Origin of the sequence: Vreelandella alkaliphila (assembly GCF_016107625.1) — a bacterium.
In the GTDB taxonomy this organism is placed as follows: Bacteria; Pseudomonadota; Gammaproteobacteria; order Pseudomonadales; family Halomonadaceae; genus Vreelandella; species Vreelandella alkaliphila.
The window spans coordinates 1-57,671 of sequence record NZ_JABASV010000013.1 but is presented as its reverse complement, the minus strand read 5'-3'; the positions used below and the strand labels follow the sequence as shown (position 1 = coordinate 57,671).

Here is a 57,671-nt window from a genome sequence, read left to right as displayed (position 1 = left end):
CAGATAGGCGAGCCCACCTGCCGCTTGGGTAGCGCCAAAGCCAAGCGAGGTGGCTAGGCCGAAAATGGTGGCGAGTACGGCAAGAATATCGATGATATGACCTGCCCAGCCGCGGGTATGCTCACCTAGAAGTGGATAAAATGCGGAGCGAAGCGTGAGTGGCAGGCCCTTATTATAGGCAAAGAACGCCAGCGAGAGTGCGACGACTGCGTAGATTGCCCAGGGGTGCAGCCCCCAATGAAACATGGTCGCGCCCATGGCAGCACTAGCGCCTTCCGGCGTGCCTGCGGGGGCATTGAGGGGCGTACCGTACCAGTCGGTGTAGTAGGCCACTGGCTCAGCAACGCTCCAGAACATCAGGCCGATACCCATACCCGCCGCAAAAAGCATGGCGAACCAGGACGTGCGCGAGTACTCCGGCTTGGCATCGCTGCCGCCCAAACGAATTCGCCCGAGCGGCAAGCAAATCAGTACGAGGCAGAACACCACAAAGGTATTGCCTGCAATCATAAACAGCCAGTCAAAGTGTTCAATTGACCAGTTCTTGGCAAGCCCTAGATGCGTGTTAGCAGCATCCGGGTAAACCAGTGCGTAAAGAATGAATAGCAGAATGGCGAGAGCAGAGAGTGGGAATACGGGGTTATGAAAATCTAACCCCATTATCTGAGTATTGTCCTGTCCGGGCGACAGGACAGGATCGTCATTGTTCTTCATTAGATGTCCTTGGTGGCTATTGTTAGATATCGGCTATGCGCCTGCATCGCCGACACAACGGATTGTTGGGCCTGTTTCAGGGTAAGAGTGTCGTGAAAGCGACCTCTAGCTATTCGTCTTGGCTAGGATGTCTTGAATAGATATGTGAGTGCCTTTGTGGGGTAAGTCCTTAGGCACGGAGGGGATAGGGTGGGAAAGCGCAATCCACCATCAAGCGCACAACAATAAACAACAGGAGCTAGCCATGAATGCAGCCAACCGCGGAGTGGTCTATAAAGGGCCGGGTGAAGTCGCCGTCGAATCTATTGCCTATCCTGAGCTCGCCATCGGTAATCGAAAGTGTGAGCACGGCGTCATTCTTAAAGTCGTCACCACCAATATCTGTGGCAGCGACCAGCATATGGTGCGCGGCCGCACCACTGCGCCATCCGGCTTGGTGCTGGGTCACGAAATCACTGGTTTGGTGGTGGAGTGTGGTCGCGACGTCGAGTTTATCCAGCCCGGCGATCTAGTCTCTGTGCCGTTTAATATTGCCTGCGGTCGCTGCCGTAACTGTAAAGAAGGTCGTACCGGCATCTGTCTGAATGTGAACCCCTCTCGTCCAGGGGCTGCTTATGGCTATGTCGATATGGGTGGCTGGGTGGGTGGCCAGACCGAATATGTCATGGTTCCCTACGCGGACTTTAATTTGCTGAAGTTCCCGGACACCGATCAAGCGATGGAGAAAATCAAAGATTTAACCCTGCTTTCCGATATCTTCCCCACCGGCTTCCACGGTTGTGTTACTGCTGGTGTTGGCCCCGGCAGTACTGTCTATATTGCGGGTGCTGGCCCTGTGGGCCTGGCGGCGGCAGTTTCTGCGCAGTTGCTTGGCGCGGCTTGTGTGATTGTCGGCGATATGGTCGAAGACCGTTTAGCCCAAGCGCGAAGCTTTGGCTGCGAGACCATTGACCTGACCCAGGACGGCGACATGGCCGACAAGATTGAGGTGATTCTCGGCGAGCGCGAAGTCGATGCCTTTGTCGACTGTGTTGGTTTCGAGGCCCACGCCTGCGGCTGCAACCATGGTAAAGAAGCACCTGCGACCGTGCTTAACTCGGCGATGTCGCTAACTCGCGCGGGTGGTCAAATCGGTATTCCAGGCCTGTATGTGACCGAAGACCCAGGTGCCGCTGATGATGCCGCCAAGCAAGGTGCTTTGAGCATGCGCTTTGGCCTCGGTTGGGCCAAATCCCACAGTTTTCATACCGGACAGTGCCCGGTAATGAAGTACCACCGCCCGCTGATGCAGGCTATTCTATTCGGTAAAGTTAAGATCGCCGATGCGGTAAATGTACAGATGATCACTCTGGATCAGGCGCCCCAAGGATATGCCGACTTCGATGGCGGAGCCGCCAAGAAATTTGTCATTGATCCCCACGGCAGTGTGCCTGCATAAGGTGGAAGCACCTGCCCGCCCGCAGGGAGGGGATACGAGATAGATAGTTAGAAATAGATAGTTCGGTATAGATAGTTCAGGATAGATAGTAAGACCCTAGACGGCACCCCGCGGGGTGCCGTCTTCGTTCATTCGGTATACCGCCGATCAAGATAATAATGAGTGACCCATGACCGTCCAGACCGTGACCCCCAAGCGCCGCTTTCGCGGCAAGCCCCGCGGCCGTGAACTCGATCCCATCCGTCTTGAGGGATTGCGTGAGCTGCTGGGCGATGAACGCAACGATGCCACCTTGCGCCGCCGCGATTTATTGATCGAGCATCTGCATGCTCTTCAGGATGCCCGAGGGCATTTGTTGTTGGCAGACCTGCGTGCCCTGGCAACTTATATGAACCTGCCGATGGCAGCGATCTATGAGACAGCAACCTTTTATGCTCACTTCGACGTCATCCATGATGATCAGGACGTGCCCCCAGCGTTGACCATCCGCGTTTGTGACTCTCTGGCTTGCCAGTTAGCTGGCGCTGAGACGCTTAAAGCGCAGTTGGAAGCAAACGTCGATATCGAGCAGGTGCGGGTGTTGCGCGCGCCATGCATGGGGCGCTGCGACACAGCACCCGTAGTGGAGGTCGGCCATCACCACTTAGGTCGAGCCGATGCGGCTCAAGTTCAGGCAGCTATCGATGCCGACGACACTCACCCCGAACCTATCGATTGGCAACGACTTGATAGCTATCGCAGCGAGGGTGGTTTTGCATTGCTCCAGGCCTGCCGCAACGGGGAAGTAACGGTCGAAGCATTGATGGAAGCGGTGCAGCAGGCCAACCTTCGCGGTTTAGGGGGCGCGGGTTTTCCTACTTTTAAGAAATGGCACTTTGTGCGCCAGGAGGCTGGCCCCCGCTACTGTGCCATCAATGCCGACGAGGGCGAACCCGGTACCTTTAAGGATCGTTATTATCTGGAACGCTCGCCGCACCAGTTTCTTGAAGGTGCCTTGGTCAGTGCTTGGGCGGTAGACGCCGAGGCGCTGTATATCTACCTACGCGATGAGTATCCAGCGTTACATGTCGTGCTGCGCGAGGCGATTGGCGAGCTTGAGGCCGCTGGCCTAGTGGCGCCGGGATATATCGTGCTGCGCCGCGGCGCGGGTGCTTACATCTGCGGCGAAGAGTCGGCGATGATTGAGTCCCTGGAAGGCAAACCGGGCAAGCCCCGCCATCGTCCTCCGTTTGTGGCTCAGAAAGGGCTCTTTGATCGCCCAACGCTGGTCAATAACGTCGAGACCGTCTATTGGATTCCGATGATCTGGCAGCGCGGCGCTGAGGCTTTCTCCAGCCAGGGCCGCCATGGCCGCGTGGGGCTGCGTAGTTTCTCGGTTTCGGGGCGAGTTAAGCAGCCTGGCGTTTATCTGGCGCCTGCTGGCATTACGCTAAGCGAGTTAATTGACGAGTATTGTGGCGGCATGGCGGAAGGTCACCGCTTGGCGGCTTATTTGCCTGGTGGCGCCTCTGGCGGCATTCTGCCCGCCACTAAAGCCAATATTCCTCTCGACTTCGATACCCTCCAGGAGCACGGCTGTTTTATTGGCTCCGCTGCGGTGATCGTGCTTTCTGATCAGGACAATCTGCGCGGGGTTGCTACCAACCTATTAGCTTTCTTTGCCGATGAGTCCTGTGGCCAATGCACGCCGTGTCGGGTGGGAACCGAAAAAATGCTCACCCTGCTTGAGCGTAATGAATGGGATGCTGGACTTATGACGCAGCTTTCCCAAGTGATGATAGATGCCTCAATTTGCGGGCTGGGTCAGGCGGCACCGAACCCAGTATTGGGCTTGCTCAAGGATTTTCGCAGTGAACTGGCTGCCCAGAACGTTATCGTCAAGGGATAAGGGAGATCAGCATGAGTGAACCGAGCTTAAACCAAAGCTTTACCCTGACCCTGGACGGCGTTGACGTCAGCGCTTACCCCGGTGAAACCCTCTGGCAAGTCGCCAAGCGCGCCGGCGAGACCATTCCGCATCTGTGTTTCAAGGATGCCAGCGGCTATCGCGCCGACGGCAACTGCCGTGCTTGTATGGTGGAGATCGAGGGCGAGCGCACCTTGGCCGCAAGCTGTCTGCGCGAAGCGGCACCCGGTATGGTGGTTAATAGTGCCAGCTCTGAACGCGCGCACACGGCCCGCAAGATGGTCATGGAAATGCTGCTAGTCGACCAGCCTGAGCGCGAAGAGAGCCCCGACAGCTCAAGCCATTTCTGGGCCATGGCTGACCAGCTGGCCATTGATGCCACGGCGGTGCGCCGCAAGCTGCCCAAGCGCGAAGAGCGTGAGACGGCTACCGTGCATCATGTGGCACCTAGGGCGGGTAGCCTGGAGCAAGACAGCAGTCACTCTGCCATGCGCGTTAACCTTGATGCCTGTATTGAGTGCAATCTGTGTGTGCGTGCCTGTCGCGAAGTGCAGGTTAACGATGTTATCGGTATGGCTCACCGTGGGGCGGCGTCTAAGATCGTATTTGATTTCGACGACCCCATGGGGGACAGCACCTGTGTTGCTTGCGGCGAGTGTGTTCAAGCTTGCCCCACGGGTGCTTTAATGCCTGCCACCCTGGTGGATGAGCAAGGGTGCGGAGACTCTGCTGTGGCTGACCGTAAGGTTGACTCAGTATGTCCCTACTGCGGGGTTGGCTGTCAGCTTACCTACCATATCAAAGACGATAAGATCCTTTATGTGGAGGGCCGCGATGGTCCTTCAAACGAGAACCGACTATGTGTTAAAGGTCGCTTCGGCTATGACTATCCGCGCCATCCATCTCGGCTTGTTACCCCGCTGATTCGTCGTGAGGGCGTCGCAAAGGGAATCGACCCAGACTTCGATCCCGCCAAGCCCCTGACGCATTTCCGCGAGGCGAGCTGGGACGAAGCCCTTGAAGTGGCCGCCAGCGGGCTTGTAAACCTTAAAGTGAATCATGGCCCTGATGCCTTGGCGGGGTTCGGCAGTGCCAAGTGCTCCAACGAAGAGGCGTGGCTGTTCCAGAAGCTGGTGCGTACCGGCTTTGGCTCCAACCATGTAGATCACTGTACCCGTTTGTGCCACGCCAGTTCGGTGGCAGCGCTCATGGAGTGTATCGGCTCAGGCTCAGTAACCGCTTCCTTTATGCAGGCCAGTCAGGCCGATGTAGTGATTCTTACCGGCTGTAACCCCGCAGTAAATCATCCGGTGGCGGCCACCTTCTTTAAACAGGCCGCCAAGCGCGGTACCAAGATAGTGATTCTTGACCCCCGTGGTCAGGCGTTGGATGCCTACGCCCATCGCAGCGTTCGCTTTTCACTGGGTACGGATGTGGCGCTGTTTAATGCCATGCTCAATGTGATCATCAGCGAAGAGCTCTATGACACGGCCTATATCGCCGAGCATACCGAGGGCTTTGAGGAACTGAAGACACATACGGTGGACATGACCCCCGAAGCGATGAGCGGTTTGTGCGGTGTTGAGCCAGAGACCATTCGCGAAGTGGCCAGGCTTTATGCCAACGCCGAGCGGGCAATGATTTTCTGGGGCATGGGCATTTCTCAGCATACCCATGGGACCGACAACGCCCGCTGTTTGATTTCGTTGGCGCTGGCTTGCGGTCAAACCGGTCGCCCTGGGACTGGCTTGCACCCTCTGCGGGGGCAGAACAACGTTCAAGGGGCGTCTGATGCCGGCCTTATTCCCATGGTAATGCCGGACTACCAGCCGGTTAGCGATGCTCAGGTACGCAGTGCTTTCGAAGAGCTGTGGAATACCAAACTGGATCCCACACCGGGTCTCACCGTGGTGGAAATTATGGATGCTATCGCTGCGGGCACCATTCGCGGCATGTATATCCAGGGTGAAAACCCGGCGATGTCCGACCCGGATCTGGCCCATGCGCGGGCCGCGTTGGCCAAGCTGGAACATCTGGTGGTACAGGATCTTTTTGTCACTGAAACCGCTCAATTCGCCGATGTCATTCTGCCTGCCTCCGCTTGGCCTGAGAAGGATGGCACCGTCACCAACACCAATCGGCAAGTGCAGATGGGGCGTGCGGCCTTGCCGCTACCGGGCCAGGCCAAGCCGGACTGGTGGATTATCCAGGAAATGGCCAAACGCTTCGGTCTCGACTGGAATTATCAGCATCCGCAGGACGTTTTCGCCGAGATGAAACAAGGTATGGCCTCTCTCGACCATATTTCCTGGGAGCGTTTGGAGCGCGAGCAGTCGGTAACCTACCCTTGTCCAGCGGAGGATGTACCGGGACAAGACGTAGTCTTCAGTGAGGCCTTCCCAACCGTCAGTGGTCGGGCGAAGTTCGCGCCTACGCGCCCGCTGCCACCGGATGAGCCAGTCGATAACGACTACCCGACGGTGCTAACTACTGGACGTCAGTTAGAGCACTGGCATACCGGATCCATGACCCGCCGTGCCAAAGTGCTCGATGACCTGGAGCCGGAAGCCGTGGCGAGCTTGGCGCCCGCTGAGCTTATCCGGCTGGGCTTGGCGCCAGGCGATGACCTGACAATCACCACTCGGCGAGGGGCCATCACCCTCAAGGTCAGGACGGATCCGGGCATGCCCGAGGGGATGGTTTTCGTGCCTTTCTGTTATGAAGAAGCGGCGGCGAACCTACTCACTAACCCAGCGCTGGATCCGTATGGAAAGATTCCAGAGTTCAAGTACGCTGCCTGCCGTTTGAGCCGCTCTGAAGCATCTTAAGAGCCGATAAGCTGGCCCGCATAAGCGGGCCAGTTAATTGTGTGTCTTGTGTTAAGCGACGTCGCTAGCCTTGGGCTAGCTGCAATGCGGGAGCCTCGTGGCCTAGATTCTCAAGCATGCGGGCGGCGTACCAATTGACAAAGTCGATAACACCGAACTCATAGGTTTCAGAATAAGGCCCAGGCTGATAAGCCTTTGAGTTGACGCCGCGCTGGTTCTCTTCGGCGAGCTGGCGATCCTGGTCGTTGGTGGCATCCCATACTCGGCGAAGCTGTTCGGGGTCGTAGTCGACGCCTTCCACGGCATCCTTGTGAACCAGCCATTTGGTAGTTACCACGGTTTGCTGCGGACCGATTGGCAACACGCGAAATACCACTGCGTGATCGCCCATGAAATGGTTCCATGAGTTGGGCAGATGAAGGATGCGCAGTGAGCCCATGTCGGGGCTTGATAAACGCCCCATCAGTTTCTTGCTGCCGGGCTTACCATCCATTGTCATGGAGACAATGCCATCCAGCAGTGGCGTACGCGTCAGGCGGTTGCGTTTACCAAACCGTTTTAACTGGTAGGGCACCTGTTCGGCATCCCAGTCTGCTTGTTTACGTGCCACCAGCGCTTTATAAGCGGGTGTTGCGCGGGGATCGTCGGTATCATCAAACTCCTGCAACGAATTAAGCAGTTCAGGGTGCGCGCCGTTACAGTGGTAGCACTCGCGGTTGTTTTCGATGACCAGCTTCCAGTTGGCTTGCTCGACGATGCTGGATTCGGTGGCAACCTTGACGTTGTCCATCTGGTACGGCTCGAGATAATGCTCAAGCGTTGTCAGAAAATCGTCAATTGCAGGTGGTTCATCGCTCAGGTTGATAAAGATGAAGCCGCCAGCTGTTTGGACGTTGACCGGCTTGAGGCCAAACTGGTTGAGGTCGAAGTCAGTGCCCATGTCGCTACCGGCAAACAGCAATCGGCCATCAAGCTCGTAAGTCCACTGATGATACGGGCAGACGAGTTTTGCCACCTTGCCCTTATCTTTTACGCATAGACGCGAACCGCGATGGCGGCACACATTGTGAAACGCATGAATAACGCCTTCACTACCGCGCACAATAACGATGGGATTGTCACCAATATCCAAGGTGATGAAATTACCCTTGGAGGGGATCTCGCATGTCATGCCTGCGAATAACCACTCTTTTTCGAAGATCTCTTGCATATCAAGAGCAAACAGGCGGGCATCGTTATAAAACGGTTGCGGAAGAGAAAAGGTACGCGCCCTTTCCTGCAGCATATGGGCCGTTGACTCACGAGCCGCAGCGAGTGGGTCGTCCATCATATTAGAAACACTTTTTTCCATACCAGTATCCTCGTAAACCTCCGCTTTCCCCCTCAAGGGCTGCGTGGCGGCCGTTAGTCAAGATTGTTTATCTTGTTGTTCTGTTGCGTAACCTGGCGTTTTATTCGAATGGGGCCTGATGTCAGTGTCTGATTGTGTTGCAGGCACATCCTTGCCAATTATCTGCCCGCGACATCAGGTGGCGTAGCGGCGACTAAAGAAGAGCTTTCTAAGCAATAAAGAGTGGCACGAGGTAAGTGCGCGTCGTTGTCAGGTAAGTCGGCTAAGAGGAGCGTCCCCAAAATGCACATCAACGGTGCTGGGCTGTATAGCGAATACAGTTCGGTAATGCATAGCGATGAAGGCTGGTCAGGCAGAGGCGATAATGACAACTAATTTCTTTAACCCGGTCACGACCCAAACCTGGACTAACGGCCGCCACCAGGTACGTTGCGTTAAGGTGATCCAAGAAACCCAAGATGTACGCACGTTCTGTTTTATGGCGGAGCAACCCGTACTGTTCTTCTTCAAGCCTGGCCAGTTTGTGACCCTTGAGCTTGAGATCGATAATCAGCCGATCATGCGCTCCTATACAATCTCAAGCTCACCCTCTATTCCTTACAGCTTTTCGATCACTGTTAAGCAGGTGCCGGGAGGCAAGGTTTCCAATTGGCTGCATGCCAATTTAAAAATAGGCGACGAGCTGGTGGTGCATGGGCCAGTCGGTAACTTTAACTCGATCGACTTTCCCGCCGAGAAAGTGTTGTTCCTCTCCGGCGGTGTTGGCATTACCCCTTTAATGTCCATGACACGTTGGCTTTTTGATACTAATGCCGCTGTGGATGTTGAATTTATACATAGTGCTCGAGCTCCCCGCGATGTCATTTATCACCGTGAATTGGTGCATATGTTTTCGCGTATCCCTGAGTTCAAACTGCATATTATCTGTGAGAGTAAAGAGGATATTGGAGAGGCGTGGGCTGGCTACCGGGGTTATCTCACCGAGCCGTTATTCGAATTAATGGTGCCGGACTTTATGGAGAGGGAGATCTTTTGTTGCGGCCCAACTCCCTATATGAACGCCATCAAGCGTATTTTGCAGCACCATAACTTTGATATGAGCCATTATCACGAAGAGTCGTTTGGCGCCACGCCTGTCGACGTTCGTGATGATGTGCGTGAGCTGGCTGAGCAAGCAGAAGTCGATGCTGAAAATGTTGATAGCAATGACTTGCACAGCATTGAGTTCGCATCGACCGGCAAAAGTGTGCGCATTCAGCCTAGCGAAACGGTGCATGCTGCAGCGGCGAAGTTGGGTCTGCATATCCCCAAAGCATGTGGTATGGGGATATGCGGTACTTGCCGCGTAGAGCTCAAGTCGGGGGAGGTGGATATGGAGCATAACGGGGGCATTACGGATGAGGATGTCGCAGAAGGATACATTCTATCTTGCTGCAGTCGTCCTAAAGGGGACCTCGTCGTCGATTTTTAACGCAGTCATTTTTTAATACTTCAGTAAAGCGCCCTTTATGGTTTTTGCCGTTTAGGGCGCTTTTTTATGGGTAATCAATGACGGTCTATCTGCGCAGCCTGGCTAATTGATGTCGATGTCGCAAATGCATCGAGTGGTGACGTCAACAAGTATCTTGGGCTAGGAAACCAACGATAGTATCGCGGTAAGAAAACGTTGATAGGAACCTTGGTTGATAGTAACTCTGGTTAATAAAGACCCCGGTTGATAGGAACCTTGGTTTGTCAGCGTTAAAGAGAACGTCCAGCACTTAATAAAAAAGTCACTCATCAGGAGGCGATAATGCTTCAAAGTAATTTTTCCCCCAAAGCACGTTTGGCCAGTTACGACAGTTTGCTTGCAGAAGCAATTGCTGAAGAAACGGTACGCCAAGAAGCGCATATTGAGCTGATCGCCTCCGAAAATTACACCAGTCAACTTGTCATGGAAGCGCAGGGTACCCAACTGACTAACAAGTATGCGGAAGGCTATCCAGGCCGTCGCTACTACGGCGGTTGTGAATTCGTTGACAAGGTTGAGGCCTTAGCCATTGAGCGTGCCTGCAACTTATTTAGCGCCAATTATGCCAATGTGCAGCCGCATTCCGGCGCCCAGGCAAATGCCGCTGTGTTTATGGCGCTCGTCAAACCTGGCGATACTATTCTAGGTATGAGCCTTGCCCACGGCGGCCATTTAACCCACGGCGCCGCCCCTAACTTCTCGGGCAAACACTACAACGCTGTTCAGTACGGCCTCAAGCCGGAAACCGGTGAGATCGATTACGAAGAAGTTGAGCGTTTGGCCCGTGAGCATCAGCCGAAAATGATCATTGCCGGTTTCTCTGCCTACTCTCGCGTGGTGGATTGGCGTCGTTTCCGCACTATCGCTGATGAAGTGGGTGCTTACTTAATGGTCGACATGGCCCACGTTGCAGGTTTAGTGGCAGCTAACCTTTATCCGAGCCCGCTGCCTCATGCCCACGTCGTCACCACGACTACCCACAAAACACTGCGTGGCCCCCGCGGTGGCCTGATTCTGTCTGCGGATGGCGACGAGGCGCTCTACAAAAAGCTTAATGGTGCGGTCTTCCCAGGCCAGCAAGGTGGCCCATTGATGCATGTTATCGCGGCGAAAGCGGTGGCGTTCAAGGAAGCCATGAGCCAGGAGTTTGTGCGTTACCAGCAGCAGGTGATTGACAACGCCCAAGCCATGGCCAACGTATTCATGGAGCGTGGCTATGATGTTGTGTCGGGTGGTACCGAAGATCATCTTTTCTTAGTCTCGCTTATCCAGCAGGGCGTCACGGGTAAGGATGCGGATGCCGCATTGGGCCGCGCGCATATCACCGTTAATAAGAACACGGTGCCCAACGACCCGCAGAGCCCCTTCGTGACATCGGGTCTACGTATTGGTACCCCCGCGGTCACCACGCGTGGCTTCAATGCCCAAGAGTGTGGCGAACTAGCTGGCTGGATTTGCGACATCCTAGACGTATTAGCTGCTGGGAGTGATACCGCTGCCATCGAGGCCGAGGTGCTGGCTAAAGTGAGTGACGTGTGTGCCCGGCACCCTGTCTATGCTGAAGCTGTCGCTGAAGCCGTCGAATCTATTGCTTGAATCGGCTTGCCGGCAAGGCCCGGCGCGGCTGAACTAAGGAGACCATTATGCAACGCTATTCCGGCTTCGGCCTGGTCAAGCACGCGCTGAGCCACCATGAAAACTGGGAGCGCCAATGGCGCAATCCCACGCCTAAGAAGCAGTACGATGTGATCATCGTCGGTGGTGGTGGCCACGGTTTGGCCACGGCTTACTACTTGGCCAAAGAGTTCGGTGTCAAGAATGTCGCGGTGATCGAGAAGGGCTGGTTGGGCGGTGGTAATACCGCCCGTAATACGACCATCGTGCGTTCGAACTACTTATGGGACGAATCGGCAGCCCTTTACGAACATGCCATGAAGCTGTGGGAAGGGCTTTCTCAAGACCTTAACTACAACGTCATGTTTTCCCAGCGAGGGGTGCTCAACCTGGGGCATACCTTGCAGGATATGCGCGATATCCAGCGCCGGGTTAACGCGAATCGCCTAAACGGCATTGATGGCGAAGTGCTGGACACCAAAGGTGTGCAGGCGCTGGTGCCAATCATGGACTGTTCCAAGAATGCTCGCTACCCAGTGATGGGCGCTTCCTGGCAGCCGCGTGCTGGGGTAGCGCGGCATGATGCTGTGGCCTGGGGCTATGCGCGCGGTGCTGATGCTCACGGGGTAGACATTCTCCAGCAGACCGAAGTTACCGGCTTCAAAATCCGTGACGGTAGGATCTACGGTGTGCACACCAACCGTGGCGATATCGAAGCCAAGACAGTGGGCTGTGTGACCGCCGGTAATTCTGGCGTGTTGGCCAATATGGGCGGCTTTCAGTTGCCTTTGGAATCCCACCCGCTACAAGCCTTGGTCTCCGAGCCGATCAAACCGATTCTCGATACCGTGGTGATGTCTAATCACGTGCATGGCTATATCAGTCAGTCTGATAAAGGCGACCTAGTCATCGGCGCTGGCATTGACGGCTATAACGGCTATGGTCAGCGCGGTAGCTATCCTACCGTGGAACACACCCTTCAGGCGATCGTCGAGATGTTCCCGATCTTCTCTCGGGTGCGTATGAATCGTCAGTGGGGCGGTATTGTCGATACCTGTCCGGATGCCTGTCCGATTATCTCTAAAACACCGGTGAAGGGGTTGTTCTTCAACTGTGGTTGGGGCACGGGTGGCTTCAAAGCTACTCCAGGATCGGGTCACGTGTTCGCTGCCAGCTTGGCTAAGGGTGAAATGCACCCCATTGCTGAGCCGTTCTCCATGTTCCGCTTCCATAGCGGTGCGCTGATTGATGAGCACGGCGCCGCCGGCGTGGCCCACTAGGGTAAATACGAGAGGAGTATCCGCCATGTTTTATATCTATTGCCCCTACTGCGGCGAGCACCGTGAGGAAGAGGAGTTTCACCCCAAGGGCCAGGCGCATATTGAGCGACCCAAAGAGCCCGAGGCGTGTAGCGATGAAGAGTGGGGGAACTACCTTTTCTTCCGCAACAATCCCAGAGGGGTGCATCACGAAATGTGGGTGCATGCGGTGGGTTGCCGCAAGTTCTTCAACGTGACGCGCCACACGGTGAGCTACGAGATTCTTGAGACCTACAAAATGGGCGAGCAGCCGACGATTACCGCCGACAGCCAAAAGCAGCCTCGCGAGGCGGCAGCGGTAAGCCATCAAGAAGGAGTGCGGGCATGAGTCAGTCTAAGCAACAAGTGTTCCGCCTAAAGACAGGTGGCCGAATCGATCGCTCTCGCACGTTGAGCTTTACCTTTAACGGTCAGCGTTACCAAGGGCACCCTGGAGATACCCTGGCCTCGGCGCTGTTGGCTAACGGCGTGGATATCGTTAACCGCAGTTTCAAGTATTCGCGCCCCCGAGGAATCGTCGCCGCAGGCGCCGAAGAACCCAATGCCATTGTTCAATTAGGCAGTACCGAAGCGGCACAGGTACCCAATGTTCGCGCTACCCAGCAAGCACTGTTTGATGGATTAGCCGCCTGTAGCACCAACGGTTGGCCTAATGTACAGCGCGACTTGATGGGCTTGATAGGCAAGTTAGGTGGGCAATTTATGCCGCCGGGCTTCTACTACAAGACGTTTATGGCACCGGCGTCGATGTGGCTGACCTACGAAAAGTACATTCGTAAGGCGGCAGGCCTGGGCCGCAGCCCTATGGAAGCCGATCCAGATAGCTATGACCACCTTCATCAACACTGCGATGTGCTGGTCGTTGGCGCTGGCGCTGCTGGCTTGTCTGCAGCATTGGCTGCTGCCCGTGGCGGTGCGCGGGTGATCGTTGCCGATGAGCAAGAAGAGATGGGCGGATCACTGTTGGGTAGCCGCGAAACTCTGGATGGCAAGTCGGCAGACCAGTGGGTTGCTCGAGTGCTTGAAGAGCTAGCCGGATGTGAGAACGTCACACTGCTGCCACGCACCACGGCTAACGGCTATCACGATCACAATTTTGTGACACTGCACGAGCGGCGTACTGAGCATCTGGGCGAAACGGCGCCTGTCGTCAATGGCCGCCGACCGGTACGTTCCCGTATGCATCGAGTTCGCGCTGGTCAGGTGATCCTAGCCACAGGCGCTCACGAGCGACCATTGGTGTATGCGGGAAATGACGTTCCAGGCAACCTATTGGCAAGCGCTGTTTCTACCTACATTCGACGCTATGGTGTCGTGCCAGGCCGCCAACTGGTGCTCTCCACCAGCAACGACGATGGCTATCGCGCCGCCTTAGACTGGAAGGAAGCAGGCTGCGAGGTGGTGGCGGTTGTTGATGCCCGCGAAGCGCCTGCAGGGGATTGGGTCGATGCCGCCCGCGCCCAAGGTATCAAGATCATCACCGGCAGTGCCGTTATCGAGGCGAAAGGCAGCAACCGAGTCACTGCCGCTCGGGTGGCCAAGATCGATATTGGCGCTTACCGAGTCAGCGGCCCAGTCCAGGAGTTGGCCTGCGACACTATTGCTAGCTCAGGTGGTTATAGTCCGGTCATCCACTTGGCTTCCCATACTGGCGCGCGGCCTACTTGGCGTGACGATATCCTCGGCTTTGTGCCAGGGCTAGTGAAGGGCGTTCATGCCTGCGGTGGCGCTAATGGCACCTATGCGTTGGGAGACGTACTTGCCGAGGGTGTTGAGGCTGGTGTTAAAGCAGCAGCAGCCACAGGCCACGCGGCTCAGCCGGTTAACCTGCCTAGCGTTGAACGCCTCCAGCAGGGGCCTGCGGTGGCACTTTTTCAGATTCCCCATGAGAAATCCACGCTGCGCGGGCCGAAGCAATTCGTCGACCTGCAGAACGACGTCACTGCGGCGGGCATCGAACTGGCTACCCGGGAAGGCTTTGAGTCTATCGAACATATTAAGCGCTATACCGCGATGGGCTTCGGTACCGATCAAGGCAAGTTGGGCAATATTAACGGTATGGCCATTGCAGCTCGCTGCCTGAATCGTTCCATCCCCGAGGTGGGCACCACGGTATTTCGGCCAAATTATACGCCGGTGACCTTTGGCGCTATCGTGGGTCGTCACTGCCGTGATCTGTTCGATCCCGAGCGCTATACCGCTCTTCATCAGTGGCACGTTGAGCGCGGCGCCGAGTTTGAGGATGTCGGTCAGTGGAAGCGTCCCTGGTACTACCCACAGAAGGTGAATGGCAAGACCGAGACCATGCACGAAGCGGTAGCCCGGGAATGTTTAGCGGTGCGCGAGAAAGTGGGTATTCTCGATGCTTCGACGCTTGGCAAGATCGACATTCAAGGGCCGGATGCGCGTGAATTTCTGGCGCGTGTCTATACCAACAAGTGGGAGAAGCTGGCGGTTGGTAAGTGCCGTTATGGCTTGATGTGCAAAGATGATGGCATGGTCACCGATGACGGTGTAACCAGCTGTCTTGCTGAGAATCACTTTTTGATGACCACCACCACCGGTGGTGCAGCAGCGATATTGGAATGGTTGGAGTTATGGCATCAGACCGAGTGGCCAGAACTGGATGTCTACTTCTCTTCAGTGACTGACCACTGGGCCACCATGACGATCACTGGCCCCGAAGCGCGCAAGCTGCTGGCTGAGATGACGGATATCGATCTCGACCGCGATAGCTTTAAGTTTATGGAGTGGCGTGCGGGGAAAGTGGCCGGGGTGCCTGCGCGTGTCTATCGAATCTCTTTTACCGGTGAGTTGACCTTTGAGATTAACGTTCAAGCCAACTACGCCATGCACGTGTGGCAGACCCTGTTCAAGCATGGCGAGAAGTATGGCTTAACGCCCTATGGCACAGAGACCATGCACGTCCTGCGCGCTGAAAAAGGCTTTATTATCGTTGGCCAAGAAACCGACGGCTCGGTGACGCCGGAAGACCTGGGTATGCAGTGGTGTGTAGGTTACGACAAGCCTTTCTCTTGGATTGGCAAGCGAGCCTTGACGCGAACGGATACCAAGCGCGAAAACCGCAAGCAGCTGGTGGGTCTCAAACCGAAGGATCCAACGGTGGTGCTGGAGGAGGGGGCCCAGATTGTGTTTGATCCCAAGCATGCGATCCCAATGCCCATGGTGGGGCATGTGACCTCAAGCTACTACAGCCCAACTCTGGACTCTGGATTTGCCTTAGCGGTGGTTAAGGGCGGCCTCAAGAAAATGGGCGAAACCGTCTATTTGCCTATGGCAGACGGCCAAGTTCACGAAGCTGAAATCGTCAGCACCGTTTTTTATGATCCCAAGGGAGAGCGCCAAAATGTCTAATGCGGCCACTTTCGATACCCGTACTGATACCGCTATCCCGGTAGAGTCTCCGTTAGCCTTTAGCTACCGTCATAGCGGCGCTCCTCGTGCTGGTAGTTCAAGTCGGGTTCAGCTACGCGAGCGGGCAATGCTTGGGCATCTGATCTTACGAGGCGGTGCCATCGTTCTCGATGAGGCGGTGCGCGACGTGCTGGGGATTAGTCTGCCTGGCAAGCCCCAGGCGCTAGTGCAGGATGCCAGCGGCGAGCGGTCCATTCAGTGGCTTTCTCCTGACGAGTGGCTGGTGATTGTGCCTAGCGGTGAGGAGTTCCCGCTAGAGACGCAGTTGCGGGAGCGTTTGGGGGACTCCCATTACGCCATCAGCGATGTCAGCGGTGGGCAGACGGTGTTAGAGATTACCGGAGAGGCGGCCCGCGAGCTGTTGATGAAAGCGGTGATCTACGACGTTCATCCCCGCCATTTTCCCGTGGGCAAAGGCGTTACTACCGTTTTCGCCAAGGCCACGACCATCCTTCGTCGGCCCAGTGAGGAGCGTTGGGAGTTAGTCGTGCGGCGCAGTTTTGCCGACTACTGCTACCGCTGGCTACTGGATGCAGCAGCAGAGTATGGCGTGAACGTAGAACAATAAGCAGGCAGGCCGAAACGCTGTTTCGGCCGCTATCTTCTGCCGCTAACAGAGATACATGCATTATGAGCCGAATGAGTGATACCTGGATACTTGCCGCCCAATGCCCAAGCCGTTTGGGAACGGTGGACGTCGTCACGCGCTTTTTAAAAGAGCAGCAGTGCTATATCACTGAACTCAACTCTTTCGATGACCGGCTTGGCGGACGCTTTTTCATTCGTGCCGAGTTTCGTCCAGAGCGAGACGACTTCCATGAAGAGCGCTTCCACGCCGATTTTACAGCGCGGGCAGGCGAATTCGACATGCAGTTTGAGCTGACGGCGCCGGGCAAACGCACAGGCACCGTGATTATGGTCTCCAAGGCCGATCACTGCTTGAATGATCTGCTCTACCGTTATCGGACGGGCCAGCTTCCGCTGGATATCAAAGCGGTGATTTCCAACCATCCTGATCTGGAGCCATTGGCAGCATGGCACGATTTGCCCTATCACTACCTGCCGATCACGCCCGAGACGAAATTGCAGCAGGAAGCGCAGATACGCGAAATCATCGCGGATACTGACGCTGAGCTGGTGGTGCTGGCAAGGTATATGCAGGTACTTTCCCCCTCAATGTGTGAACTATTAGCCGGCCGAGCTATCAATATTCATCACTCTCTACTGCCCGGTTTTAAAGGCGCTAAGCCTTACCATCAGGCATACGAAAAAGGAGTTAAGTTGGTGGGGGCAACGGCGCATTATATTAATAATGACCTTGATGAAGGGCCAATTATTGCTCAAGGGGTCGAGCCAGTGGATCACACCCACTATCCAGAGGATCTGGTTGCCAAGGGAAGGGATATCGAGTGCCTGACGCTGGCTAGAGCGATTAGCTATCACTTGGAACGTCGTGTGTTCTTTTATTCAGGCCGCACGGTGGTTTTTGGTAACTAATGCTTTTTATCTAATTCTACTGTTAGTAAACGCAAACAGTTCGAACACGCTTTTATAGTTGGGTTGCTGTCGCTGCTAAGCTTTTTCCAGAGCGATATGTAACCCCTTGTTATGTGTGAGAGGTTATGTGTAATAAGTCGTGCTTAAAAGTATTATTTTATAAATATAAAGATATCTTCAATAAAAGTTAGATTGATTTTATTTGTTAATACATAAATAACTTATTGAAATTTTCAGGCATCGCCTGATTTTCCCCTGTTTATACGTCAAGAGGTGCTCCAATGCCTATCAGTGCTTTCGACCTTTTTAAGATTGGAGTAGGCCCCTCCAGTTCCCATACCGTCGGGCCCATGCAGGCCGCTTTTAAGTATGTTACATCACTACGCGACGCCGACCTTTTTGATGAAGTGGCCCATCTAGACGTTCATCTTTATGGCTCACTGTCAGCGACGGGGGTAGGGCACGCAACGGATCACGCGATTATTATGGGGCTGATGGGTGAGCGCCCCGACACGATTGACCCTTTGATTATTGGGCCATCTATTGCGTCGCTTAAAGAGAGTCAGTTATTAGAACTTGGACGCCAAAAAACAATCGCTTTTGATTGGAATCGCGATATTTATTTCCATGAAGAGAGTTTGCCTCATCATCCTAATGCCATGCGGCTTGCTGCCTTCACACATCAAGGTGAATTGCTGCATGAAAATATCTACTACTCGGTGGGGGGCGGTTTTGTTGTTGAACAAGCCCAGGTAGATATGCCGTTAGAGGACTTTGATGGGGCAACTATTCCCTACAACTTCGATACAGCTGAAGAGCTGCTAGCATTATGTAAAAAAGAGCAGCTGAGTATTAGCCGCTTAATGCTAGAGAATGAGAAAGTGTGGAGGACAGAAGATGAGGTTAGAAATGAGCTATGGCGAATCTGGCAAGTCATGTGTGAATGCATCGACAATGGATTAACCCATGAAGGGATATTGCCGGGTGGGTTAAACGTAAAACGCAGAGCTAAGCTGCTTCACCAGCGGCTTTTAGCGGCTGAACAGAATGATTGCCTAATCGCATCGACGTTTTCAGCAATGGAGTGGGTGAATATTTTTGCCCTTGCGGTTAATGAAGAGAATGCCGCAGGAGGGCGCATGGTCACGGCGCCCACCAACGGTGCTGCGGGCATTATTCCTGCCGTCTTGCACTACTACATGAAATTTCAGCCCAACGCCTGCGAGAAAAACGTTGTGGATTTTCTACTAGCGGCAGGTGCGATTGGCATTCTCTGTAAGAAGAACGCGTCGATATCCGGGGCGGAAGTGGGCTGCCAAGGGGAAGTTGGCTCGGCGTGCGCCATGGCGGCAGCTGGCTTAGCGGATGTGATGGGAGGAACGCCCGAGCAAGTAGAGCATGCGGCCGAAATCGGCCTGGAACACAATTTAGGATTAACCTGCGACCCGGTGGGAGGGCTGGTTCAAGTGCCGTGTATCGAGCGCAACGCTATTGCCACCGTAAAAGCCATTAATGCAGCGCAAATGGCGTTGCATGGTGATGGTACTCACTTTATATCGTTGGATAAGGTCATTCGTACTATGCGCGATACGGGGAGAGATATGCTTGATAAATATAAGGAAACATCTAAAGGTGGATTGGCCGTTAATGCTATTGAATGTTAATCGCTATTGTATCCGGCAGGCTAGTTAAACCATCAGTCGTTTGGGGGCGTTGTTTTAACGCCACTGAATGCTTAAAAGCGAACTGCTTCGTTTAGGCACAACGAAGGCTGTTAGCGATGGTGTCTGGCATTGTTACGTCAAGGCTAGCTAACAGTCTCCTACTTCTGGCTAGTGACAAAACGCCGCAGGTAGTTCTGCACCTTTCCAGCTATATTAAGTCCATAGAGTTATTTCTTTAGAGGATTTTGTTATGTCTGGAGTTGCAAGCTATTTTGCTGAGCTTCCGTACCGTAATTCTGCCCTTGCCGCCTTGATGGCACTGAGCATGAGTGTAATCACCGTCGCTCAGGCTGAAGATACGCCCTCTTATCGAGAAACGCAGTTGGGCTTGTATGTGACCGCTCGCGAAGCCTATGACCTGCTACAGCAAGAAGACGATGCATTGTTGATTGATGTGCGTGATCCCGTCGAAATTAAATTCACCGGTTTTGCAGAACCCACTGATATCCATGTGCCATGGGTACTAACGGACACGACTCAGTTCGATGCTGATAGCAAAACATGGCCAACGGTTCGTAACGCCAATTTTGCCGAACAAATCCGTGCCGCGCTCGAGGCGCATCAAGCAAATGACGATACTCCGATCATCGTAATGTGCCGCTCTGGAGCAACCCGCAGCGCACCCGCTGCAGATCTGATCGCAGAGATGGGATTTTCGCAGGTGTATTCGGTTAGCGATGGCTTTGAAGGGGGTACGCTTGCTGAAGGTGACTCAAAAGGTGTGAGGGCGCGTGATGGGTGGCGTAATTCGGGATTGCCCTGGAGTTATGACGTTAATCCTGACACCGCTTGGTATGAGTCGGAATAGCGCAGAAAAGCATTTAAAGCAACAAATCGCACAGATTGATAAGGAGATAACGATGCATAAAACATTAGTAATGGCCGGTGTGTTGGCTTTAGTACCGATGGTGGCTAGCGCAGATAACCACGATGCCGAAAGCGATAAAGCGTTAATGATTCTGACCAGCGACGCAGTACAGACGCAATCAATGGCAATGATATTAGGCAATGCGATGCGTCAGCAGGGCACGGATCTACATATCTTGCTGTGTGACGCCGCGGGTGATCTTGCGGTAGATGGCTATGAAAGTGAAGCAGCGGTCAATACCCCGCCCAGTAACCCTGCAGGGCAGGTTAAACCTGAAGGTATGTTGAAAATGTTGATGGGTGAAGGCGTCAGTGTCGATGTATGTGCCATCTACTTACCTAACACCGATTACACCCAAGAAGATCTACTTGAAGGCGTTGGTGTTGCGGCGCCAGGCCCCATGGCAGAAATGATGCGCGATCCCGCCATTCCTGTATTCAGCTTCTAAAACGTTAGTGCCATGCTGGCAGTATGAAGCCGCTACTTTTTAGTAGCGGCTTTTCTGTGGATTGGAGCGCCGCATCATGAGCTTTCCTTCTTGCCGTTAGTAGGGTGTACTTACAGTCATCCACTTTTTGAGTGGTTGCTCCCTGGAAACGTGACTGGTTCTAACGCTGGCAGCGCTGTTCTGCACTACGTGATCTATTCCATGGAGTTTTGCTCACCTAAAGATTGCCAACCACTCGGTATGCCATAAAGCTATGAAATACACAGATTCCTCTATTACACGTAAGTTGAAATTTCATCAGCTAATGGTCTTTGAGCAGGTGGTTTTAAGCGGCTCAATGCTACGAGCTTCCCAGATGCTCAATTTGACACAGCCAGCCGTTAGCAAAGTGATACATGACTTAGAAGTATATTTTGACAGCCCGCTACTCGTCAGGGGGAACCGTGGGGTCGTTCCCACTGAGTTAGGTGAGCTTGTTTTGAAACGTGCAAAGCTGCTGATGGCAGAGCTGCGCAGCTTGACAGACGAAGTGAATGCTTTTCAGGAGGGGACCAGTGGTCATGTCGTCGTCGGCACGTTGATTTCGGCGTCAGTTTCCTTGCTTCCAAAAGCAATCCGATTGCTTAAGCAAAGAGCACCCAGCGTCATGGTGTCTTTACGTGTCGGTCAGATGGATCAACTGTTTCCTGCAGTGGAAGTGGGCGACGTTGACTTGGTGGTTGGACGTGTTCCTGATGACTGGCGTTGGCGAGATGAGGCTAATAGTCTTACGGTGGAAACCCTCTACAGTGAAGAGTTATGCATTGTCGCCGGTGCGAAACATCCCCTGCACGAAAGCCAATCGTTAACCCTTGAGAAGTTACATCCCTTTCCATGGGTCCTGCCTACTCGAGAGTCATTACTAAGACGTACTGCCGATAAACTTTTTGCCGAAGAGGGTTTGACCGTTCCCTCCAATGTTGTCGAGTCTTTATCCATTCTGACGAATTTAACCTTGATGCAAGATCAAGAAACCGTTGCTTTGATGCCTTACGAGGCGGCTTCGCCTTTCGCAGAGGCGGGGCTACTCAAGGTTTTTAAGCTCGGAAAGTCGCTGGCTTTTGGCGATATCGGTTGCTTTTCCGCTTCTGGTCGAGAGCTAGGCCCTGCCGCAAAACTGTTTCGTGAATGCCTCAAGGAGGCGTGACTTCAGTGCATTTTTGCGCTCAGAGTTCTACGGCTATGAGTTTACAACGCTTATATAACCAGGTGCCCTTTTTGGATTGGCGGCTTGATGGGGAGGGGCCGGGCGCTGACAGGGTCAGGTATTCTTTTTTTAAATACCTGATGGGTTTTTATTGATTATGCAATGATACCTGCCCTGCCTACACTCTTCCGAAATGAATTAAAACAACGTTTCGGAGACAACCGTGTCGACCATAGCCCCCCAGCTTCTCAATTATGTCGGCGGTGAATTTCTTGCCACCGAACAGACTTTCCCCAATATCTCACCCATCGATGGCCGTTTGCTGAGTCAGGTCTGCGAAGCCGACGAAGCTTTGGTGGGGCGCGCCGTTAGTGCCGCCAAAGCCGCCCAATCTGGCCCTTGGGCCCGCACCAGTGCCAGTGAACGAGCCGATGTGCTGATGCGTATCGCCGCGGGTATCGAGCGCCGTTTTGAAGAATTTGTGGCCGCAGAGGTGGCCGACACCGGTCGCCCGGTGGAACAGGCTCGCCGTCTGGATATCGCGCGTGGTGTGCACAACTTCCGCACTTTTGCCGAGCTTATCCGCCAGTCTGGCGGCGATTACTTCGAGATGCGTGCTCCCGATGGCAGTGATGTGTTCAGCTACTCGGTGCGTAAACCTCATGGTGTGGTTGCGATTATCTCCCCCTGGAACCTACCGATGCTGTTGCTTACCTGGAAGGTGGCACCCGCCTTGGCTTGCGGTAACTCGGTAGTGGTTAAGCCCTCTGAAGAATCTCCCTCCACAGCTACTCTGTTGGCCGAAGTGATTCATGACGCAGGGCTGCCCGAAGGCGTATTCAACCTGATCCATGGCTTTGGCCCAGGCTCCGCCGGTGAGTTTTTGACCAAACACCCCGACGTAGACGCTATCACCTTTACCGGTGAGTCTCGCACCGGCAGTGAAATCATGAAGGTGGCCGCCGAGGGTGTTCGTGACGTTTCCTTCGAATTGGGCGGCAAGAATGCCGCCGTGGTCTTTGCTGACTGTGATTTTGAGGCGGCGGTGGCTGGCGTGGCCCGCTCCAGTTTCACCAATGCCGGTCAGGTGTGCCTCTGCTCCGAACGAGTCTATGTAGAGCGTCCTATTTTTGAGCGTTTCGTGGCCGCTCTCAAAGAGAAAGCCGAAGGGCTCAAAATCGGCTATCCGGATGAGCCCGGTATTGATATGGGGTCAATGATCTCTCGCCAGCATCGCGAGAAGGTACTCAGCTACTTTGAATTAGCTCGGGAAGAGGGCGCCACTGTGGTGACTGGCGGCGAAGTGCCAACGTTTGGCGATGCTCGCGATCAGGGGGCTTATGTACGGCCAACTATCTGGACCGGCCTGGCCGACGATGCTCGCTGTGTCCAGGAGGAGGTCTTTGGGCCTGTCTGCCATATCGCCCCCTTCGACCGTGAGGATGAGGTGATCGAGCGGGTTAACAATACCGTTTATGGCCTGGCAACAGCGCTTTGGACCCAGGATCTGGGCCGTGCCCACCGAGTTTCTCGTCAGTTCCATGTGGGCATGGTATGGGTCAATACCTGGTTCCTGCGCGACTTGCGCACGCCCTTCGGAGGAGCGCGGCTTTCTGGCCTTGGACGCGAGGGCGGCCGCCACTCCCTCGATTTTTATTCCGAACTGACCACCATCTGCGTTAACCCGTGAGCGAGGAGATTGCTATGCATACTGCCCTGATCGAGGCCGCAGAGCGCCTCAGCCAAGCCCAGGCGACAGGACAGCCCTGTAAGCCGGTGCGTGAGCTGATTGCCCGTGCCCAGGTGGAGGAGAACGCCGCTGACCCGGTGGCCTTAGCCTACGCCGTCCAACAGCACAACACTCGCCTAGCCCGGGAGCAGGGGCGCCGCCAAGTGGGCTTTAAGGTAGGGCTTACTTCTCGCTCCGTACAGCAGCAGTTAGGGGTTAATCAGCCTGATTTCGGAGTGCTTTTCGCCGATATGGCGGTGGGTGACGGTCAGCCTATCGCAGTGGATGCCGTGCTTCAGCCCAAAGTGGAAGCGGAGATCGCTCTGGTGCTGGCGCATGACCTGGATCACGAGCGCCATACCTTAGCGGATCTGATTCGGGCTACCGCCTTCGCTTTACCTGCCATTGAGGTGGTGGGGAGTCGCATCGCTAAATGGGATATCCGCCTTGAGGACACCATCGCCGACAACGCCTCATCGGGCTGCTTTGTACTCGGCAGCCGTCCAGTGACGCTGGAGGTTCTCGACTTAGTGCGTTGCGGTATGAAGATGACCTTGCGCGGTGAGCCAGTGTCAGTGGGTGCGGGGGCTGCCTGTCTCGACAATCCCTTGAATGCCGCCGTATGGCTGGCCGATACCATGGCCAGCTTCGGGGAGCCGTTGCGCGCTGGTGACATTCTGCTCACCGGTGCTCTTGGCCCCATGGTGCCCGCAGCAGCAGGCGATATCTTTCACGCCGAAATACAAGGCCTGGGTGGTGTGACCGCTGCTTTCGCCAAGCCACAATGAGAGAAAAGATCATGAGCAAAAAAGTCAAAGTGGCCATCATTGGCTCCGGCAATATCGGCACCGATCTGATGATTAAAATTCTGCGGCACGGCCAGTACCTTGAAATGGGAGCCATGGTGGGAATTGATCCGGCCTCAGACGGTTTGGCGCGCGCCCAGCGCTTCGGCGTCCCTACGACTGCCGAGGGAATTGATGGTCTGCTGGCTATGGAGAATGTTGACGACATCAAAATTGTCTTTGACGCCACTTCTGCTGGCGCCCATAAGCGTCACAACGAGATGCTACAAGATCGCGGTATCAACGTCATCGACCTGACCCCGGCAGCCATTGGTCCCTATGTGATTCCGTCGATCAATATGGATGAGCATCTGGATGCCCCGAATATCAATATGGTTACGTGTGGCGGTCAGGCCACCATCCCTATGGTAGCGGCAGTTGCCCAGGTTGCCAGAGTGCACTACGGCGAGATTGTCGCCTCTATTTCCAGCAAGTCTGCTGGCCCGGGTACCCGCGCCAATATTGATGAATTTACCGAGACCACCTCCCAGGCCATCGAATCCTGTGGCGGTGCTGCCAAGGGTAAGGCAATCATCGTACTCAATCCTGCCGAGCCTCCATTGATCATGCGCGATAGCGTTTTCGTACTCTCTGAGGAGGCAGACAGAAACGCCATTGAAGCCTCTATCAATGCAATGGTGGCTGCGGTGCAAGCTTATGTGCCGGGCTATCGCCTTAAACAGCAGGTGCAGTTCGAGTCAGTGCCCGTGGAGCGTCCGGTTAACTTACCCGGCCTAGGCCTAACTCACGGTCTCAAGACCTCGATCTTCCTGGAGGTTGAAGGGGCTGCTCACTATTTACCCGCCTATGCCGGCAATCTAGACATTATGACCTCTGCTGCGAAGAGCTGTGCTGAGCGCCTCGCTGAAACCCGCTTGCTGGCCGCCATTGCCTGAGGAGCTTCATGATGAACAAGAAACTTTATATCTCTGATGTGACCTTGCGTGATGGCAGTCATGCAGTGCGTCATCAGTACAGCATTGAGGATGTCCAGCAAATTGCCCGCGCGCTCGACGCAGCTAAAGTGGACTCTATTGAAGTCGCCCATGGTGACGGTTTGCAAGGATCCAGCTTCAACTACGGCTTTGGAGCCCACAGTGACCTGGAGTGGATTGACGCAGTGGCCGAGGTGGTCGAGCATGCCATGATCACCACCCTGTTGTTGCCTGGAATTGGCACCGTACATGACCTAGACGCCGCCTATGCTGCTGGTGCCCGGGGGGCTCGGATTGCTACCCACTGCACCGAAGCGGATGTCTCTCGTCAGCATATCGAGCATGCTCGCAAGCTTGGTATGGATACCGTGGGCTTTTTAATGATGAGCCACATGCAGACGCCCGAGGGGCTGGCCGAGCAGGGGAGGCTGATGGAGTCCTTCGGTGCCCAGACCATTTACGTGGTGGATTCTGGCGGCGCCCTGACTATGGATGGTGTGCGCGATCGCGTAAGCGCCATGAAAGCAGTGCTTAATCCAGCGACTCAACTAGGCATCCATGCCCATCATAACCTGAGTCTCGGCGTGGCTAACTCTATGGCTGCAGTGGAAGCAGGCTGTGACCGGATCGACGCCAGCCTTGCAGGCATGGGGGCCGGCGCTGGCAATGCTCCCTTGGAAGTCTTCATTGCCGCTGCCGAACGCATGGGCTGGAATCACGGCACTGACCTCTACACCTTGATAGACGCCGCCGACGATATAGTGCGACCGCTGCAGGACCGTCCAGTGCGGGTAGATCGCGAGACCCTGGCGTTAGGTTATGCGGGCGTTTATTCCAGTTTTCTGCGCCACGCAGAGGCTGCCGCCGAGCGTTATGGTTTGAAAACGATTGATATTTTAGTGGAGCTGGGCCGCCGCAAGATGGTGGGTGGCCAGGAAGATATGATCGTCGACGTGGCGCTGGATCTTCTGGCTAAACAGGGAGAGCCCGCATGAGCATCAATATTTCCACCATCGCCACGGCACTGGATCAGGCTGCTCGACATGCCGAACCACTGGCTCAGTTCAGCACCCATACGCCTTTTTCTTTGGCGCAGGCCTACGAGATCCAGCGCGTCTCCATGCAGCGCCGCTACGCAGACGGCGAGCGCAGCATTGGTATCAAGTTGGGCTTCACTAGCCGCGCCAAAATGCAGCAAATGGGTGTGGACAGCCTGATCTGGGGCTGGCTTACCGATGCCATGCTGGAAGAGGACGGTGGCGAAGTGGCGCTGTCGCGTTATATCCACCCTCGTGCCGAGCCGGAAGTGTGCTTCCTGGTTGGTCGCGCTATCGACCGCCCACTGACCCTATTGGAGGCTGCCGAGCATATTGAGGCAGTCGCGCCGGCCATCGAGATTATCGACTCCCGCTATGAGGCGTTCAAATTTAGTCTTGAAGACGTGGTGGCAGACAACTGCTCCTCCTCTGGCTTGGTGGTGGGGCCCTGGTCCCGGAACCTCTCGGGCCTGGACAACGCCGGAGTGCTGATGCGCCTGGATGGTCAACTGGCGCAGGTCGGCTCCACCGCCGCGATTCTCGGTAATCCGCTGCGCAGCGTGGCTGAGGCCTCCAAGTTGGTTAGCGAGGCGGGACTCAGCCTGCCCGCTGGCAGCCTGATCATGGCCGGAGCCGCCACCGCCGCTGAAGCGTTGCGCCCAGGCGTCCACGTCAGTGTAGAAATTGCCGGTTTCGGTGAATCCGCGTTCACCTGCCGCTAATTCAATAGCAAGGAGCATGTCATGCATACCAGCCGTGCCACCCTGGTTGAGGGTAAGGCCAAACCCCGGGGCGCCTTTCCTCATATCAAACGCGCCGGAGACTTTTTGTTCGTCTCTGGTACCAGCTCGCGTCGCCCAGATAACAGTTTCGAAGGCGTCGACGTCGATGAGATGGGGACCACTCAGCTTGATATTCGCGCTCAGACGCGGGCAGTGATTGAGAATATTCGCGACATCCTTGCTAGCGAAGGAGCGCGCCTGGCTAACGTGGTGGAGATCAGCACCTTCCTGGTCGATATGAACGATTTTGGCGGCTACAACGCCGTTTATGCCGAATATTTTGACGAGCAGGGCCCGACCCGGACGACGGTGGCCGTGCATCAGCTCCCCCATCCCCATTTGCGTATCGAGATCAAAGCGATCGCTTACGCCCCAACTCAGTGAGGTGACTTCCATGGATAAGCATCACTACAGCGCACCGCTCAATTTTAATCGCTGGATTGAAGAGCATGCCCATCTGCTCAAGCCGCCGGTAGGCAATCAGCAGGTCTGGAAAGACAGCGATTATATGATCACCGTGGTGGGTGGCCCCAACCAGCGAACCGACTTCCACGATGACCCGGTAGAAGAGTTCTTCTACCAGTTCAAGGGCAATGCCTACCTGAACATTTGGAACGATGGTCGCTATGAGCGAATTGATCTCAAGGAAGGAGATATCTATCTGATGGCCCCTCATGTGATTCATTCCCCTCAGCGTCCAGAGCCCGGCAGTCTCTGCATGGTTATCGAAAAGACTCGGCCCCAGGGGCTGCATGACGCGCTGCAATGGTCCTGCGCGCGCTGTGGCAACCTCATCAAGCGCTACGAAATGCAGCTGGAGAGCATCGTCACGGACTTGCCGCCGGTTTACGAGCGTTTCTATGCCACGAGTGAGGAGGAGCGTCGTTGCAGCAACTGTGGCGAAATTCATCCCGGACGTGACTGGGAAACCTGGCATCGCATGCTCAGCGAGGTGCACGGTCAATGAAAATTGATATTCACTCTCATTTCATGCCGCGGATCAGTCAGGCCGAAGCGGCACAGCTTGATCCCGAGCGAGCGCCTTGGCTGAAAACCGAGGGGCGTAGTGGCCAGATCATGGTCGGTGATAAGCCTTTCCGGCCGGTCAACGATCTCCTCTGGGATGCTGAGCAGCGTCTGGGTTATCTGGACGAACAGGGCCTCGACGTGCAGATCATGTGTGCCACGCCGGTGATGTTCGGCTACGACCAACCGGTGAGTCGAGCGATGCCCTGGGCTCGGCTAATGAATGATAAAGCCCTTGAGATGACAGTCACGGCACCTGATCGCCTAAAGGTTCTCGCCCAGGTTCCGTTGCAGGACATTGATGCTGCCTGCCGGGAAGCGAGCCGCGCCAAGGAGGATGGCCACTTAGGTGTGCAGATTGGCAACCATGTCGGCCCTAAAGATCTGGACGAGGAGGGCTTGGTTACCTTTCTGCAGCACTGTGCCGCGGAGGATATACCGCTGCTTGTGCACCCTTGGGACATGATGACCGATGGGCGCATGAAAAAGTGGATGCTGCCCTGGCTGGTGGCAATGCCGGCGGAGACCCAACTGGGGATTCTGTCACTGATCCTGTCCGGCGCCTTTGAGCGTATCCCTACGTCGCTAAAACTCTGCTTTGCCCATGGGGGTGGTGGCTTTGCTTATTTGCTGGGGCGGGCCGACAACGCTTGGCGCCATCGCGACATCGTGCGCGAAGACTGTCCTAGCCTGCCCTCCAGCTATGTAAAACGCTTCTATGTGGACTCGGCGGTTTTCGATGATGGCGCGCTGAGTTTGCTAGTCGACGTGATGGGCAGTGATCGGGTGATGCTCGGTTCGGATGCTCCTTTCCCCCTGGGAGAGCAGTCTATTGGCGCAGGCGTTAGTGAACACCCAACACTGGCGGCAGAGGATAAGTCGCGAATCCTTGCCGGTAATGCCCGCGACTTTTTTGGAATTTAGCGCCCGTACAGAAAGCGCATACGCCTCAGGTATTCCATAAATCAATATCTGAGGTGGAATGGTTGATTTATAAATAATAGCTGCCCTGGCTAGACTTCTTAAGCATCCACCTGCCGCGTTTGGGATAGATCCAGGCGTGATTCTAACAACATAAAAAAGCTGAGATATCCTCATGAATAACGTCAACAAACTGGTATCTGCTACCTTTGCCATTGGCCTGACCATGGTTTCCTGGAGCGCTCAGGCGCGGGATTTTCGCTTGGGCATGATTACGCCGCCTTCCCATCTTTGGACGCAAGCAGCCGAAGCCTTTGGCGATGATCTGGCCGCTGCTAGTGGCGGTGAGCATAGCGTTAGCGTCTTTCCTTCTCAGCAGTTGGGAAACGAGGCACAAATGGTGCAGCAGCTGCAAGCGGGATCGCTGGATATGGCCTTTCTAACCATTGCCGAAATGTCTAACCGAGCGCCTGACTTTGGCGCTCTCTATGCACCCTACCTGGTAGAGGATGTGGCACATGCCGCGCGCCTGCTTCGCTCCGATACCGCAACCGACCTGCTTGAACTACTGCCAGCCCAAACGGGATTAGTCGGCATTGGCTATGGCATGTCCGGCATGCGTCAAATCCTCAGCCGTAATAGCATCGACTCGCCTGAGAATCTCGAGGGACTGCGACTGCGCATCACCCCCTTCGAGCCGATTCGTGACTTCTACTTAGCGGCTGGAACAGCGCCAACACCGCTGCCCTTACCGGATGTTTACGACGCTCTGGCAAACGGTCAAGTAGATGCCATCGATATGGATTTCGAGGCTATCGAGGCACTTAAATTCTATGATCAGGCAGAGCATCTGCTGATCTCCAACCACATGATGTTTCCGATGGTAGGGGTAGTGTCTGGGCGCGTCTGGCGTGAGCTTGAAGAAACCGATCGGGAACTGATTAGAACCACTATGCAAGAGCACCTGAGCGGCGTCATTGACAGCGTGTTAGAGCGTGAGCCAGCACAGGAAGCCTCGCTACGCGAGCAAGACATCCGCGTGGTCGAGGTTGACCAAAGCTTCTTCCAGGAGGCTGTTGAGCGGTGGGAGGGTATCTGGGCTGATAAGGCTCCGGTCCTATTGGAGCTGCGTGAAACGGCTGCTCAGCTGAAGGCTGAGTAATTCTTCTTGACGTGTTAATAAGTGCCCCAGGGTAGACTGGGGTTGGAGCCATCTATGCTCAAGCAAATTTCCCATGGACTGGCTCGGCTCGAGGTCGCTGTCGCGGCGCTGCTGGCGGCAGCTGTCACCGGGCTGATTCTGCTCAATATCGTGACCCGGACGCTAGGCAGCCCGCTCTATTGGGTCGAAGAACTGGCCATTCATGCCATGGTATGGATGACTTTTTTGACTACCTCGGTAGTGCTCAAGCGCCGCGAAGGCATCGCGGTGACACTACTCACTGATTCGCTTCCACTCCGGTTTCAGGTGCTTTCCCGACTCACAGTAGATGCCATTGTGTTGTTGTTTGCCGCACTGATGCTGTGGCTGTGCTGGCGCTGGTATGACCCACTAACATTATGGAGGGTAGGCTTCGATACCAGTGCCTTCCAGGCGGAAAGCTTTAATTTCATCTACTCCGAGCGAACTAGAACCCTAGGGCTGCCCAAATACTTGTCTTGGCTCTGTATACCGGTCTTCTCGATCTCGCTGGGACTGCACGGGCTGGTTAACTTGATCGACAGCCTGAAGGGGCTGTTGTCTGGAAAAAGGAGTCTGGCATGACGCTCGCCGTATTTACCTTATTGCTACTGGGAGCGGTACCGATTGCTCTGGTGCTGGCGTTAACCGCTGCTTGGTATATCGTCGCTTCCGGCAACACCCTGCTGTTCGTTTCTTATCCCCAACAGTTATTCGGTGCCATCGAGCACTATGGTTTGCTAGCGATTCCACTCTTTATGCTGGCAGGTGAGCTGATGAATGAAGGAGGTTTAACTCGGCGGCTAATAGATCTGGCGCGAATCCTTGTCGGTGGCTTCCGCGGGGGGCTGGTGTATATCAACCTGGTGGCCAATATGATGATGGCGGCCATTGTTGGCTCGGCGGCTTCGCAGATCGCCATCATGTCACGGGCCATGGTGCCTGCCATGGAGCAGGAGGGTTACGACAAACCTTTTAGCGCCGCGATTACCGCTGCAGGTGGGCTGATGTCACCGATTATCCCTCCATCAATGCTCTTCGTGCTATATGGAGTAATCGCCCAGGTGCCCATCGCCGATATGTTCGTCGCTGGCATTTTGCCTGGTTTGTTGATGGGGCTACTGTTCTTTATTGCCATCACTGTCATCGGCTTAGTGGAACAGTATCCCAAAGGTGACTGGCCAAGTCGTGACCAAGCGCGCGCTTACCTGCTGATGGGAGTGCCGGCGATGTCGATTCCGCTGATCATCATCGGTGGCATCCTAAGCGGTTTGGCCACACCTACCGAGTCGGCAGCCCTCGCTTCCCTGGCGGCCCTACTGATTGGCCGCTATGTCTACCGCGACCTAACTTTCGCGCGCTTACCCGATATTCTGCGGCGTACGGCCTTTAATGCTGGCCTGGTGATTATGTTGATCGCTGCTGCCGGTGTCTTCGGCTGGGTGATCATCTATGAGCAACTGCCGCAGATGGCTGCCGCTTGGATCGCCTCACTGACCACGGATCCCTTTATTTTTCTGCTGCTGGTAATCGGTGTGCTATTGCTAGTGGGAATGATCATCGACGGTATCGCTGCGCTCATCCTGGTAGTGCCGATTCTGTTACCTATCGCCACCCAGCAGTTTGATATCGCCCCCTACCAGTTCGGCGTGGTGGTTTCCTTGACCCTGGTGCTGGGGCTTCTGACGCCGCCGGTAGGGGCGGGGCTGTTTATTAGTTCCTCCATGACCGGCGTGCCACCGATGCAGATCTTTCGTGCGCTATTACCGTTCTTGGCGATGAGCTTAATCGCGCTGGTACTCCTGGCCTGGCAGCCCTGGCTGACCCTGGCGCTGCTCTGAAATCCGCTAGCACTCATTGCCAACGCCTACTAAAAACACAACGGCTCCTTCAGAGTAGAACTTTGAGGGGGCCGTTGACCTTAAGGGTATTCATGGCCACCTGAGTGGCAATGTCACGTATCCCGGGCAAGCTGGTTACTGCGGTGGAAAGAAAGCGCGATAGCTCGCTCAAATCTTCCACTATGACTTTGAGAATAAAGTCGTGGTTGCCGGTAATTGCGTGGCAGTCGATAACTTCATCCCTTGTTAATAACTCTGCCACAGCGTCGCTGGGTGAAGCCATGCGGGCTTTATCCATCGAGAGAAAAATAAAGGCGGTGACTTTAAGCCCTAGCGCTTCCGGGTCGAGGCGCAGGGCGTGCCCCTGGGTAACTCCATTTTCCTCCAGTCGGACGATACGTCGTGAGCACTGGCTGGGAGAGAGATTTACCGTCTCGGCCAGAGCGGTCAGGGTCAGGCGCGCATCACGCTGTAGAGCGTGAAGAATTCGTCGATCAAAGCGATCTAGGTTTTCCAATGTATTTATCCTTGGTTTAGTGCAAAAATATTGCACATATTGGCCCTATATCGCTGAATTACGCAAACCTTTCCCCACGTATTCCTTTTAGAATTTTGCACAGGTATCCAACTCAATTACCTGGAGCACACGATGACACCAACCCTTGATAACGTGCATGAAATGGATCGCCGTGACCCTTTGGCCGGTTTTAAGGCTCGCTTTGCCCTTCCGGAGGGCATGATCTACCTGGACGGTAATTCTCTAGGTGCCCAGCCAGCAGTTGCCAGAGATGCGTTGGCAGCCACCTTGGACCAGTGGCGTGATGAGCTGATTAAAGGCTGGAACCAAGGTTGGTTTGATGCGCCTGAACGCTTAGGGGATCTACTGGCACCGCTGATCGGTGCTCAGGCAGGAGAGGTCATTATCAATGACAACATTTCGATTAATATATTTAAGTTATTAGGCTACATCGCTGATTCTCAAGAACGTTCACGGCCAGTGATTTTAAGCGAGGGTGGCAACTTCCCGACCGATGGCTATATCGCACAGGGGTTATGCCGCCTTGCCGGTTTCGAGCATCGGGTTCTTCCCGAGGGGGCAGCGCTGTCGGACTATGTGGATGAGCAAGTAGCCGCCGTGGTGCTGAGCCAAGTCAATTATCGCACCGGGCGCCAGCGCGATATGGCTGCTATTACCGCTGAAGTGCATAAGCAGGGCGCCGAAGTCATCTGGGATTTGGCTCACTCCGCTGGAGCGATACCGGTTGATCTGAACGGTTGTGGCGTCCGCTACGCAGTTGGTTGCACCTACAAATACCTCAATGGAGGGCCTGGAGCGCCTGCCTTTATCTATGTGCACCAAGATCATCAGGATGGCGGCTGGCAGCCACTCTCCGGCTGGCACGGCCACGCTGCTCCGTTTGCCTTCGATGGTGACTATGTGCCGGCTCAGGGCATCACTCGATTTCGCAGTGGCACCCACTCGGCACTTATTTACTCTCCCCTAGAAGCCTCACTTCGGCTTTGGCAGGAGGTCGATATGAATGCCCTGCGGCAAAAAAGCTTAGCCATGGGGGATTTGTTCCGCGACTGCCTAGCCGACCTCATTAAAGCCGAGGGTATTGAAGACATCACCCCGCCTCATGCTGAACGCGGTAGTCAGGTGGCATTAATTCACCCTGAGCATGGTTATGCCATCGTCCAGGCGTTAATTGCTCGGGGTGTAATCGGTGACTACCGGGAGCCTGGGTTAATGCGCTTTGGCTTTACTCCTCTCTATCTCAGCTATGAAGACGTTTGGCAGGCCGCACGCCATTTCCGTGAGGTGGTGGAGCACCGTGAATATCTAGAGCCTCGTTTCCAAGTGCGCTCAGAGGTCACCTAAGGTGAGTTTCTGTGAGGAACGTGACGCACGAGGACGGGCCTATTCGCCGAGCCTTTGGGCACGGGACTTCGAAGCGACTCTGGATCGCCAAGCTGAACGAGGGGCTTGTTTACGGGCGCGTCATCAGCCGAGGCGTTTGGCCTACGGAGCCCACGCATTGGAGGGGCTCAATCTCTTTCTTCCCGAAAACCAGGGTCCCTGGCCGTTGATGGTTTTTTTGCATGGTGGCTATTGGCAGCAGCTGGACGCGATGGCGACTGATTTCATGGCTGAGTCATGGCTGTCGCGAGGATGGGCTTTTGCCTCACTGGACTATCCACTGGCCCCAGAGGTCAATATCGAGACCATGGTGGCGGCTTGCCAGCAGGGCGTGAGGTATTTGCAACGCGAAGCCAGCACCCTTGGGCTAAATGGTCGTATCTACCTGGGAGGCCATAGTGCCGGTGCTCAACTGGCTATCATGAGCTGCCTGGGGAATGGACGTCTGGAGGGGATTGAAGCTCTATGGTTGATCAGCGGTATTTATGATCTGCGCCCACTGGCAGGAACCTACATCGATGAACCTCTTCAGTTGGATGGCGCACAGGCTGAACGGCTTAGTCCTTTATGCCATGACTTGCAGGGCCTGCCGCCACTGATGCTTGTGCATGGTGAATTTGATCCACCGAGCTTTCGTAGCCAGGGAGAGGCGTTATATGAGCGCGCTTTAGCAACTGGTGTGGCGGCAGAGCTATGTCCGCTGCCCAATTGTGATCATTTCGACATTCTCGAACGGCTCGAGGCACTACCTTTTTGAGCTGATTTCTTAACGTGATGAGATAATTCCAATGACAAAATCTCAAACTGAAAATGCAGATAATAAAGCTGCTCCTAGTGGTCGTGCCCAGTTCAAAAGCCGTTTCGGCTTTTTAATGGCTGCTGCGGGCGCGGCGGTGGGCCTTGGCAATGTATGGAGCTTTCCCTCAATGGCCGCCAATAACGGTGGTGGCGCTTTTCTGTTGATCTATGTCGGGATGGCCTTTGTCCTCGCTTACCCCGCGTTGATGGCGGAGTTGACTTTAGGACGTTATGCCCAAAGTGGCGTTATAAATGCCATGGGGCAGCTGGGAAGAAAGGGAGTGCCGCGACGAGCGGGGCAACTGATTGGCCTGGGAGCCATCTGTGTGGCTACGTTAGGCTTGACCTTCTATGCCATTGTTACAGGATGGCTAATTAGCCAAGCATTAGGGCCTGTAGCACATGTGCTTGGAATGAGCACGGTGGAGAGCTGGTTGGCGGAGAGTAGCATCGGACGCGATTGGTGGTTGGCATTGGTGGCTATGGCCATGACGATTTGCGTGGTGCTACTGGGGGTTAATCGCGGCATTGAGCGCTGGACCAAACGTCTGATGCCTCTATTGATCGTTACCATGCTGGTATTGATTTTAACTATTCTCACCTTCGACGGGGCGATAGAAGGGTTAACTGCTTATCTATTGCCTGACTTTTCACAAATTAATGCCGAGCTGATGCTAGATGCCATGGGGCAGGCTTTCTTCTCACTGTCCATCGGCATTGGTGCCATGGTGGTCTATGGTTCTTATCTGAGTCGCAATGCGAACTTACCCCGAGTGGGGGCCCAGGTGATGTTTATTGATATGGGTGTGGCGTTTATCGCGGGCCTTTTGATTATTCCGTCGCTCTATGTGGCCAAGGCTGTTGGAGTTGAGGTTTTGAATGATCAGGGGGAGCTGACCAGCTCTGCGACGTTGCTGTTCGATGTGATGCCGGCGATGTTTGCTCGGTTGGGTGTCATCGGTGGCGTGATGGAAGTGCTGTTCTTTGGGTTATTAGCGGTCGCGGCACTGACATCAATGTTTCCTGCGCTGGAGGTGCCAGTATCGACCCTGGAGGAAACCGGCAGTTTGTCACGTCGTTTTTCAACATTTCTGATTGGCGGCATTGCGTTTGCAGGATCGACGCTCATCCTGCTTAATTTTGATCTGTTGTTTGGTTTAGTGATCGGCCTCACCATTAATAGCATGCCGGTGATTGGCGCTTTAGTTTGCCTCTATGTAGGCTGGCTAATGTCTCGAAATGCTAAGCTTAAAGAGTTGTGTCAAGGCGCTCCGGAGATCGAGAACACTCTATTTTGGCGGCTGTGGCCATGGTATATCCGTGTGGTCTGCCCATTAATGATTTTAGTGGTTATGGTGCGAAGTCTCTCCTAATAATCCTTCTTTGTAGCTTTGTACTACTAACAGTTCGAACGCTTCATTGTATTTCGTCATGAAAAACACCCCAATCGTTGGATGAGTGTCCAACTTTTGGGGTGTAGCCCACCTCTCGGTAACGGCTTTTTCTATGTTTGGTAGCGGGGACCGCCGACGTTAAAACAAAAGCGAACCGATGACCTGCTTGGAATGATGGAGGGCTAAGTCGATGTCTTTGCGCGTTTTCTTCACAAAATTCAGACACAAAAAAGCCGCCACCTTTCGGTAACGGCTTTTTCTATGTTTGGTAGCGGGGACCGCCGACGTTAAAACAAAAGCGAACCGATGACCTGCGTGGAATGATGAAGGGCTAAGTTGATGTCTTTGCGCGTTTTTTTCACAAAATTCAGACACAAAAAAGCCGCCACCTTTCGGTAACGGCTTTTTCTATGTTTGGTAGCGGGGACCGCCGACGTTAAAACAAAAGCGAACCGATGACCTGCGTGGAATGATGAAGGGCTAAGTTGATGTCTTTGCGCGTTTTTTTCACAAAATTCAGACGCAAAAAAGCCGCTACCTTTCGGTAACGGCTTTTTCTATGTTTGGTAGCGGGGACGGTTATGAGACTGATGATATAGGGACATAAAATATGTCTAAAAAATGTATTAAATGCCGTAAAATCATCATTGAAAAGGAGTTTTTGAGTTTTGAGCTTATGGAGGTAGTGTCACTTAAAAGCACATAAGGGAATTTAAACTTGGCACAGAATTAGAAGAAAATTCCTGAAATGAAGTGACCTTCGGGCCATTTACAGGGCGCAGTCAAGCTGATGAGATAGGTCGAACGTAGATGTCCTTATGCTTTAGTTTCCTGAAAGCCAAGATTGAGCAATCTTGGTCGCAAATCATCTAACGCACTGGACGGCACGCCAAGCCAAAATAGGTTCCGAGCACGGGTAACCGCCACATAGCCAATACGCCCGATCTCTGTATCCACGCCGTTTATTAAGCCTTCGGCATGTTCCTTGTTTGTCAGATACAGCACTGCATCCAGGCTTTCTCCCTTCGCCTGATGAACTGTGTCTACGCGAATGCGTGGACGGTCATTATTCCCATTCAGGTCAGCGACAGATAGTAACGGTCCATCAGGCAAATCCCTTGTAGAGAGCTTTCTACCAAGCTTATCGACACTCGTCAGACCACAATCTTGATTAATTTGAGCCAGCAAAGTTGTGACTCTCTTAAGTAGTAGGGGTTGCCACTGCGCTAAGGACATCCAATTGGACGTCAGCCAGCAAATGAAATGATGAAATAAACACCCTGATCGGATATGTCTGATTCGAACAAAATTTCAACTTAAAAGTAGAGCGGTATAACCATATTGTATGTGCTATGCGTCACTTGCTGCATCAACACAAATGCTCCCATCATGAACGCTAACCGGGTCTCACAGTGCAAATAGGTCGTTTATTATTACTGGCTGCTTTGCGCCGTATTGTGTGCATGCCATAGATAGGACGGATAACCTCTTACCGAAATGCTAAATATATTTTTCTTTAAGAGCTGAAAAAGTCGTAAGATCAGTCAGGTCTTATAGGCTTGGAGTACTCATTTTGCCAAACGTTTTTTTCTCATACTGCCACGCTGACGAGGTGCTGAGAGATCAGCTAGAAAAGCAGCTAGCGATGCTCAAGCGTCAAGGTGTTATCGACAGCTGGCACGATCGAAGAATTGGTGCTGGTCAGGAGATCGACGCAGCCATTGATGAACATATCAACAGCGATGAGATAATTTTGCTGTTAGTGAGTCCTGATTTCATTGCCTCCGACTATTGCTACAACATAGAGATGGCGCGTGCCATGGAACGCCACAACGCTAAGGAGGCAATCGTCATTCCAGTGATTTTGCGAGCATGCGATTGGCACCACGCCCCATTTGGAAAGCTGCTTGGCACCCCCCAGGATGGAAAGCCGGTTACTCTCTGGCCGGATAGGGATGAAGCATTGTTACAGGTCGCGAAGGAGGTTCGCAAAGCGGCTGAAAGGTGGCGAAGCACTCAATCAAGCGCCGAACGAGTGGATGTTGGGGCTTTGATGCATACCCAGCAGACTGTAGTTGCCGGCCCGCGTTCGAGTAACCTTCGAGTCGCTAAGACTTTTACTCAGCTGGACAAAGACCGGTTCCAAATTGACACTTTTGAATACATTGCGCGCTTTTTCGAAAACTCTCTGAATGAGCTCCAAGCACGGAATCCAGGCTACGAAGGTGTATTTCGTCGAATTGATGCTAATCGGTTTTTTGCGACCATCTACAAAGATGGTGAGAGCGTCGCGACGGCGTCAGTGTATGTTGGAGGGCAAATGGGGGCAGGGATCTATTACAGTCAGGGTGGTGACTCTTTCAGCAGTAACTCCTTTAATGAGGCTCTTTCGGTACAAGCAGACGACCAAGCCCTTTACCTAACGAGCATGGGAATGGCTTTCCAGGGGCGTCAACATCAGAAGCTATCTCAGGAAGGGGCAGCAGAAATGCTCTGGGAAATCGTTATCGCGCCACTTCAGCGTGCAAGATAACTGCTCTATCGGAAACTGGGCCCCTGCTGATTCATGGGTGGTAAACTCTTTCCCAAAATAGGCTTCGCATGGGATAGGCAATTCCGATGACTACTTTCTGAGGCTGCCTAGCGCTTGGTTGCTGAAACGCCTGTTGGGCCCATGTTCACTTTGGACAGTTGTGACATCAAACTCGTCAATTACCAGTGAGCAGTGATAGTTGCCTTTTGCCCACGATACCTACTTAGAGTTAAGCAACTGTTTCCTATCAAAGTGGTCGAAACTATTTGGGCGCACCGCTAGTTGGTGCCCTAAAAATGTTTTGCCACCACTCATGATCCACGCCACTCATGTAACCTCTGATCTGTTGTGCATGTAACGTTAAATGTTGCCTGGGAATAGGTTTAGCAAGACAGAATTTGTTTGGCTGGTGGCGACACCGTCTTTAGTTATATGGATAATTAAAAATGGCCGGATGACAGCTCTAGTGCGCGACTACTTTGGCTACTCGTGCTCGGTATCAATAGATATTAGTAGCTATCACTATTATTTATATAATTTTTAGATATATAGTAACTGTTTGTATAAGAAAGAATAAGTCGCGATGGTAGCGTATACGACCGCAGTCAAAAACGATGCAAAAAGCACAGATAATCAAATAGCGCGCTTTGGCCACCCCTATCGCGATATATGCCAATGGGCTGCCCAGCATGATCTCAGTGATGCTCTGGAACTGGCTTTTTGGACGCTTGGATTGGATCACCAGATTGTCGCGATTGGCAACTTGGTTAGTGAATTTCACCATCCTGAATCAAAAGACATTCTGGCTCGATGGCGGCAAAATCCCACCCTTGCCTCCCTAGATGATCTGGCGAAAGCCATTCGTCAAGATCCCTTGATCAACCGTCAGTATCCTGCATTTCTTCACGCAGGAGACGCTACAAAAACGAAACATACATATAAAGGCAGCCTTAAAGAGCAAACGTTTCTTATAACGTTAATTACTTATCCGTTGCCTGGGGCGGAACAATCATCTGAATACGTGTTAAGGCGTGCGCTACGCTTGTGGTTGGTCGCGCAGGCGGCGAATCGGGTAGTTACAGAGCATTGCTTAGCGGATCGAAATATCAGTACCGCAGCGCGCTTTTTGATTGCAGACCGCTATCAAGCACAGTGGCAACTCGTTGATGATGTCTTGCGCCGTGCCCGACGTTACCTGACACCTGATAATTGGGCATTTGAACGTTTTACTGACGCGTTGTCTTTGGCTGCTGAGCAGTACAAGCAAAGCCATACATTTGGTAAAAGTGGTACCGCATTCATCAATGCCATCATCGAGATTGCCAGTGGCGATATAAAGCCTTTTACTACCCAGCGTGACTTTACTCCGCAGCCTTTTGTGCATGCTGAGTTATCCGCGCCCATTTCTGAGCCGGCACCGTTAATAAGCTTTAATGAGTCCTCTGAGCAGCTCATCGAAGTCTACCCAAGCCCAGAGGATTCGGCAGACGAAGAAGCTGATGAAGCGATTTATTTACTGCCGGTTGATGCAACCGATACGCAGGCTCAGCAAGAACTTACCGGGCGTAGCTTCTATCATCAGCAAGCGGAAACCTCTCATTACCTACCGTGGAGCTATTCCAAACTTTTGCCACCTGAGCGTTTACTGATTGAGCAGTGGATTGCCCAGCAGCTCAATCATACTGATCAACGAGAGCGATTGGGCGGAGCGTTAGTGTGGCTCGCGATACGTTTTTCGCGGTCTCTTAGCCAAGTGCTTGCAATGGGCATTGGAGATGCGCCCCAAGGGGAGTGGTCTTTATCATCAAACCTCAAGCAGATGGTTCGCTTGTCACCGCGTCGACGTAATGCCTGGCAGCCCAATATCGGCGCGCAGCCTTACGTAGCCGCCGTTCATGAAACTCAGTGTGTTGGGCTAAATGCCGACGTAACTGTGGCACTTACAAGCGGAAGTCATCAGCGAATATCTACTCCAGTATCGTTATCAGAGTTGTGGCAATGCGTATCGCCAGGTCACAAAATTGAGGTGTGGTTTAATGAACGCATGAGTGCTGTATGCCCTCGTGTGACTAGCGGAAGGCTAGCTGAGGCATGGGGTCAAACTGTTTTTGATGCGTCAGGCAATCACCATTTCGCGAGGATGTTAACGGCCCACCCCAATAGCGCCTTACCTGGTGCTTGTAGCTATGCCAGCTGGGATATTGATGCGATTGAACAAGGGCTCGCTTTACCGTATCAGTTCCAGGGCGCAGAAACGTTACAGTCAACGAACCAAGGCAGTTTGCTGGTTCTTCTTGAAGCTGAGCTCAATAGAGCGATTAGCAAAGCGACTCAGCAGCTTAACGAAACGTTAAACGGCAATGATCTGGTGCGTCTACATAATCACTGGACAAGTTACTGTGTCATGGCCCTTTATGCGGCAACGGGTAGCCGCTACCTGAAAGATCCTTTTGAAAGTCCACGGTTTTTTAATCACGCCCTTCCGGCTGTGTTTATTAATGATAAAGCGGAAGGCAGCGGTGTGCGTAATGGTCGTATGGTGCCGTTGGCCGATAAGGCGCTTGAGTTTGTCGAGGCTTACCTAGCGTACCTCCAGCGTCTCGCTGTTCATTTGTTGAATACCCACCCTGCAGTCGCCTCGCGAATTAACTCGCTCCTAAAAGTGCCTGCGAAGGCCGAACAGCCACTGTTCTTCTTACTCGATGAGTCGCTTAATTGGCACTCTATGTCGGCGACAGATCTACCCGGTGTACCTTTATTCGATTGGCCACTACCTCCCAATCTGTTCCGTCACCGTCTAGCACAGCAATTGCCCCTATTAGGCGTCGATAACGAAGTAGTGGATGGCTGGCTGGGGCACGCTGAGAAAGGGGTCGCCACTTATAGCGATACCTCTGCCCGGTGCTGGATGGACGATTGGACAGCATATCGCAAAGAGGTCAACGAACTCTTTGAGCGACTGTCGTTTGATTTGCTAGTACCACCGGCCACCTTGCCCGTTTCCACCGTGAGCAGCTTGCGGGATTCAATGCCATTTTCCCGGATGTTTGGTCAGCGGTTACGCGAAAAAAATCGTCGCTTAGCAACTCGAAGTATTATCAGAGCAGCGCTTAATGATATTGAGTTGTTTCTAAAAGGGCGTGATATTGCCACGCTGCCCGCTAATGAGATCAATCAACTGGGGCGGCACATGTTGCTTCAGCAGGGGAAAACGCCTTACCCCTCTGCAGCCTTACGGTTTAGTGTGCTGACCCGTCTTCTAGAGCGGCATGAGTCACCGCATCGCCATGCGTTTCAGCGCCGCTACATTCCGATGTTGCCAGAAAAAACGCTGATTCATGAGCACGCACCCGCTTACGCGACGTTAATGGCGCAATTGATGCAGTGGGCAATGGATATACGTCCCTACGCGACGCGAACCCACTGTTCTAAACGCCAAGCGTTAGCGCTCGGTGCGCTACTTTTATGCATTGAAAAACGTATTAGCTACACACGTTTATTGGAGGATGTGTGTCTGGGGGACAACTTTCGTCTGTTATATCATCGGAAAGCCTATTACCTGGAGTACAGTGAGCAGTTGGATAGCACCGACTGGCAGGCCCCTGTACAGCGCCATAAGGTGTCCTACCATGTGGCGTCACTCTTAAGTTATGGTCAACAGCTAACATCGACAAAAGCACTCGATGATCTTTGGTCGACCCCAACACAAGCGCCGCCTTTAACTGAGGCGTTTATCCAAAGCGTTGAGAGTCAAGAGTGTATAACGGTCCAGCAGATACTTGGGCAGGCGGCTGCTATTGTCGATCAAGCCAATCTTCTCGAATTACCAGGCGTAGTTGCTGGCGCCCTAGCAGGGCGGATAGTAGCTACGAGCCTCCCGATGCAAGCACATATCCGTATCGTGCACGGTAAATCGCTGGTGTTCCCACCTCCAATCGTCAACACTGAGGGTTCGAAGCCTCCTATAACGCTACCGGCACTATTGCGAGCGAGCGGCGATAAATACGAGTTGCAGCAACAGACGGTACTTCTCTTTAAAGAGGTGAAGCAACTTTTGGATGCCTATGCCAAACCGCAGGCAAAAATAACGGCAAAATCACTGGAACAACTGGTAACGCAGCGAAACGGTAAGGTAAGTAGTGCCATCATGCTGTTGGTTATCTGGATTGCAGCGGTTATCCGGAGTGGTAAGGGGCAAGCGGGAAGGCGCTTTAAGCCGTTCGAAAGCAGTAGTATCCAGCGCTACTGGGGCGCGTTGCGTAAGCTTTTTGAGGAGCTTGCGTACGGTGTCGATTTGATGAAGCTCGGTAGTGAAGAAGTTACGGCCTTTTATGCGGGGCTAATTGATTATCAAGAATTCCAGCTAAGCGATATGAGCTACTTTAGCCATCGCCTGCGCTCTTTTCATCGTGTAGCTGCCTCTTATGGAGTTGAAGAGCCGGATTGGGATGAGCTAGCCGTTGCAGAGCAAGGGCGACACGTGCGTGCTGAAATACTCTCAGAACGAGAATATCTTGAGACATTAAAGCGGATAGAAGCATCGCAACGAGACTCCGATATTAAGTGTTTACTTCAGTTTGTATTGCTATGTGCGTATCGCTTTGGCTTGCGGCTAGATGAAGCGAGGGGATTGCTCCGGCGAGATTGGTGTACATCTCATGGCTACAGTTGGGTGCTGGTTCGGAATAATCGTTATCGAACACTTAAAAGCGAGGCCTCTCGCCGCGCTGTCCCACTTTTGTTTTCTCTCGACGCGATAGAGCAACGTACAATCCACGCTGTGCTCAACCGTCATGATGCACTGCTAGGTGGTGAAGCCTCGATGCCGCTTTTAGGCGAGATGCGTGATGGGAAAGTCGCAGCAGCGCTTAGTGCATCAGCCATCAGCGCTACAGAGATAGATATGTTGCGTCACGTGAGTGGCAGCCCAGCCCTCTCACTCCATCACGCCCGTCATGCGTTTTACAATATAACGGCAGCCGCTCTGCTGCAGCTAAACACGCCTGTCGCCATCAAAATAACTCAGCACGTAGATAGCGCTCACCTTCGTCAAATGGTGATGGGGCAGCAACATCACTGTTCGCGTCGCGTGATGATGGGTCTGGCGCGCTTAATGGGGCACCGACAGCCTGCAACAGGGTTACTAAACTATAATCACTTGATTCTAGAATGGGCAGATGCGCTGACACCTGTTAAAGGGACAAATGGCAGCATTCTCAAAGAAGCAATAAAGCCACAGGATTTTAAACGTTACACGCCAGCTGCTGTACCACATCACGAACGTTCCTTATTTAACGATCCTACACCGTATTTATTGATGAAAGCGTTGCGCTTAGGTGCGCTGCGGCAGAGTGTGCGACGAGCGGGTGAGGCGTTAGAGTTGTCCCCATTACATGCTGCCCTTCTTGAAGATGTTGTTAAGGCAGCTGAAAACAATATGCGCTTCAAAGTTCGTGGACAGGATCAGTGGGTGACGTCGCAGGACTATCCTTTGGGGTTGCTGCGCAGTATCAGCGACGCTGCTTGGGATAGGCTACTTGAACATACTAAAGCAATTGATAGTGAAACTTTAACTATTCGTGAAGTGTTAGAGCTTGATGAATTAGCGTGCCAGGTTGGGCGTCATCGGCATCTATTGATGAGTGAAGCAAGGCATGTGGCCATTATTGCCCGTACTGTCAAAGCATTTAACGTAGCTAAAAGCAACTACGAGATTGTTGGCAAAAACTGCAGCGATGACATAAGGAGGATGTTGATCGCGTATGGATTAAAAGAGACCAGCGATGTGGGAGTTCAGCTAGATATGTTTGAGGTTGTCAAGGTCGGTAGAGAGATGAAGTATCAGCAATATGCGGGGCTATTATTAACTAAAAATGAAAGTGATGTCGTGAGAAATCGTTATGAGTTGGCAGTCGCTTACTTGGTGACTGCCACTTATCTGTATGTAAAAGGGAAAGGTTTTAACGTTAGTTAGATTGCAGCTGAAAGTTTTTGTAAGGACTATCATTGCTCACAATGGAAAGAGTATACAATGCATATGTCTTTTGCTTAGTGGGACCTTTAGGGTTTTCAAAACGCTCGCCGGTGTAGTATAAAATGTCGTTATTAACTTTTGCTAAAGCTAATGTCATGATGTGATCAGCATGATTGGATGAGAGTGTAAAAGGTGTGCTTGAGACTTTATTAGTTGAATCGATATTATAAAGAGAAATTGTATTGCTGTGTTCATCATACCCAGCTGGAATCGCATAACCTTCAATGGAAATTGGTTTGGGCGTTATAAATGTTGGTGAAGAATACTGCCCGCTGACTAAAATTTCAGCTTTTGGTTGTTTTTTATCATCTGTTTCCAGTGATGCGGTGAATGGGTGCTTAATCGATTTTCCGCTTTTTTTGTTAATAAATTTTTCAACTTTCTCAGTAATAAATGCTTTGTCTTCTGGTGAGGTCTGACTGATAGGTGCAATACTTAAGATGTCTCTTTGTGTGATGACAGAATGCGTTATTTCGTAAGCCAGTAAAGAAAGTTTACTTGTTAGTTTTTTTTGATGAGACTGGTCGCTTAAAAATAGCATGCCGATATATTTGTTCTTATGCTCGCCATCTGTTTCTATGAAAAATTTATTCTCAATGCGGCCTTCGATACTAGGTGGTAGATTTTCTAAATAATTATTTAAAATGCTTTGCAGGTGGTAAGTGAAATCTTTTATTTCAGTGTTTGCTAGGTTTTCTGGGGTGCATTCGATGCCGTTACTATATTGAAGCTTTATAGCGTCTTCTAAAGAAACTACTTTGATAATGAGATTTTCAGGGTACTGAAAATGCGTTTTATTTTGTTCTTGGAGCATGTGGTTCCTCAATGCTTTAGGATCGAAAGGCTCAGACTTTATGTTAATAAAAATTAATATCTTGTAGTGAGATGTACTACCGTCTTCTGCTTGCTGGTACTATATGTGCTTTAAAATAAACTATCAGCTACTACATGTGCTCAAAGGATTGAAAAGGCGCAGGTTTTAACGCTATCTTCTAATTTAGTAACTATACCCCAATTTCGCGTGATGAACGTACAAACGGCAGTTCTGCCCATCGAGAGGTATCGCGCGGAATCCAGTGACCAGAGCGTAATGCCCAGGCATTGCTTGCCGGAGGTGACTATAGACTGTAGGAGAAGGCACCTGACCTGCTCATAGGTAGTTGTGCAGGTTCTGATCATCAAAGCCGATTTTGGTAGGTGTTTTGGTGGCGCCCAACAAGCGGGTTTTCTGCGCATCTATGTTAAAACGCGGGAGAGGTACTATATGCCGTGTTTCTTGGCATTGTAGACGGTGTAAATGCTGACTTGGGGGCTTTGCTGTCTTGCGCCCCCTGAAAGCCTGCCGCCAGGAGCTCGGCTATCTGTCGTCGTTTAATGGGCTGACCTTCATAGCGACCTTCTTGTTGAGCCTTCAAACTCCCCTAGGCCTGATGTTGGCGGCGCTGCTCGTAATCTTTGCGGGCGATGGCAGCCATCATGTCCAGCATCATGTGGTTGACCGCATCCAACATTCGAGACGTGAAGTCGTCTCCTGAAGTGGGTTGCATGATCATTGGAAGACCTAGGGCAACGATCCAAAGGCCTTTGGATCGATGTCGTTGCGCAACACTTGTAAATCATCGCCGGCGTTGCCAAGCCTCAGACCCCAACTTGTTTACTTGTCTTTCTTGAATTTTGCCTTGCAATTACCGCTCATACACATTGTACAGTAGTGTTCCCTGTCTTCGTGTTTAATACCCTGGGCAATGACAATGCCACAGCGGTTACAAAGCAGAGTGCCAATGCCTTCTTCGACTTTCACAATTGCATATTCGTAGTCCATAAAGTGCTCCGAAAACTCCCTGTCCTGCAAGAATGGGGTGTAATTGCTTGTCGGCGAAAGCCAACCCTTCTCTGATACCCCTTTTGACGGTGCTATAGAGCATCAGTTCAAATGCTGCGGGTTCCCGACATGTGGGTAGGCTCCTTTTGCTACCCAAATATTGCAGGATGATAACTTGGTCAACCTTTAAATCCATAGCTGCCGAAGTTCTTGTGTTGCATGAAACAACTCGCGGCTTTCGCCCTTCGAGCGGTCTGATGTGGCCACTGTTGCTGGTTAAGACCAAGTCTCACGATAGACTTGATTTATGGGTAAGAGGAACCTAATGGAGCATTGGCACCTCGTGGTTTTCAACATCAAGCTTAAGCTATTTGATTGATAATTCTATTATATCGATATAGCCATCAAGAAAATTGAGGAGTCAGCGTAGCGCGCAAGAAACCTGTTGCATTCGTTGGAGACTCTAAGGATAGGCTGCGCGACTTCCTTCTGGATGCGAAGAGAGAAGTGGGAGTTCGGATAGACAAAATTCAGTCTGGAGATCAGCCAGACGATTTTTCGTCTGATACCAAGCGTTGGCTCTGGTGTAATGGAAATCTGTGTTCGAGGCCATAGAAGTGCTTTTCGGGTTTTTACGTGGCCAGTCGAGGTGATAATTGAATAGTAAATCGTGCTAGGCGTAGCCACCTTGACGAATATGAGCTAAGTAGACCATCACCTCGTGAGTTCTTCCCTGAGCAACTAATTGCTCGGCTGTTTGCCCGCCAAGGGGCGCTATGGGATATGTTTGATACCACTCCCATGCAGCAGCTTGGGAGCCTGCCCACGGTTCAATCTGATCCAAGATAGCTTGAGCAGAGCGCTCAAGCTGTAGGCATACTTGCATTTGTCGATCACGAAAGCGAGCCCAGACAAGACCAACGCCGAACAAAAGCGAAGCAGCGAACAAAATGCTGAGAGGAAGGATAATAGCCATAGTATCAGGTGAGAAAGTTGGCATACGTAGACCCATTTAGGATGTTTAGGTTATGCCTCATTATTTGTTTTTCTCAGGCGTGAAAACCGTGGTAGGCACCATCGCACAGTTCAACGACCAGTCGGTTGTGTCTCTGATGGACTCTAATTTAGCGTTTGTTAGAGCTTAAATATGAGATTTTAGCTAACCTTTTCCAAGCTGGCCATTTCACTAATGGGCGCAGCTCTGGTAAATACATCTCATGCAATATCTCGTCGATTTTCGTTCGAGCTATAGCGATTAGCTTTGGTTTTCGATCCCAGTTAGGTTTTTTAGTTAGCATCCGGTAAGCATCGATCGTCTGCAAAGATTTCTTTACGCTACTCATGAGCGGTTGCTAATGAATTGCCTTCCTGTCTCGCAATATTATGAGCGTCGGGTTGAATGACCTCCGGGAAAACGCTCTATGAAGTGGGTGTTCTCTAAATAAATTAAGGCCTCTCACGAGGGCGATGCCAGCAGATCAAGCGTAGCTCAGGGTAATCGTCAGGAAGAATGCAGATCGCTCATGATCTCGCCTCGGGAAATCGGCTTCGTAGGTAGCGGACTTACTTGCTTATCAAGTTGCGCAATAAATTGACCTTTCGCCTAATGTAGCACCAACTACTTCACTAGGTTTTTCATATTATGCTGCTTTTGACAATACACGAAAGCGACAGATAATTGAGCAGAGCTGTCTGCATAATAGGAGAGTTGGATAATGCAATACACTGACGAACCAGAAAATGACTCCGCCGTAATCGTCTGGAGAGCAGCGATTAATTTGTTCGGCGGTGATCGAAGTGCGGCAGACGAGTGGTTGCATAAAGAAGCAATGGGTCTTGACTGGAGGCGTCCCATTGATGTTATGAAAGAGGATGCCCAACAGGTGCTGGACCTAATAACCCAGATTGAGTGGGGAGTTTATACATGACAATTATGTCTGCTGAAGGAAACACACTATAGTAAGCGTTGAAGTGACGATTTCTGCTGGAAGGGAGTGTGATAATGCCTGAAAGTCTGATGTGTAACATTTTTGCTTACCGGGCGTTTGACCTGCGAGACCGTTTCCCACAACCGTTAGAGACGTTTCGTGATGCGCTGGAATGTCTCCAAAGCGATGATGCCTATTTACCTGACATGACGGGGGAAATCGTTGCATATTTACGAGGCGGTAAAGCGCTAACGATTCCTGACGATTTCTTTCTGCGCCGTTTGGACGCTGATGTATCACTGGTTCATCCAGATGAAAACGATGACGTCTGTGACGCAGTGGAAAAATGGCTCCTGGAGACGTTAAGTCAACCACAGCTAGCGACAGAAGCGTATACCGCCTCATCTACCCATCCAAGACGTTTTGAGTTGACGAACTTACAAAGGGTGAGTCTCTCTCAAGAGAATGATTAAAGCTTATTGTTGGATGAAGCCTTTAATACTGTCGGCTTGAATAATTCTGCTTATTCACAACTGACAACGGGTTCGTCCACCACATCGCAGTGCAATAGGAGGCCAAGTGAAGCCTTATCCGGATAAGCAAAAGCGTAAACTTAACCTTCCGCTGACTGAGTTTTCCTTGGTTCAGCACATGACGTCTTATAGGGCCCATGCCGACGATCTCGTTCAGCTATCCATATGTGAACTGATGCCAGAAGAAATTGACTGCCTTTATACCCAATACAATATTAACAATAAAAAAAGATAGTAGTCTTTATATTTCATATAATTATGAGTTTTTCTTGAAAGTGATTGTCATCGGCTGCACTGAGAAAATGGGTGTTGGCGTCTATCAATTAGTAACGCGCCTTGGCCTTAAGTTAGGTGATCAGCTTGCTTAAACCTTTATCGACGGAAGTATGTATGACTTGTTCGTGTGGTGGAGCTTTCATCAATTTCAATAAGGAAAAGCCCGATTGCCATGCGGAGTTAGCGCTCCAGAAATGCCTATGCTGTGGTGCAACTTGTGGTGTTGTGCTGTCCATTTATGGCAAAGCCGTGTCTTGGGACTATCAAGATCACTTGGTAGCACAAAGCTGGTACAATACGCTGACGCCAAACCGTGCTGATGAGCTTTATTTCTTGGTAGTAGTACTACAATCCACCATAGCCGTATCGTCTCGATAGCTTGATACCATCTCAAGGCGTTGATCGTATCTGAGGATAATAGTATTTATCGCCAGGTTGGTTTTTTAACAAGGGAGCGTGCTATGAAAAGCCCTTTAGATACACTGCGAGGCAGCATCCTCAGTCAGGTAGATATTGTTGCCTCTAGTCATGAGAATGAGTGGGAAGTCTTGAGTCACTCCCCCAGGTATACGCTTGATGAGCTGCTTTATCAGTGTGACCCCGCAGCGCCCGAAATCGAAGACATTATCGCCTGGCAAGATCTCAAAAAAGTCGGTCGAGAAGAGTGAGCTGCTAATGCTTGGGCTTCGCTGGAGAAAAGCGAAGGAGCATGTCGATACTGTAAGCATTGAAGGGCTGGTTGTCATTACATTAGATTAATCAGTGTCGCGTTTTGGATGCTCTGATTACAACGTTATTTTCTGCTATAGCCTTTATAAACACTGAATTATTTTAGAGGTGGTTAGATAAATGAGACATCGAAATTTTGGATAGGTATTGCACCGATTTTGTTTATCATGGTTGCTACGTTAGACTTTAGTGGGTATGAGGTATTCAAAATAATTAAGCGCCCTAAACAGTGATGGAAAGGTTAAATATCTAAGTTGATCATCTTATGATGATTTTTTTATTGATGTTCCTATTCAATGCTGTGTTGAGCTAATGAGTTAAGTTATATGTTTGAATTTAGCTGTAGTCGTCTGTTTAGATAATAATTTTTTAATAGCTAGCTAGGATTTAGTAGAATATTGTTGATTTTTATAATAAATTTATTAAGATGGTGCTCTTTTTAATTGGTTAGTATGTGTTGATTTTTTAGATATAATATATAATTTTGCTGTTAATTTTCGCATGGATTAAAAGTGAAGGCTAAAGATAGAGGCTGGTAATTTTAATTATTTTAAATAGAAAGCTATTTGTTGATATAAATTTTCATAGTGCTGTTGTGTGATTTTTTAAGTTGATATTTGGAGGTTTTCTCATGCTTTGTTTTTATAGAGGGAATTTTTATTTTATACAGGGGGTTATTTGTTTTTTCACAAGCCTCAATGGTTTTTTTGCGTAAAAATACATTAAGGAATGCGTAAAATTGTAAGTACCTAACTTACTTGGTGGCGCGGATATGGATGATCTAGCGGGAAAAAAAATTTTGATTGTTGATGATGCTGAAGCAGACCGTATGCTAATTTCTTCGTACCTACTGCATCAGGGCTGCAGAATCTTTCATGCGCTAGACGGTGTCGATGGCATTCATAAAGCGCGACTTGTGTCGCCTGACTTAATCCTAATGGATGTTGAAATGCCTGAATGTGATGGTTATGCAGCCTGTAAAGTGCTATCGAGCGATCCACTCACCTCAAACGTACCTATTATTTTCCTCTCAGCCTACTCGGAGCCCGAAAAACGCGTTCAGGGGTTACTAGTAGGTGCTGTAGATTATATTAATAAACCTTATGTATTTGATGAGGTTAAATTACGCATAGCGATTCATCTCCGTAATCGAATTCCGCAAAAAAAACCTGACCATAATGAGTATGATGTGGTTCGCCAAAATAGCGAACAAGTTAATCATATTGACAATATCCTTTATCACAGTGCCCGGATTCATTTGCTGAATTCTCTATCTGATGCTCCGGGTCTACAGGAGCTAGCACGTTTAGTAGGTACAAATTCAAAACGCCTTAATGCGGCTTTCAAAAATACTGTGGGTGTGACTGTATACGAATATCTCCGCGAAATAAGGATGAATGAAGCGCGTGAGCTCTTGACCAATACACACCTCTCAGTCAGCACTATAGCCTCACATGTAGGATTTAGTAGTAGCGCGAACTTTTCAACGGCATTTAAAGAAAGGTTTGGAACTTCGCCTATAAAATTCAAAAATCAGTACCCTTCACCAGTGAAAGGCTCTGTTAAAGAGTGTCAGTAAAATATGAGCAAATTTATTTGCTAGCCTAAAGTTGTGATACTTGGCTTACCTCGAGAATGAAATGATCAACAGTAACGCGAATTGCTCTAAAATCTCCACGTTCAGCAAGGGCACGTATTCTCTGAGCTAGACCTGCGTGGCGAGCGTCAACAGCTTCTATTTTATTACAAAACTCAATTAAATCAGTTACTGCTCCGAGCTCTAACCAAGTATCAATAGAAGGAATATAAGACTGTAAATCGAACGGTTTTTGACTGTCGAGTGGCGAAGTAAAGGCAGTATTTGGGCTTTGTTGTGGGACGCTTAGCTGCAACTGGCAGGCAAGTGCAATAGAGCGGCGTAGGTGTGCCAAGTCGATAGGCTTACCTAGGTAGGCATCATAGCGGTTATTCGACTGAGGGGGGCTGGCTAGTTCACAGTCGCTCTTCTGTAGATACCACGTTGCCGATAGCAGAATTACAGGTAACGTTGATAGCCGTTGCTTGGCTGCTTTAAGTACTGAATCGCCTGAAGCATCAGGCAACTGATGATCAGTGATGATTAAGTCTGGAGTTTCAAAGCCGCTTTGTAACGCGGTGATAGCCTCTTCAGCTGTTTGGAAAGGTGTAACGTAAAAGCCATTCGTGGAGAGTTCTTGGACCAAGAGCTGGCGAATAGGCTTTGCATCTTCTACTAACCAAGCGCTTAGCCCCTTCGCGTTGTAGCAAGGCAGTACATGATTAGGAATTTGAACCAGCGCTGTTTCCTTGACTTCCGTACCTACTTGAACAGGCAATTGCACATGTATTTCAGTGCCCACACCTAACGTGCTTTCAAGCTGAATTTTCCCCCCAAGTTTGTTCACTAACTCCTGGACTATAGCAAGCCCTAGGCCTACCCCTCCTTCGGTATTAGAAACACGATAAAACGGCTCGAAAAGACGCTCTCTTTGTGTTGAAGAAATGCCAATACCAGAGTCTCTTACTGTGAACGTTATCTGTACTGGCATTTTTTCGACTTCTTTTTTACAAGTGACCTCTAGAGAAATATAGCCATTTATCGTATGCCTGCAAGCATTATCGATGAGGTTAAGTAGTATTTCCTTAAGAAAAGTTTCGTCGCAGCGAATGGTAGTGAAAAGTGTTGTGTCTATTTTTAAGGTGAAAAGGTTATTGTTTTTTTGAGCAAGTACAATCGCTTCATTTTTTAAATTATGAAGAAAGGAATAAAGATAGATATTGCTAATATTGATGTCGTTTGTAGTGACATCTCTAGCATAATCAATTAGCTTGTTAATCATGTTGAGCATATGTTGAGCACTTGAATAAATTGTGTTGCTCATTTGGCCTGTTGAGCCACTCTCTGCTCGCAAAATTTGAGCATAGCCCATAATAGAAGTAAGAGGTGATTTCAAATCATGTGTCACTCGCCTTAAGAAATCGGTTTTACTGTCATTAGCTTTTTTAGCCTCAGCTAATGCTTGATGTAACTGTTGTGTGCGCTTTATTACTTGCTGTTCAAGCTGCTCGCGAGATATCTTCTCATGGTGTCGTAGTTGAAGTTCTAGGCTCTTCTCTTTATCACGTTTCTGTTGAGCGTAGATTAGCAAAAGCCCTAGCACAACGATTCCTTCTATGATGACTCTCATAGAAGCAAATTCAGCAGTATAATCAATATTAAATATATACATGAGAACAAAGATTGTTGATGTTGTCCAGGCGAGGCATAAAAAAGCTATTATAAGCAATTGCTTAGGTTTTTTTTTATTAATGGCAGCAGGTAGCATAGAGATCCAAGTAATAGAAAATACTACATGAATCAAAGAGGCTAAGTTTCTAGATGTCACACTGTCTAGTATAAATGTCAGGGCGCTATAGATGATGGCAATAAACATAGTAACGGGCAATGCCCATCGCCAAATATAATGATGCCTTAAACCAAGAAGGTAGATTGAAAAAATAGCGAAAAATGCTTTTGCAATAACGGCGCTCGAAAATCTAATGTTGTCTGCGTAATTATTTATTTCTTGAAATAGCAAGTAACTGATGTAGCCTTCTTTTTCAGATTCGAAAATAAATATTGATATTATCCACAAGCTTGCAAGTAAATAAGGAATTTTAAATTGTATAATAAGAACGCTTGCTAGTGTTAGTGTAATGGCAAGTAATATAGAGTGCGTAAGGTAGCGGTTGTTTTTTTCGCTAATGAAATCTATTGGGTCCCAGCTGTGAATTGTCAAAAAAGGTCGGCTATCACTATAAATTCGTATTAGTAACTGCCTGCTAGTGTTTACTGGGATGTCGACAGGAATTAATGCCCTCATACTAGCTATCTGGCGGTCAGCGATAGGAATATCTCTGCCGGCTTGAAAGTGCTCTATTTCCTCGCCTGTTTGTGGGTCAATCAGCCATGCGTCTATTGTGCTCAAGCGCCAGGGAGAGATCTCTAGCCATTTTGAAATTGTGTGGCTGCCGGTATTGCTCAACGTTGTACGTAGCCAAAGGGTTGAGTATTGGCGAGGTGCTTCAAGTAGATATTTCTTTTCTTGGATTGGTTCCCATGCTCCTGTTTCTAAAGCTTTTTTTGGTGAAAGGCTGCTGTCCGGCGCTGTCTCAAAACCATACATATAAGTTGCAAGATTAGTTTGGTCATTAGCGCTTTGTAAGTCAATAACAGAAGCTGCATAAGCTGGGAAGCTAAGCAGGAAAAAAAATACAATCAAAAAAGTAGTGGATAAGGCTTTTTTGCATAAGTGGTATTTCATGCCTTTACCTGTGCTTGTCATTAACAGCATTATATTTAAACACAAAATAAATTGATTCTGAGCTTTAAGATGGTTAGATCTTTTACAAAGCTGCCTTTCTTATAGGATGTATTGAGTTGGTCATAGCTTTGAAATATTTTCTCCATTTTTACTGTGGTGCGATTTTTTATTTTTAATAATTCCTTTCTGCAAATATTGTTACCTTTCATCAAAAAAATATTTAGTTAATTAGTGATAGGGTGAGGAAAATTTAAATTAGCCATATTTTTATGGCCACCATCTATATTACTGATTGCTAAGTAGATTTAAAAGGAATAAGGGAATGTTTCAGCGTGCATCGATCCTCAAGCTCAAGCCCATGTCACTTATCTTGGCAAAACAGAGGTTGGTAACCATTGCGCTTTCACTCATGGTGAGCGGCGTATGTGCGCAAGAATCACCAGCCTCTTCACAGCAATCTGCTATTGCAGACAATGTAGCTGACGTTGTTAAAACTGCTATTGAGTACAACCCTCAAGTCAAAGCAGCATGGAATGAGCTGCAGGCGGCTGAGCATGATGTTGATGTAGCACGTGGAGGCTACCTGCCTTCTATTAATGCGACCGCTGGTATGGGGCGGGTTGATCGTGAAGTAGATGGAGTTGGTAGCTATTCAACCAGCTTTGCTGAATTAACGCTTAACCAGATGATTTGGGATGGATTTGCAACGCGTAATGAAGTTGAACGGCTAGATCGCGCAAAGCTGGTTAGTTATTACGAGTTGTTAGGTGCCAGTGAGAACGTCGCATTAGAGGCAGTGCAAGCCTATTTAGATGTGGAGCGTTATCGCGAGCTGGTTCGCTTGGCTCAGGAAAACTACCGTCAGCATCAGCGTGTTTACCAACAAATCGAAGAGAGGGTTCAGAATGGCGCTGGGAGAGGTGTTGACTTAGAACAAATTACAGGTCGCTTAGCATTAGCTGAGTCAAACCTGATGACAGAAGCGTCTAACTTGCACGATGTTTCTGCGCGGTATTTGCGAATTGTCGGCCAATTGCCGACAGACAGCTTAGCACCTATGCCAGAACTTGAGGATAACTTGCCCCCATCTGTGGTTGAGGCAGTTAATCTCGCTTTTGAAGGTAATCCTGAATTCCATGCAGCTATTGAAAATATTGAGGCCAGCCGTGCGCAACAAGATGCCACTCGCGCTGCTTTCCAGCCTCGCTTGGATCTGCAAGGACGTACAGGCACTTACGATAATACTGACAGTACTCCTAATCCTCGCGGTAGGCAGGATCGCCACAGTATAGAACTAGTAGCCAGTATGAATTTGTATCGTGGTGGAAGCGATGTGGCGTCATTCCGTGCTGCAGGTGATCGAATTGAGCAAGCGGTTAATCAGCGTGAGAATGTTTGCCATAATATTCGTCAAACGACGCAAATCGCTTTTAATGATTCTCGCCAATTGCGTGAACAGCTGAATTATATTAATCAGCATCGGTTATCCAGTGACCGTGTTCGAAGTGCTTATCAACAGCAGTTCGACATTGGTGAACGTACGCTATTAGATGTTCTTGACAGTGAAAATGAATACTTTGAAGCAAGTCGTGCCTACGTAAATGCCAAGCAGAATGTGCTAGAGGCGGATGCCCGCACGCTGGCTTCTATGGGGCAACTGATGTTGACCCTCGACGTTGTGCGTGAAGGAACACCTACGCTTAATGAACTTGGTAATAGTGGTGTCAGTATCAACCCAGATGTCATCTGCCCAGTCACTCATCTCGCCACTCCCTCATTAGCTGAACTAACTAATAGCTACGTGAACACACAAGCTCCCCCATCTGCACCCGATATGGTGCTTTCAGCGGATGCACTGTTTGCAACTGGTAGTGCCGAACTTAACTCAGGGGCGCATGCTGAGTTGTCCTCATTTGCTCAAAAAATTCGTCAATTATCTTCAGTAAATCAATTGGTTGTTACTGGCCACACTGATAGTAGCGGCACTGATGCGTTAAATGCTCCCCTCTCTGAACAGCGTGCTCGTAACGTCGCTGAATACCTCATCGAACAGGGAATTGATCCAAATATTGTGCAAGTGCGTGGTTATGGCTCCCGTCAACCGGTTGCTTCTAATGCGACTGTTGACGGCCGGCGAGAAAATCGGCGCGTTGAGATAACGCTAGATATTTCAAACAGCTAAGCACTTGTTCAAAAGGCTCCTTCAAATGTCGGAGCCTTCATAGGATCTTTAGGGGTAAACGATGGAAACTATCATCATTGAAGCAATTTCAGGCAACGCGTGGGTTCGTGATAGCAATGGAAACATAAGAGAGTTACGTGAAGGTGATATCGTTAAACCCGGCGAAACAATCATTACGGATGCCAATGCAAGCGTAATTGTATCGACGTCTCAAGGTATGACACTTCAGTTGCCATCTGGTGTTGAGCTTTCTCATTCAGACATTGTTCTTCGTGGCGCAGAGCCTGATGAAGACATTCGTTTTTCTGAAGCAGAGAAGGCATTAAAAGCCGAAGAACAGCTAGAAGAACAACGAGAAGTACAGCTCACCGCACAGTTTGATAACACTCCTTCATCGCAGGGCTCGTCTTCCGCAACCATTATTAGCAAAGATGGATTAACTTTTGTAATGCTTGAGCGCATTGAGCTGCCGTTACCGCCTCTTGCGTACGCTTATAACTACGAGCGGGGTGATGAGCCTCTTTATCGCCTTAAAGGCTGGGGAAGGACTAGCGATAGTTTTGAGTCTAGAACCTCAGCTTTGGCGGTGAGTGTTGAGCTAGAAGGTGCTAATGATGACGGCGTATATAGCCAGGATGAGATTGGTGAAGACGGCGCCGTTATCGCCCAGGTCACTCTGGGAGAGGGCACCCAGGTAGGTGACACTCTGATTGTTACCGACAAAGACGGTAATGAATTGCTTAATCGTCCGGTCACACAAGACGACTTGGATAATGGCGTTACGGTCGAGGTACCGGTTGCCGAAGGTGACACTGATGTCAGCGTGACCGCCACGGTGACTGATCCTGCAGGTAACTCGTCTAGCGATAGTGACACAAAACCGGTGGCTAATGATGAGCCGCCAGAGGACAACGAAGCCCCTGGGGTATCTGTCGAGCTGATTGGCAGCGGCGATGACGGCACCTACAGCCAGGACGATATTGGTGAAGATGGCACCGTTACCGCCCAGATCACTCTGGAAGACGGCACCGAAGTGGGCGACACCCTGACGGTCACCGACAAGGA

Annotated in this window: 44 protein-coding genes and 1 pseudogene (1 of these 45 running past the window's edge); 37 read left to right on the top strand and 8 right to left on the bottom strand. The window is 51.3% G+C overall.

All coding sequences use genetic code 11. The features are described 5' to 3' along the window. Positions 1-714: the start of a BCCT family transporter gene (locus tag JFC11_RS16470; RefSeq protein ID WP_198350089.1), read on the bottom strand. The gene continues 867 nt to the left of window position 1, outside the view; 714 of the gene's 1,581 nt are visible here — the first part of the coding sequence; its start codon is at positions 712-714; its stop codon lies beyond the left edge, outside the window. Between the two features lie 244 nt (positions 715-958). On the opposite strand from JFC11_RS16470, the gene fdhA reads away from it, so the two are divergent. The 3 genes from fdhA to fdhF all read left to right on the top strand — a co-directional run bounded on the left by fdhA (position 959) and on the right by fdhF (position 6,886). After that, on the top strand, positions 959-2,152 hold the full coding sequence (gene fdhA, locus JFC11_RS16465; RefSeq protein ID WP_009724036.1) for a formaldehyde dehydrogenase, glutathione-independent: 1,194 nt from the start codon (positions 959-961) through the stop codon (positions 2,150-2,152). A gap of 169 nt (positions 2,153-2,321) precedes the next feature. Further along, positions 2,322-4,040 (top strand): NADH-ubiquinone oxidoreductase-F iron-sulfur binding region domain-containing protein, encoded by a 1,719-nt coding sequence (locus tag JFC11_RS16460; RefSeq protein WP_198350088.1) that lies wholly within the window; start codon positions 2,322-2,324, stop codon positions 4,038-4,040. Between the two features lie 11 nt (positions 4,041-4,051). Next, positions 4,052-6,886, top strand: a complete 2,835-nt coding sequence (gene fdhF, locus JFC11_RS16455; protein WP_198350087.1) for a formate dehydrogenase subunit alpha — start codon at positions 4,052-4,054, stop codon at positions 6,884-6,886. A gap of 64 nt (positions 6,887-6,950) precedes the next feature. On the opposite strand, the gene JFC11_RS16450 is transcribed toward fdhF, so the two are convergent. Then, positions 6,951-8,237: an aromatic ring-hydroxylating oxygenase subunit alpha gene (locus tag JFC11_RS16450; RefSeq protein ID WP_198350086.1), complete on the bottom strand. Its 1,287-nt coding sequence runs from the start codon at positions 8,235-8,237 to the stop codon at positions 6,951-6,953. Positions 8,238-8,601: 364 nt separating this feature from the next. On the opposite strand from JFC11_RS16450, the gene JFC11_RS16445 reads away from it, so the two are divergent. From JFC11_RS16445 to JFC11_RS16340, 23 genes and pseudogenes are all read left to right on the top strand, one after another. Further along, entirely contained in the window at positions 8,602-9,708 is a 1,107-nt protein-coding gene (locus tag JFC11_RS16445; RefSeq protein ID WP_120387294.1) for an FAD-binding oxidoreductase, read from the top strand. A gap of 321 nt (positions 9,709-10,029) precedes the next feature. Beyond that, the gene (glyA, locus tag JFC11_RS16440) at positions 10,030-11,343 is read left to right on the top strand and encodes a serine hydroxymethyltransferase (RefSeq protein ID WP_089039312.1); all 1,314 of its coding nucleotides are present in this window, start codon (positions 10,030-10,032) and stop codon (positions 11,341-11,343) included. A 47-nt stretch (positions 11,344-11,390) separates the two neighbouring features. Further along, positions 11,391-12,641, top strand: coding sequence for a sarcosine oxidase subunit beta family protein (locus JFC11_RS16435; protein WP_083000851.1), 1,251 nt, complete (start codon positions 11,391-11,393; stop codon positions 12,639-12,641). 25 nt (positions 12,642-12,666) lie between these two features. Then, positions 12,667-13,008 carry a sarcosine oxidase subunit delta gene (locus JFC11_RS16430; RefSeq protein WP_038480866.1) on the top strand — a complete coding sequence of 114 codons (342 nt, stop codon included), beginning with the start codon at positions 12,667-12,669 and terminating at the stop codon, positions 13,006-13,008. Further along, positions 13,005-16,055, top strand: coding sequence for a sarcosine oxidase subunit alpha family protein (locus JFC11_RS16425; protein WP_198350085.1), 3,051 nt, complete (start codon positions 13,005-13,007; stop codon positions 16,053-16,055). Before JFC11_RS16430 ends, JFC11_RS16425 begins: the two co-directional genes overlap by 4 nt. Continuing rightward, positions 16,048-16,683 carry a sarcosine oxidase subunit gamma gene (locus JFC11_RS16420; RefSeq protein WP_193061701.1) on the top strand — a complete coding sequence of 212 codons (636 nt, stop codon included), beginning with the start codon at positions 16,048-16,050 and terminating at the stop codon, positions 16,681-16,683. The genes JFC11_RS16425 and JFC11_RS16420 overlap by 8 nt, the downstream gene beginning before the upstream one ends. 62 nt (positions 16,684-16,745) lie before the next feature. Further along, the gene (purU, locus tag JFC11_RS16415) at positions 16,746-17,612 is read left to right on the top strand and encodes a formyltetrahydrofolate deformylase (RefSeq protein WP_198350084.1); all 867 of its coding nucleotides are present in this window, start codon (positions 16,746-16,748) and stop codon (positions 17,610-17,612) included. A gap of 281 nt (positions 17,613-17,893) precedes the next feature. Then, positions 17,894-19,276, top strand: a complete 1,383-nt coding sequence (locus JFC11_RS16410; protein ID WP_198350083.1) for an L-serine ammonia-lyase — start codon at positions 17,894-17,896, stop codon at positions 19,274-19,276. A gap of 250 nt (positions 19,277-19,526) precedes the next feature. Next, positions 19,527-20,144: a rhodanese-like domain-containing protein gene (locus tag JFC11_RS16405; protein ID WP_051626411.1), complete on the top strand. Its 618-nt coding sequence runs from the start codon at positions 19,527-19,529 to the stop codon at positions 20,142-20,144. Between the two features lie 52 nt (positions 20,145-20,196). Continuing rightward, on the top strand, positions 20,197-20,652 hold the full coding sequence (locus tag JFC11_RS16400; RefSeq protein WP_198350082.1) for a DsrE family protein: 456 nt from the start codon (positions 20,197-20,199) through the stop codon (positions 20,650-20,652). 253 nt (positions 20,653-20,905) lie between these two features. Next, positions 20,906-21,112: pseudogene (locus tag JFC11_RS19125) on the top strand (helix-turn-helix domain-containing protein); the annotation flags it as partial. Between the two features lie 18 nt (positions 21,113-21,130). Then, positions 21,131-21,838, top strand: a complete 708-nt coding sequence (locus tag JFC11_RS16395; protein ID WP_232482948.1) for a LysR substrate-binding domain-containing protein — start codon at positions 21,131-21,133, stop codon at positions 21,836-21,838. Between the two features lie 223 nt (positions 21,839-22,061). After that, positions 22,062-23,528, top strand: coding sequence for a 2-hydroxymuconic semialdehyde dehydrogenase (locus tag JFC11_RS16390; RefSeq protein ID WP_198350080.1), 1,467 nt, complete (start codon positions 22,062-22,064; stop codon positions 23,526-23,528). Between the two features lie 14 nt (positions 23,529-23,542). Beyond that, the gene (locus JFC11_RS16385) at positions 23,543-24,355 is read left to right on the top strand and encodes a 2-keto-4-pentenoate hydratase (protein ID WP_198350079.1); all 813 of its coding nucleotides are present in this window, start codon (positions 23,543-23,545) and stop codon (positions 24,353-24,355) included. Between the two features lie 11 nt (positions 24,356-24,366). Further along, positions 24,367-25,308: an acetaldehyde dehydrogenase (acetylating) gene (locus tag JFC11_RS16380; protein ID WP_198350078.1), complete on the top strand. Its 942-nt coding sequence runs from the start codon at positions 24,367-24,369 to the stop codon at positions 25,306-25,308. 11 nt (positions 25,309-25,319) lie between these two features. Next, a complete protein-coding gene (gene dmpG, locus JFC11_RS16375; RefSeq protein ID WP_232482945.1) occupies positions 25,320-26,342 on the top strand; it encodes a 4-hydroxy-2-oxovalerate aldolase in 1,023 nt (340 codons plus the stop codon). After that, positions 26,339-27,106 (top strand): 2-keto-4-pentenoate hydratase, encoded by a 768-nt coding sequence (locus tag JFC11_RS16370; protein ID WP_038480896.1) that lies wholly within the window; start codon positions 26,339-26,341, stop codon positions 27,104-27,106. Before dmpG ends, JFC11_RS16370 begins: the two co-directional genes overlap by 4 nt. A 21-nt stretch (positions 27,107-27,127) precedes the next feature. After that, positions 27,128-27,550: a RidA family protein gene (locus JFC11_RS16365; protein ID WP_038480899.1), complete on the top strand. Its 423-nt coding sequence runs from the start codon at positions 27,128-27,130 to the stop codon at positions 27,548-27,550. A gap of 10 nt (positions 27,551-27,560) precedes the next feature. Beyond that, entirely contained in the window at positions 27,561-28,133 is a 573-nt protein-coding gene (locus JFC11_RS16360; RefSeq protein WP_038480902.1) for a 3-hydroxyanthranilate 3,4-dioxygenase, read from the top strand. Further along, complete coding sequence (locus JFC11_RS16355; protein WP_038480906.1) at positions 28,130-29,116, top strand: amidohydrolase family protein; 987 nt, start codon at positions 28,130-28,132, stop codon at positions 29,114-29,116. The genes JFC11_RS16360 and JFC11_RS16355 overlap by 4 nt, the downstream gene beginning before the upstream one ends. Positions 29,117-29,288: 172 nt before the next feature. Further along, positions 29,289-30,275, top strand: coding sequence for a TRAP transporter substrate-binding protein (locus JFC11_RS16350; protein ID WP_038480909.1), 987 nt, complete (start codon positions 29,289-29,291; stop codon positions 30,273-30,275). A gap of 54 nt (positions 30,276-30,329) precedes the next feature. Beyond that, positions 30,330-30,878, top strand: a complete 549-nt coding sequence (locus JFC11_RS16345; protein ID WP_198350076.1) for a TRAP transporter small permease — start codon at positions 30,330-30,332, stop codon at positions 30,876-30,878. Continuing rightward, a complete protein-coding gene (locus tag JFC11_RS16340) occupies positions 30,875-32,134 on the top strand; it encodes a TRAP transporter large permease (RefSeq protein WP_198350075.1) in 1,260 nt (419 codons plus the stop codon). The genes JFC11_RS16345 and JFC11_RS16340 overlap by 4 nt, the downstream gene beginning before the upstream one ends. A gap of 49 nt (positions 32,135-32,183) precedes the next feature. Here JFC11_RS16340 and JFC11_RS16335 read toward each other — a convergent pair whose 3' ends face one another. Continuing rightward, the gene (locus tag JFC11_RS16335) at positions 32,184-32,651 is read right to left on the bottom strand and encodes an Lrp/AsnC family transcriptional regulator (protein ID WP_176472135.1); all 468 of its coding nucleotides are present in this window, start codon (positions 32,649-32,651) and stop codon (positions 32,184-32,186) included. Between the two features lie 132 nt (positions 32,652-32,783). Here JFC11_RS16335 and kynU point away from each other — a divergent pair, with 132 nt between their 5' ends. The 3 genes from kynU to JFC11_RS16320 are packed head-to-tail and all read left to right on the top strand — an operon-like array spanning position 32,784 to position 36,226. After that, positions 32,784-34,016, top strand: coding sequence for a kynureninase (gene kynU / locus JFC11_RS16330; RefSeq protein ID WP_198350074.1), 1,233 nt, complete (start codon positions 32,784-32,786; stop codon positions 34,014-34,016). 1 nt (position 34,017) lies between these two features. After that, the gene (locus tag JFC11_RS16325) at positions 34,018-34,812 is read left to right on the top strand and encodes an alpha/beta hydrolase (RefSeq protein ID WP_198350073.1); all 795 of its coding nucleotides are present in this window, start codon (positions 34,018-34,020) and stop codon (positions 34,810-34,812) included. A 31-nt stretch (positions 34,813-34,843) separates the two neighbouring features. Next, positions 34,844-36,226: a sodium-dependent transporter gene (locus JFC11_RS16320; RefSeq protein WP_198350072.1), complete on the top strand. Its 1,383-nt coding sequence runs from the start codon at positions 34,844-34,846 to the stop codon at positions 36,224-36,226. Positions 36,227-37,063: 837 nt separating this feature from the next. Here the strand turns inward: JFC11_RS16320 and JFC11_RS16315 are convergent. After that, positions 37,064-37,435, bottom strand: a complete 372-nt coding sequence (locus JFC11_RS16315; protein ID WP_198350071.1) for a hypothetical protein — start codon at positions 37,433-37,435, stop codon at positions 37,064-37,066. A 385-nt stretch (positions 37,436-37,820) separates the two neighbouring features. Between JFC11_RS16315 and JFC11_RS16310 the strand changes: the two genes are divergently transcribed. Beyond that, a complete protein-coding gene (locus tag JFC11_RS16310; protein WP_027957669.1) occupies positions 37,821-38,780 on the top strand; it encodes a toll/interleukin-1 receptor domain-containing protein in 960 nt (319 codons plus the stop codon). Positions 38,781-39,363: 583 nt separating this feature from the next. Continuing rightward, a complete protein-coding gene (locus tag JFC11_RS16305; protein ID WP_198350070.1) occupies positions 39,364-44,754 on the top strand; it encodes a hypothetical protein in 5,391 nt (1,796 codons plus the stop codon). Here the strand turns inward: JFC11_RS16305 and JFC11_RS16300 are convergent. The 3 genes from JFC11_RS16300 to JFC11_RS16295 all read right to left on the bottom strand — a co-directional run bounded on the left by JFC11_RS16300 (position 44,747) and on the right by JFC11_RS16295 (position 47,636). Then, complete coding sequence (locus tag JFC11_RS16300; protein ID WP_198350069.1) at positions 44,747-45,628, bottom strand: hypothetical protein; 882 nt, start codon at positions 45,626-45,628, stop codon at positions 44,747-44,749. The two genes, JFC11_RS16305 and JFC11_RS16300, sit on opposite strands and share 8 nt — an antisense overlap. 607 nt (positions 45,629-46,235) lie before the next feature. Next, on the bottom strand, positions 46,236-46,367 hold the full coding sequence (locus JFC11_RS19120; protein ID WP_269769456.1) for a recombinase family protein: 132 nt from the start codon (positions 46,365-46,367) through the stop codon (positions 46,236-46,238). A gap of 942 nt (positions 46,368-47,309) precedes the next feature. Next, positions 47,310-47,636, bottom strand: a complete 327-nt coding sequence (locus JFC11_RS16295) for a hypothetical protein (protein ID WP_035537771.1) — start codon at positions 47,634-47,636, stop codon at positions 47,310-47,312. Between the two features lie 715 nt (positions 47,637-48,351). Here JFC11_RS16295 and JFC11_RS16290 point away from each other — a divergent pair. From JFC11_RS16290 to JFC11_RS16275, 4 genes are all read left to right on the top strand, one after another. Beyond that, complete coding sequence (locus JFC11_RS16290) at positions 48,352-48,564, top strand: antitoxin Xre/MbcA/ParS toxin-binding domain-containing protein (RefSeq protein ID WP_198350068.1); 213 nt, start codon at positions 48,352-48,354, stop codon at positions 48,562-48,564. A gap of 74 nt (positions 48,565-48,638) precedes the next feature. Beyond that, entirely contained in the window at positions 48,639-49,037 is a 399-nt protein-coding gene (locus JFC11_RS16285; RefSeq protein WP_198350067.1) for a hypothetical protein, read from the top strand. A 797-nt stretch (positions 49,038-49,834) separates the two neighbouring features. After that, entirely contained in the window at positions 49,835-50,041 is a 207-nt protein-coding gene (locus tag JFC11_RS16280) for an AbrB/MazE/SpoVT family DNA-binding domain-containing protein (protein WP_198350066.1), read from the top strand. An 833-nt stretch (positions 50,042-50,874) separates the two neighbouring features. After that, positions 50,875-51,681: a response regulator transcription factor gene (locus tag JFC11_RS16275; protein WP_198350065.1), complete on the top strand. Its 807-nt coding sequence runs from the start codon at positions 50,875-50,877 to the stop codon at positions 51,679-51,681. Positions 51,682-51,706: 25 nt separating this feature from the next. Here JFC11_RS16275 and JFC11_RS16270 read toward each other — a convergent pair whose 3' ends face one another. Beyond that, on the bottom strand, positions 51,707-54,424 hold the full coding sequence (locus JFC11_RS16270; RefSeq protein WP_198350064.1) for an ATP-binding protein: 2,718 nt from the start codon (positions 54,422-54,424) through the stop codon (positions 51,707-51,709). Positions 54,425-54,746: 322 nt separating this feature from the next. On the opposite strand from JFC11_RS16270, the gene JFC11_RS16265 reads away from it, so the two are divergent. Beyond that, on the top strand, positions 54,747-56,606 hold the full coding sequence (locus JFC11_RS16265) for a TolC family outer membrane protein (RefSeq protein WP_232482944.1): 1,860 nt from the start codon (positions 54,747-54,749) through the stop codon (positions 56,604-56,606). A 61-nt stretch (positions 56,607-56,667) separates the two neighbouring features. Continuing rightward, the coding region (locus tag JFC11_RS16260; RefSeq protein ID WP_198350063.1) for a retention module-containing protein at positions 56,668-57,671 on the top strand (1,004 nt) is incomplete at its 3' end.

Excerpts from the sequence above, each read along its gene's own strand:
- fdhA (WP_009724036.1), top strand. The coding sequence starts at position 959 with ATGAATGCAGCCAACCGCGGAGTGGTCTATAAAGGGCCGGGTGAAGTC.
- JFC11_RS16460 (WP_198350088.1), top strand. The coding sequence starts at position 2,322 with ATGACCGTCCAGACCGTGACCCCCAAGCGCCGCTTTCGCGGCAAGCCC.
- fdhF (WP_198350087.1), top strand. The coding sequence starts at position 4,052 with ATGAGTGAACCGAGCTTAAACCAAAGCTTTACCCTGACCCTGGACGGC.
- JFC11_RS16450 (WP_198350086.1), bottom strand. The coding sequence starts at position 8,237 with ATGGAAAAAAGTGTTTCTAATATGATGGACGACCCACTCGCTGCGGCT.
- JFC11_RS16445 (WP_120387294.1), top strand. The coding sequence starts at position 8,602 with ATGACAACTAATTTCTTTAACCCGGTCACGACCCAAACCTGGACTAAC.
- glyA (WP_089039312.1), top strand. The coding sequence starts at position 10,030 with ATGCTTCAAAGTAATTTTTCCCCCAAAGCACGTTTGGCCAGTTACGAC.
- JFC11_RS16435 (WP_083000851.1), top strand. The coding sequence starts at position 11,391 with ATGCAACGCTATTCCGGCTTCGGCCTGGTCAAGCACGCGCTGAGCCAC.
- JFC11_RS16430 (WP_038480866.1), top strand. The coding sequence starts at position 12,667 with ATGTTTTATATCTATTGCCCCTACTGCGGCGAGCACCGTGAGGAAGAG.
- JFC11_RS16425 (WP_198350085.1), top strand. The coding sequence starts at position 13,005 with ATGAGTCAGTCTAAGCAACAAGTGTTCCGCCTAAAGACAGGTGGCCGA.
- JFC11_RS16420 (WP_193061701.1), top strand. The coding sequence starts at position 16,048 with ATGTCTAATGCGGCCACTTTCGATACCCGTACTGATACCGCTATCCCG.
- purU (WP_198350084.1), top strand. The coding sequence starts at position 16,746 with ATGAGCCGAATGAGTGATACCTGGATACTTGCCGCCCAATGCCCAAGC.
- JFC11_RS16410 (WP_198350083.1), top strand. The coding sequence starts at position 17,894 with ATGCCTATCAGTGCTTTCGACCTTTTTAAGATTGGAGTAGGCCCCTCC.
- JFC11_RS16405 (WP_051626411.1), top strand. The coding sequence starts at position 19,527 with ATGTCTGGAGTTGCAAGCTATTTTGCTGAGCTTCCGTACCGTAATTCT.
- JFC11_RS16400 (WP_198350082.1), top strand. The coding sequence starts at position 20,197 with ATGCATAAAACATTAGTAATGGCCGGTGTGTTGGCTTTAGTACCGATG.
- JFC11_RS16385 (WP_198350079.1), top strand. The coding sequence starts at position 23,543 with ATGCATACTGCCCTGATCGAGGCCGCAGAGCGCCTCAGCCAAGCCCAG.
- JFC11_RS16380 (WP_198350078.1), top strand. The coding sequence starts at position 24,367 with ATGAGCAAAAAAGTCAAAGTGGCCATCATTGGCTCCGGCAATATCGGC.
- dmpG (WP_232482945.1), top strand. The coding sequence starts at position 25,320 with ATGAACAAGAAACTTTATATCTCTGATGTGACCTTGCGTGATGGCAGT.
- JFC11_RS16370 (WP_038480896.1), top strand. The coding sequence starts at position 26,339 with ATGAGCATCAATATTTCCACCATCGCCACGGCACTGGATCAGGCTGCT.
- JFC11_RS16365 (WP_038480899.1), top strand. The coding sequence starts at position 27,128 with ATGCATACCAGCCGTGCCACCCTGGTTGAGGGTAAGGCCAAACCCCGG.
- JFC11_RS16360 (WP_038480902.1), top strand. The coding sequence starts at position 27,561 with ATGGATAAGCATCACTACAGCGCACCGCTCAATTTTAATCGCTGGATT.
- JFC11_RS16355 (WP_038480906.1), top strand. The coding sequence starts at position 28,130 with ATGAAAATTGATATTCACTCTCATTTCATGCCGCGGATCAGTCAGGCC.
- JFC11_RS16350 (WP_038480909.1), top strand. The coding sequence starts at position 29,289 with ATGAATAACGTCAACAAACTGGTATCTGCTACCTTTGCCATTGGCCTG.
- JFC11_RS16345 (WP_198350076.1), top strand. The coding sequence starts at position 30,330 with ATGCTCAAGCAAATTTCCCATGGACTGGCTCGGCTCGAGGTCGCTGTC.
- JFC11_RS16340 (WP_198350075.1), top strand. The coding sequence starts at position 30,875 with ATGACGCTCGCCGTATTTACCTTATTGCTACTGGGAGCGGTACCGATT.
- kynU (WP_198350074.1), top strand. The coding sequence starts at position 32,784 with ATGACACCAACCCTTGATAACGTGCATGAAATGGATCGCCGTGACCCT.
- JFC11_RS16320 (WP_198350072.1), top strand. The coding sequence starts at position 34,844 with ATGACAAAATCTCAAACTGAAAATGCAGATAATAAAGCTGCTCCTAGT.
- JFC11_RS16305 (WP_198350070.1), top strand. The coding sequence starts at position 39,364 with ATGGTAGCGTATACGACCGCAGTCAAAAACGATGCAAAAAGCACAGAT.
- JFC11_RS16300 (WP_198350069.1), bottom strand. The coding sequence starts at position 45,628 with ATGCTCCAAGAACAAAATAAAACGCATTTTCAGTACCCTGAAAATCTC.
- JFC11_RS19120 (WP_269769456.1), bottom strand. The coding sequence starts at position 46,367 with ATGATCATGCAACCCACTTCAGGAGACGACTTCACGTCTCGAATGTTG.
- JFC11_RS16295 (WP_035537771.1), bottom strand. The coding sequence starts at position 47,636 with ATGCCAACTTTCTCACCTGATACTATGGCTATTATCCTTCCTCTCAGC.
- JFC11_RS16290 (WP_198350068.1), top strand. The coding sequence starts at position 48,352 with ATGCAATACACTGACGAACCAGAAAATGACTCCGCCGTAATCGTCTGG.
- JFC11_RS16285 (WP_198350067.1), top strand. The coding sequence starts at position 48,639 with ATGCCTGAAAGTCTGATGTGTAACATTTTTGCTTACCGGGCGTTTGAC.
- JFC11_RS16280 (WP_198350066.1), top strand. The coding sequence starts at position 49,835 with ATGAAAAGCCCTTTAGATACACTGCGAGGCAGCATCCTCAGTCAGGTA.
- JFC11_RS16275 (WP_198350065.1), top strand. The coding sequence starts at position 50,875 with ATGGATGATCTAGCGGGAAAAAAAATTTTGATTGTTGATGATGCTGAA.
- JFC11_RS16270 (WP_198350064.1), bottom strand. The coding sequence starts at position 54,424 with ATGAAATACCACTTATGCAAAAAAGCCTTATCCACTACTTTTTTGATT.
- JFC11_RS16265 (WP_232482944.1), top strand. The coding sequence starts at position 54,747 with ATGTTTCAGCGTGCATCGATCCTCAAGCTCAAGCCCATGTCACTTATC.